Origin of the sequence: Methylobacterium segetis, assembly GCF_004348265.1 — a bacterium.
Classification (GTDB): domain Bacteria; phylum Pseudomonadota; class Alphaproteobacteria; order Rhizobiales; family Beijerinckiaceae; genus Methylobacterium; species Methylobacterium segetis.
In genome coordinates, this window is sequence record NZ_SMNT01000035.1 from 1 (window position 1) to 46,445 (window position 46,445).

Here is a 46,445-nt window from a genome sequence, read left to right on the forward strand (position 1 = left end):
CAGCAGGTGCTTCAGACGGTTGACTACGCCAACACCCGTTACTCGAAGCTCGACCAGATCAACGCCGGCAACGTCAAGAACCTCCAGGTCGCCTGGACCTTCTCGACCGGCGTGCTGCGCGGCCACGAGGGCTCCCCGCTCGTCGTCGGCAACATGATGTACGTGCACACCCCCTTCCCCAACATCGTCTACGCGCTCGACCTCGACCACGACGCCAAGATCGTCTGGAAGTACGAGCCCAAGCAGGACCCGTCCGTGATCCCGGTCATGTGCTGCGACACGGTCAACCGTGGCCTGGCCTATGCCGACGGCGCCATCCTGCTGCACCAGGCCGACACCACCCTCGTCTCGCTCGATGCCAAGTCGGGCAAGGTGAACTGGTCGGTCGTCAACGGCGACCCGAAGAAGGGCGAGACCAACACCGCCACCGTGCTGCCGGTGAAGGACAAGGTCATCGTCGGCATCTCGGGCGGCGAGTTCGGCGTGCAGTGCCACGTCACCGCCTACGACCTGAAATCCGGCAAGAAGGTCTGGCGCGGCTACTCGGTCGGCCCCGACGATCAGCTTCTGGTCGATCCGGAGAAGACGACCCATCTCGGCAAGCCGGTCGGCAAGGATTCCTCGCTGAAGACCTGGGAAGGCGATCAGTGGAAGACGGGCGGCGGCTGCACCTGGGGCTGGTACTCCTACGATCCGAAATTGAATCTCGTCTATTACGGCTCGGGCAACCCCTCGACCTGGAACCCGAAGCAGCGTCCGGGTGACAACCGCTGGTCGATGACGATCTGGGGCCGCGACGCCGATACGGGCATGGCGCGCTGGGTCTACCAGATGACCCCGCACGACGAGTGGGATTTCGACGGCGTCAACGAGATGATCCTCTCCGACCAGAAGGTCGACGGCAAGGATCGCCCGCTGCTCACCCATTTCGACCGCAACGGCTTCGGCTACACCCTCGACCGCGCGACCGGCGAATTGCTGGTGGCCGAGAAGTTCGATCCGGTGGTGAACTGGGCCACCAAGGTCGACATGGACAAGGGTTCGAAGACCTACGGCCGCCCGCTGGTCGTGTCGAAGTACTCGACCGAGCAGAACGGCGAGGACGTGAACTCGAAGGGCATCTGCCCGGCCGCCCTCGGTTCGAAGGACCAGCAGCCCGCGGCCTACTCGCCGAAGACGCAGCTGTTCTACGTGCCCACCAACCACGTCTGCATGGATTACGAGCCCTTCAAGGTGACCTACACCCCGGGCCAGCCCTATGTCGGCGCGACCCTGTCGATGTACCCGGCCCCCAACTCGCATGGCGGCATGGGCAACTTCATCGCCTGGGACGGCGTGAACGGTAAGATCAAGTGGTCGAACCCGGAGCAGTTCTCCGCCTGGGGCGGCGCGCTCGCCACGGCCGGCGACGTGGTCTTCTACGGCACGCTGGAGGGCTACCTGAAGGCGGTCGACTCGAAGACGGGCAAGGAACTCTACAAGTTCAAGACCCCGTCGGGCATCATCGGCAACGTGATGACCTACCAGCACAAGGGCAAGCAGTATGTCGGCATCCTGTCGGGTGTCGGCGGCTGGGCCGGCATCGGCCTGGCGGCGGGCCTGACCGATCCGAATGCCGGTCTCGGCGCGGTCGGCGGCTACGCGGCGCTGACGAGCTACACCAATCTCGGCGGTCAGCTCACCGTCTTCACGCTGCCGAACAACTAACGTCGTTCGGTCAGCCTCGGACGGATCGATGCCGGCGCGGGATTCCGCGCCGGTATCACCATGGGCGGCCTGCACGCGATAGCGGGTCTTCTCAGGCCGCGCACAGCCGGGCCGCGGCCCGCACGACCTGCCGGAACTCGACCGGCTTGCGCAGGCGCTCGACGGCGTCGAACCGGGCCGGGATCATCACGTCGTCGTAGCCCGTCACGAACACGAAGGGCACGCCGCGCTCCTGCAGGGCTTCGGCCACCGAGAAGCGGACCCCCGCCCCGAGATTGATGTCCACCACCGCGCAATCCGGCGCCTCGCGGGCGATCAGGCCCAGGGCCTGATCCTCGCTCCCGACCGGCCCCAGCACCGTGCCCCCCGCCCCGCGCAGGGCGCGCTCGGTGTCGGTCGCGATGTAGTAATCATCCTCGACCACCAAGCCCCTGCATCCGCTGAGGTCCGCCTCGCCCGCCATGTCCAGCGATCCCCCCGCGATCGTCGTGCTCAGAACGACGGTGTCCGTTTCCAGGATGCTGTCGCCCTGCCGCAGCGGGAATTCCAGGCGGCAGCGCAGGCCGTCCGGCTCGAAGCTGAGGCGGCCCCGTCCCTTCAGCTCGTAGGGGATACGCTGCTCGATGAGCGTCGTTCCGAAGCCCTGCCGCTGCGGCGGCACGAGGGGCGCGGGCGCTCCCGTCTCGACCCAGTCGAAGAGCAGGCGGGGCCCGTCCTCCGCCTGGGCGACGCGCCACGCGACGGCGAGGCGCCCGCCTGCGTGCGCGAAGGCGCCGTATTTCAGCGCGTTCGTCGCCAGTTCGTGCACCGCGAGCGTCAGCACCTCGGCGGCCTTCGGCGCCAGAAGCAGCCCGGCCCCCGCGAGCGTGAACTGGCCTTCCCGCGCGGCCTGAACCTCCACCTCGGCGCGGATCAGCGAGGCGAGATCGACGCCGGCATTGGCGGCCCGGGTCAGCAGCACCTGCGTCCGGGCGAGCGCCCGCAGGCGCCCTTCGAGCAGGTCGCGGTAATCGCCCACGTCGCCCGCCGTCTCGCCGGTGCGGGCGGCGATGGAGCGGATCATGACCAGGATGTTGCGCACCCGGTGCTGCAATTCGAGGAGCAGCACCGACTGGTGCTCGGCCGCCTGCTTGGATTCGGTGACGTCCTCGGCGATGCCGGCGACGCGCTGGACCCGGCCAGCCGCGTCGAGGAGCGGGAAATCCGTGTCGCGGACCCAGCGGAAGGCGCCGTCGCTCGGGCGCAGGATGCGGAACTCGTGCGTCACCGCCTCGCCGCGCCGGGCCTGCTCCAGATGCGCGATGGCGGCGTCGCGGTCCTCGGGCACGATGAGCCCGGCCCAGCGCTTCGGATCGCCGAGGATCGCCTCCGGCTCCACGCCGTAGATCGTCCGGATGGCCGGGCTGACATATTCCATCGCCAGCGTCGCCGCCTCCCGGATCCAGAGGGCGTCGGACGAGGAGGCGGCGAATTGCCGGAACCGCTCCTCGCTGTCGCGGAGCGCCGCCTCGGCCCGCGCGCGCTGGATGGCGGCCCAGAGGCGCTCGGCCACCTCGCGCAGAAGCTCGATCTCGTCGGGGCGCCATGGCCTCGTGGCGGAGCCCGTGACGCAGAGCGCGCCCTCCAAGCCGCCATCCCTGATCAGGGGGGCTCCCGCGCAGGAGACGATCTCGAGCGCCGCGAGCGCCGGCCGGTCCACTGCCGCGACGAGCGGGGAGGTCCGCGCATCGTCCACGGCGTGGCACGCCCCGCCGCGCAGGATGTCGAGGGACCACGCGAAGCGCGCGACGGGATGCTCGCCCGAAAGAGACGGCGCGCCGTCGCGCACCCAATCCCGCTCGACCCGCGCGATGCCGTCCGCCTCGTCCACCGCGACGTACCAGGCCCGATCGACCCCGAGATGCTCGCCGAGCAGCCGGCACGCGACGCCCTGCGCCGCGACCGGGTCCGAGAGCGGCCGCAGCGCGTCGCTGAGCCTGAGCAGGAAGGCCTGCCGGTCCTCGCTCGCGCGCAAGGCCGCCTCCGCCCGCAGCCGCCCACTGATCTCGAAGCCGATCATGTGGGCGGCGACGACGCAGCCCCTGGCGTCCCGCACGGGGCTGAGATAGGCGTCGAACACCTGCCCCGGTCCGCTCACGGCGAGCGCCTGGGCCGGCACATGCACGCTCTCGCCCGCGAAGACCCGCTCGTAATGGTGGGCGACGGCCGGGTAGGCTTCGGGCCAGGTTTCGGGCAGGGGCCGCCCGAGGGCGGCGGGGTGGTGCGCCCCGTAGAGGCGGGCGGCGGGATCGTTGTAGATGAGGATGTGGTCCGGCCGGCAGACGAGGCTCGCCACGAGCGGGCTCGCCAGCACCTGCTCGACCATCAGCTTGAGCCGGCTCGACCAGGATGGGATGGGGCCGAGCGGCGTCCTCGCCCAATCGTGCGCGCGGATGCGGGCGGCCATCTCCCCATCGCCGACGGGCCAGTCTTCCGCATGCTCGGCATCCATGCTGCAGAGAACGCACGTTCCCCGCTGCCTGTCACCCCGCCGCGCAGCCGCCCTCCCCCCGCCCGTCGCGCCGCTGCCGGGCCGGGCGCGACTTTCGGCGGCGTTGCCCGAAATCGTCACCTGACCGACGAACGGCGCCGCCTGCCGCCTGACGCGTTGACGAACCGGATCCGCGCTCTTCGTATCCGGCCGGCATTCCGCACCGGCCCGCCCTCCCGAGACCGCTTCCCGCCGTGAGACGCCTCCGCACCAGCTTCGAAGTGGCCGGGATCGCCGCGCAGCGGTTCGTCGCCCATGACGGCTGGGCCATCGCGAGCCACATCGCGCTCTCGATGCTGACCTCCCTGGTCCCGTTCCTGATCCTGCTGGCGGCGGTTGCCGGCCTGTTCGGCACGAAGTCGCTGGCCGACGAGGCCGGCGTGCTGATCTTCGACGCGTGGCCCCGCGAGGTGGCCAAGCCCATCGTCAACGAGATGCACCGGGTGCTGACCGAGCAGCGCGGCGGCGTCCTCACCCTCGGCGCCGTGCTCGCCCTCTACTTCTCGTCCTCCGGCGTCGAGAGCCTGCGGGTCGGCCTCAACCGGGCCTACGGGTTGCGCGAGATGCGGCCCTGGTGGCTGACCCGCCTCGAATCGATCGGCTACGTGGTCTGCGGCGCCTTCGCGATGCTCGCCTTCGCGCTCCTCGTGGTGCTCGGGCCGCTGATCTGGCGCAACCTCATCAACGTCGCCCCCGGGCTGGAGCCGCTCAGCCTCACCGTCGCGATCGGGCGGATCGGCGTGACGGCCTTCCTGATCATGACGGTGCTCGTCATCGCCCACAAATTCGTGGCGGCCGGCCGGCGCTCGCTCTGGTCCGTGCTGCCGGGGGTCGCGGTGACGCTCGCCCTCTGGTTCCTGGCCGGCCTCGGCTTCGGCTTCTACCTCGACCGCTTCTCCTCGGCCTACGCCTCCACCTACGGGGGCCTCGCCACGGCGATGGTGTTCCTCGTCTTCCTCTACTGGCTCGCGGCCATGTTCCTGTTCGGCGGCGAGATCAACGGCACCGTGATCGCCGCCAAGCGCCGGCGGCTTCAGGCCCGGATGCAGGCCAAGCACGAGCGGGCGGCGATGCTCTGAGCCTTCCGTCCCCCGCTCCGGACGGGCGCCCCGCCCGGCCGCATCGTACGATCGCGTGCGCCGGGGCGGGAACCGAACGTCGGTTCGGCGACTTGGCCCCATGCTCCATGCGATGTTTCCACCTTGCCCGGCCTGCTTCCCAAAAGGGAGGCGGGCCGTTTTGTCTCGGGTCGCCGGGATGATCGCGATCTACGCGGAGGGGCGCCGAACGGTGATCGCACGGTGATCGGGATCAGGCCGCGAGCGCCATCTCCGCCGGCTCGCTCTCGGCGGCCATGAACTGGGCTCGCGCCAGCTCCGCAAAGCGCCCGCCCTCCGCCACCAGCGCGTCGAAGCTCCCGCTCTCGACGATCCGCCCCTCGTGGAAGACGAGGATCCGGTCGGCGTTGCGGATCGTGGCGAGGCGGTGCGCGATCACGAAGGTCGTGCGCCCCTCCATCACCGCCTCCAGCGCCGTCTGCAGCTTGCGCTCGGTGGCCGCGTCGAGGGCGCTCGTCGCCTCGTCGAGGATGAGGACCGGCGGGTTCTTCAGGAGTGCCCGCGCGATCGAGAGCCGCTGGCGCTCGCCGCCCGAGAGCGAACGGCCGCGCTCGCCGATGACGGTGTCGAGCCCGTCGGGCTGGCGGGCGATGAACTCGCTGGCCTGCGCCCGCTCCAGCGCGTCGAGCATCTCGGCATCCGTCGCGTCCGGCCGGCCCACCTGCAGGTTCTCGCGGATCGAGCGGGCGAACAGCATCGGCTCCTGGAACACGACGCCGATATTGTGGCGCAGGGAGGCGAGGCCGATCTCGCGGATGTCGGTCCCGTCGATGCGGATCGCGCCCGCATCCGGGTCGAAGGTCCGGTGCAGCAGGCCGAGCGTGGTCGACTTGCCCGAGCCCGTCGTGCCGACGAGCGCCACCGTCTCCCCGGCCCGCGCCGTGAAGGACACGCCGTCGAGGGCCGGGCGGCGGCCGTCGTAGGAGAAGCCGACCTCCTCGAAGCTGACCTCGCCGTCGAGCCGCGCGATCGGCCGCGCGTTCGGCCGGTCGCGGACGGCGGGCACCGTGTCGAGGATCTCGAAGAACTCGGCCATCTTCGGCGCCTGCTGGAACAGCCCGTTCACGAAGGAGACGACGTGGTCGAGGCGCGCCACCAGCATCGTGGCGAGACTCATGAAGGCGACGACCTCGCCGACCGTGGTCGAGCCGGCCTGGTAGAGGGCGATGCCGGTGATGAAGATCGCCGTCATGGTGATGGTCGCCGAGGCCTTCGTCGCGACCGCGGCGAGCGCCCACCAGGACAGAACCGGGATCTGGGCCTTCAGCAGGTTGTGGATGATGCCGTGCATCGCCTCCTTCTCCGCCTTGGCGCGGGTGAAGGACTGGATGACCGCGACGTTGCCGAGCGCGTCCGAGGCGTGCGCCGCGAGGCCCGAATGATAGTGCTCGACCTCGCCCTGGAGCGCCTCCGTGCGGCGCATCACGAAGGTGGTCAGCCCCGTGAAGACGACGACCAGCACGACGAGGATCGAGCCGAGCTGCCAGTTCACGAACAGCGTCAGCGGCAGCAGCACGCCGAGCGAGACCAGGGCCGCGAAATGGTCGCGGAAGAAGCCGAGCCAGAGCCAGGCCATGCCGTTCGTGCCCTCCAGCATCGCCTTGAGGACGCGGCCGGAATGGTTGGCCGAGTGGAAGGCGAGCGGCAGGTCGAGCACGTGCTCGAAGTAGTTCGCCATGGTGGAGAGGCGGCTGCGATGGGCGAGCCGGTCCGAGTGTAGGGCGATGGCGACGCCCGCCGCGATCGTGAAGAAGCCGAAGGCGACCCAGGCGCCGATCAGCGGCACCAGCGTGCCGAACGCGTCGGCGTTGCGGCTCAGATGGGTCAGCTGGTCGATGATGCGGCCCATCAGCAGCGGTTCGGCGAAGGCCGCGACCGCGAGGGCCACGTTCGCGACGGCGAGGCCGATCGCGAGGCGCTTGTCCGGGCCGAGAAGGCCCATCACCCGTCCATAGAGACGAAACATCGACATCCCGAGCTCCGAAAACCTCCCGACGCGGCCGGTGTGACCCCGGTCCTTCGCCGTGCGCGCCCCGGCGCTCCGCAGCCTGGAAGAAGGCTGGAAACCGTCCGGGGTAGAGTGGCTTATGGCAGATCCTGCCTGAACGCCGCATGACGCGGAGCGCCCGAAATCATTCCCAGACGGACGGGCCACGGTAAAGGCCATCGTCGCCACTTTTACGGTTCGTTCAGCCCGTTTCCCTACTTATGGGGACGACGTTGTCCCGAAGGGACGGCGCGGGCTTACCGTCAGGCATCGTCGTCATGGATCTCGCAACCGGTGTCGGCCTGATCGGCGGTTTCGCCGTCGTGTTCGTGCTGATCATGATCGACGGCGGCAACTTCGCCGCCTATTTCGACAAGCACGCCGTCATCGTGATCTTCGGCGGCGCGACCGCCGCCACGATGATGCGGTTCCCCTTCTCGACCATCATGCACGGCCTGCCGATGGGCCTGCGCTTCGCCTTCACGATGCGCTCGGTGAAGCCGCGCGACCTCATCGACGAGATCACCAAGATCGCCGACGTGGTGCGCAAGAGCGGGCCGATGGCGCTCGAGAACATGGAGATCTCGGACCCGTTCCTGGCGCAGGGCGCCCGCTACATCGCCGACGGCTACGACCGCGAATTCATCCGCGACACGATGGAGCGCGACCGCGACAACTTCCTGATGCATCTCGACGAGGGCTCGAAGATCTATCGCGCCTTCGGCGATTGCGCACCGGCCTGGGGCATGATCGGCACCATCCTCGGCATGGTGACCATGTTCGCCAACATGTCCGATCCCTCGAAGCTCGGCCCCGCCATGGCGACGGCGCTGCTCGCCACCCTCTACGGGGCGCTGATCGCCAACATGATCACCCTGCCGCTCGCCGACAAATTGCACGTGAAGCTCGAGGAGGAGGACGTCTCCCGCTCGCTCATCATCGACGGCATCCTGCTGATCCGCGACCAGAAGAGTTCGTCCCTCGTGCGCGAGATGCTGATCGCCTACCTGCCGCACAATCACCGCGAGGAACTCGCCGAGGCCGCAGCGTGAGCGCGGCGGGCCGCTAGGAGGGCTGTCCGGTGGCCAAGAAGAAGCGCGGCGGCGCGCATGGCGGCCACGGCTGGTTCGTGACCTTCGCCGACCTGATGGCGCTCCTGATGAGCTTCTTCGTGATGATCGCGGCGTATTCGACGCAGGATCAGAAGAAGATGCAGGCGGTCGCCGGCTCGATGCGCGACGCCTTCGGCGTCAACAAGGAATCGCGCTTCGCCGGCATCATCGAGCAGACGGGCCTGCCGACCGCCGACCGGGTCCGCTACCTGCGCGACGTGCCGCCCGAGCGCGCGAGCGACCGCACGACGCCGCCGCGGATCGACCAGACCGTCGAGAGCGGCCTCTCCGACCGGGGCGAGGTCGAGAATTTCGGGCTCGCCGCGGCCTCGCTGCGGCAGGCGCTGCAGGACATGCCCGAGGTCGCCGAAATCTCGAAGAACATCATCATCGCGCCCACCGCCAAGGGCCTCGACGTGACGATCGTCGATCAGGACGGGCGCTCGATGTTCCCGGAGGGATCGAGCCGGCCGAACGACCGGACCCGCCGTCTTCTGGAGAAGCTCGCTCCCGCGCTCCGGCAATTGCCGAACCGGATCGCCGTGACCGGCTTCACCGCGAGCGACCGGCCGGGCAACCGGCCACCTGCCCCGCCCTGGGAGCTCTCGGCGAACCGCGCGATCAGCGTCCGCGAGATCCTGGCGGGCGCGGGCGTTCCCGACGACCGCTTCGCTTCGGTCAGCGGCAAGGCCGATACCGAGCCGCTGTTTCCGGACAATCCCTTCCTGCCGGCCAATCGCCGCGTGACGGTCACGCTCCTGAAGGAAGCGCCACCGACGCCGGCCGGCCGCGGCCTGCCGTGACGCGCCGTCCGTGAAGCGTCACTTGGCGACGAGCAGCGCCCAATAGACCTTGTACTTCGAGTTCGGCGCGTAGGCCGTGGCGATGCCCATGCGCGTCGCGCTGGCGTCGAGCATCACCGCGTTGTGGGGCGGGCTGTCGCGCCACCCGGAGAAGGCTTCGGCGAGGGTGTGGTAACCGGCCGAGAGGTTGGCGTTCGCCTTGTCGTAGCCGAGGCGCTCCACCGCGACCTTCACCGTCTGCGCCTTGCTCGGCCGGTCGGCCGCCGCCATCGCCGCGGCCTCGGTCTCGGCGAGGCGCTGCAGGTCCGGGTCGAGGGTCAGCGGTGCCTCTCCACGCCCCCTTCGATAGGCCGAGATCATGTCGCGGGCCGCGTTCGTGTCGAGTTGCGCGGTGTTGGTCGTGAGCGGCCAGTAGAGGCTCGGCAGGGCGGAGGTCGCCTGCGGCTCGCCCGCGCAGCCCGCAAGGCCGAAAGTGGCGAGGATGGCCGCCACGAAACCGAGATCACGCACCCGTTCCACGCCCCTCATCCCCGTCCGTCGTCCCTGCCTCAGCCAACCGTGCCCACGCTTCGCCGGCTCAGGTCCCGCGGCGTCGCGGACCGGACCGGTTCCTCGGGTAAAGGTGCCGCGTCCCGCGCCGTCTCCGGCTCGGAGTCCGGCCGGACGAAGCGGCCCGCGATCTCGCCGAGGGCGTTCTGCATCCCGTCGAGGCCCTGCACCGTCACGACGCTGGAGCCGGGTCCGAGCGGTGGGATGAAGCCGGCCTCCGATAAGGTTCTGAAGACCGCAAAGTTCAAGTCCGTCTGCACCTTCTGGCCGAGGCTGACGTCGGAGATCATGGCGATCAGCTCGAATTCCAGGAACGGGTCGCCGATCTTGCGGAACACGACGCGGGGCTCGGGCTCCTTCAGCACGTCCGCATGCTCCCGGGCGCAGCCGACGATGAGTTCCGCCGCCCGGACCGGGTCCTGGTTGCGCAGCACGCTGACGGTGAGAGTGACGCGGCCGGTCCGGTCGCCGCGGACCCGGTTCTTGACCACGCCCGAGATCAGGTTCGAGTTCGGCACGATGACGGCCGATCGGTCGAAGGTCTGGATCTCCGTGGAGCGCACCGAGATCCGCTTCACGATGCCCTCGCTGTCGCCGATCAGCACCTGATCACCGACGCGGATCGGGCGCTCCCAGAGGAGCAGCAGACCCGAGACGAAGTTGTTGACGATCGATTGCAGGCCGAAACCGATACCGACCGAGAGCGCGCCGGCGACGATGGTCAGCTTCTCGAGGCTCAGGCCGAGATACGAGAAGGCGAGCGCGAGCGCGAGCAGGAAGCCGAAATACCCGCTGACCGTCGAGATCGAGTTGCGCAGGCCGGCATCGAGGTCGGTGGCGGGCAGGTAGGTGTGCTCCAGCCAGCGCTGCACCGCGCGGGTGATCACGACGCCGAGGATCAGGATGCCGATGCCGAAGGTGATCGAGGAGAGCGAGATGGTGACGTCGCCGACCTTGAAGCCGAAGAAGGCGGTGCGCACCGAACTCAGCACGTCGGTGGAATCGAGCCCCCAGGGCGCGAGCGCGAGGAGCGCGACGAGCAGGATCAGCACGACGCGCGAGGCGCCGGTGGCCAGCACCGCGATCTGGTTGAGGGAGCGCTTGCGCAGCCCCGTATTGGCCTGGAGCGTCGTCGCGAGCCGCGTGTCGTCGCTGAGCGAGCCGCCGATGAAGGTGTCGGCGCTCTGGATCAGGAGGTAGAGGAGCACGAGCAGGCTCGTCGTCCAGACGAGCTGGTCGATGAGGAAGGCGGCGAAGGCGACGTAGCCGCCGAGATCGGCGGCGCCGATGAGGCCGACCGCGGCCCAGCCGATCAGCCGCGCCGGGCCGCCGACGCCGGTCGTGGTGCGGGTCGGCACGTAGGGGCCGAGGCAGGCTTCCTCCTCCTCCTCGCGGTCGGCGAAGCGGTGCAGGCCGATCGCGAGGATCAGAACCATCGCGAGGGCGCCGATGCCGCGGGTGGCGATGGAGATGGGGAGCGCCGCCGAGATCCCGGAATTCAGGGCCTCGATCGACTTCGTGACCGTGATCACGGTGGCGATGCCGACCGCGAGGCGCCGGACGCGGGCGGCGGCCGCGTCGCTCACGGGCGCCGGGCGCCAGGACGGCTTGTCCGGCGAGAGCAGGCCGTCGCAGAGCGCCTCGACGAAGGCGATGAAGGCGAGCCCGCCGAGGATCGCGCCCGCGACCGGCAGCAGGCGGGAGGGCAGGAGGTCGGTGGCGTCGAGGGCGTAGTAGACGGCGTAGCTGCCGACCACCGCCGGCACCGTGCCGAGCAGGATCACCCGCCACGCGCCGAGCAGCTTCTGGCGTCGCGTCGGATCGTTCTTCGTCTGGTCGCGCCGCCCGAAGCGCGGCGCGATGTTGCGACGCCCGAAATACAGGGCGACCGACACGCCGAAGGCGATGCCGAGCAGCAGCAGGTTCGCCAGCGTGCCGTTGCGCCCGAACAGGAGGAGAATGTCCGAGAGGGCGCTCTGCAGCGCCCGCATGTCGCGGGGCATGTCCGCGGCAACCCGGCTCCACAGGGTCGGCGTGAGCAGGCCCTGGGAGCGCTCGAACAGCCCGCGGGTGAAGGATTCGCGGCGCCGATTCGAGATCCGGTCGACGATCTGGTCGCTCTGGACGAGCAGCGAGCGGGCGAGGCGCTGGGTCTCGTCGATACGCGCGACCGCGGCCTCCCGCTCCACGCGCTCCTGCATCACCTCGGCGCTTTCCTCCACGTCCTTCGGCTTCGGCCCGAGTTGGGTCAGGCGCTCGCGGGCGGCTTCCAGGGGGGTATCGAGCCGGTCGACGATGGTGCGGATCTCGTCGGCCACGGGCGTCAGGCCGTCGCGCAGGCGAGCGAGGTCGATGGCGGTGAGATTCTGGCGTCCCAGCTCCTTCTCGCGCTGGCTCAGGTCGGCCTTGGCCGTATCGAGCTTCGCCCGCACGGCCTTGAGCGCCTCCGACATCTCGGGCTTCGGCGGCGCGGGCTTGGCCTCCGCCGGTTTCGCCTCGGCCGGTTTCGCCTCTCCAGCTTTCGGGTCCGCGGTTTTCGAAGAGTCGGGCTTGGAAGAGTCGGGCTTGGAGGACTCGGGCTTGGAGGGCTCGGGTTTGGCCCCGGGCTGCGGCTTGGCCTGCTCAACGGCCGGCGCGGGGGCCGATGTCTGTGCGGGCGCGGAGACGGGAGCGGCGAGCAGAGCTGCGAGGAGCACGGCGGTGAGCGTCGCGAGGCGCGGGCTGCGGGTCGGCAGGCTTCGGCTCATGAGCGTCCTTTCTCGATGCGCGCCGCGCACCGGGGTCACCGGTCGGGCACGGCCTCGCGGCCCCGGGGCCGAGCGGGCGGGCAGCGCGCGGCGGGCCATGATGGCCGCGTCGCGGGGCGGGTCTGATCGTTGTGGCCGATCCTTAACGGGAAAGGACCGCCCTGCCCACCCGCCTGCTCGCCGGGAAGCGGCGCGGCGACCGCAGGGCTCCCGCGTGGCACCTGTGGGTGCGTCGTCGCGGATCGAGCGCGAACCTTCACAACCGTGTCACGCTGATATTACACTCAGGGCCGATGGACAGGGCCTTTTCGTTTCTTCGCGAGGAGGTGGCGCTGACGGCGTTCCGCGTTCAGCCCCGCCAGAATCTGGGCGTCAGTGCCCATAGCGGCCGCCGCGAGCGGCCGACGCCCGTCCCGTCCCCCGTTCCGAGAGCTTGCCCCGCCGGCCGGGACCGCCACAGGTCGGACGCGCCCGCCGGCCGCCTCCAGGCATCGCGTCGCCATCGCGGCAGGAGGTCTGCCGTCTTTCATCACTTCGGGGCAGCGCGCCGGCCGATTCCCGCGCGTTGTCCCTTGCAGCAGCCGTTCCGAGAGTAGCGCTGATGATGGACCTTCAAACCCTCGTCCTGAACGCGGATTATCGGCCGCTCTCCTACAATCCGCTCTCGCTCTGGTCCTGGAAGGACGCCTTCACCGCCCTGTTCCTCGACCGCGTGACCCTGGTGGCGAGCTACGATGTCGAGGCCCGCTCCCCGAGCCGATCGCTGCGGGTTCCGAGCGTGGTGGCCCTGAAAAATTACGTCACGCTCGCCCGGACACCGGCCTTCACGCGCTACAACATCTACCTGCGGGACGGGTTTTCCTGCCAATATTGCGGGTTGCGCCTGCCCGCGGGCGGCCTGACCTTCGACCACGTCGTGCCGCGCTCGCGCGGCGGCCTCTCCACCTGGGAGAACGTGGTCGCCGCCTGCTCCCCCTGCAACCTGCGCAAGGCGAACCGGACGCCGTCCGAGGCCGAGATGCCGCTCCTCAACGCGCCGCGCCGGCCGACGCGCTACGAGCTGCACCATCGGCAGCCCGAATTCGACCACCGGCAATACCACCACACCTGGCTCGACTACCTGTACTGGGACAGCGAGCTCGACAGCTGAGGCTATTCCGGGAAGCGGGCGGGCGGCTCGTTGTACATGGGCACCGCGTTGTTCCGCGGCAGATAGGCGCGCACGATCACGGGCGGGCCGGCCACGACGGGTGGGCGGTAGCGCGGATCCCGATAGGCTATCTCGGGCGGAAGCGGGCGCCCCTGCCGGCGCATGACGTGCCTCCCGGATGCGGACCGCTCGATCGGCCGGTAGCCATCGGCCGCGACCGGCTGCCACGACGCGGCGAGGAGCATCGCGCCAAAGCCCAGAGGAGCGCCGATCATCAGCAGCGTGCGAAGTGCGGGCGATCCGCTCGTCATGGCCATCACGTCCCCTTCCCGCGGATCCGGTACGCTCAGAACTTCACCGCCGCGCCGCCGCGCACGGTGTTGAGATTGGCCTTGTGCCCGTCGAAATCGTTGAAGAGCACGTACTGATATTCGCCGCGCAGGATAATGTTCTGCGTGAGCGCATATTCCAGGCCGCCGCCGAGGGTGAAGCCACCGACGACCTTGGTCTTGGCGTAAGGCCGGTTTGTCGTGCTGATCACGTCCGAACCGAAGCCCTTGTTGTAGATATCGAAAATCGGGGTCGACGATCCGGCGGAGGTGAGCAGGACGTGCTCCTTGATCTGGGCGCGGCCGATCGCGCCGCCAGCGGTCACGAAGGGCAGGAACTGCCCGAGCGCGTAGCCGACGCGTGCCCGCAGGGTGCCGTAATCTTCGACCCGCGTCGCCGCCGCATTCGTGAGCGTGAGGGTGCGGTCGCTCAACATTGGCCGATCATAGGTGCTGACGCCGGCGGTACCGAACGCCGTATAATCCGCCTCCACGCCGACGACGATCTCGTCGAACTGGTAGTTGATGCCTGCGAACCCGCCGAACGATGTCCCGTCTCGGCGTGCGCTCGGGAGATACATCGTGCCCGAGAGGTTCGAGGCTTCCACGATGTACGCGTCGAACGGGTATTTACCACGCCAGTTCGACGTGATGTCGCCGAACCGGTTCGGGTAGCCGAGGGCGGCCGATGTGTAGCCGGCATGCGCGCCAAAATAGATGCCGCCCCAATCGATCACCGGTACGGGCGCGTCGTATTCCGGCCCGCGCAATATGCCGTAGTCGAGATCGGCGGCCTGCGCCCCCGAGATTCCGCACAGGCCAAGGGCCAACAGGACCGAGACGGTGACGGTACGCATCGAAGTCATCCCCCGGGGCAGCAACGCGACTCGATCTGCAGCCCCCATGAGGCATTGATACGCCAGTAACCTTAATGCTCCGTTTCACGCGGAGTAATTCCGCTTCCCGTAAAAGATCATGGTGCAGTCCTGTTGGATCGAAGACGCCAACCATGTTGGTTCATGGCCGTCGAAGCGCAGGTGTTTCTTTGATCGGCAAATATTGCCGGGTCGACCGCCGTCGTCATGTCTCGCCCAAACGAAAACGGCGCGGATCCGATCCGCGCCGTTCGAGTTCGATGAGTAGGGAGCTGCGCTCAGTACTTGCGGACGAGCGGTCCCGGGGCCGGCTGGTAATCGGCCATGAGCGGCGGCAGCGGAGCCGCGGCGTAGCCGCCGAGCAGGTAGCGGACGCCGAGCTTCACGTCGTGCGCCTCGAGGGTCTTCACCTTGTAGCCGCCGATGCCCGAGCAGCAGTAGCTCTCGCCGAGGCCAGTCTTGGCCGAGCCGAGGTTGAGGTAGCGGTAGGCCAGCTCAACCTTGAAGTTCGAGGTCACGTCGTAAGCGAGACCGGCATGCAGCGCCCAGGCGAAGCTGGTCGTGGTCTTGTCCTTGTAGTCGTAGCGGTCCGTACGGGTCGAGTACGCGCCCGGCACGGCGTAGGGGAGGAAGTTGCCGCAGGCGTCGATGCAGTAGGCGATCGTCGGCTCGGTGCGGCGGGCATCGGTCTTGGCGCCCGACAGGGTGTTGAAGGCGACGCCGACGCCGCCGCCGACGAACGGCGTCACGCCGTACCACGTGCCGAGGTCGAAATAGCCGTTGGCCAGCACGACCACGGAGTCGAAGCGCGCCTTCGAATCGTCGTCGGTCCGCGAGCGCAGGTTGACCTGCGTGTCCGGCCCGGTCGGGTTGAAGTTGGTGTAGGTGCCCTCGGTCTCGTAGCGGCGCGTTCCCTCGATGCCATTCGAGAACCGGTATTCGCCGGTCACGTCGCCGCGGAAGAAGTTGTTGAACTGGTAGCCGACGCCGACGCCGGCGAAGGCGCCGCCACCCATCCCGGTGTTGCGATAGCTCTCGTCGTAGATCGTCGCGCCCTTGGTCTCGCCGTAGGCCGTGTACGTCGTGTTCGCGTAGGCGCTCGCGCCGACGTCACCGCGCAGGTACCAGCCGCCGCCGACCTCGACGGGGGGCGCAACCGGAGGCGGGGGCGGAGGGGGCAGCAGATCCGCGGCCTGGGCGAGGCAGGGCGCGCCGACGCTCGCGACGAGCGTGAGGGAGCGCGCCAAGGCTTGAAGCTTGGAGCGGGCCATAAGTTTTCCTTCACTGGGACGTGTGCCGGAATCTTGCTGTGCCGGCTCGGATGACGAAGGGACTTTGGCTGAAAGGTCTTAAACCGCGCTTAACGTTAAATCTTATCCTTGCGGGACCGTTGCCGACCCTGCCGAAGGCGGGAGGGATGGGGCGAATATCGGGTGCGGGCGCGACGAAGCGGCCCGTCGCGCGTTGGCTCGCCGGATGCGCGGCCGCGTTCAAGCCGGCCCCGAGATTTCGAAGCGAGACGCCATGACGCGCCTGTTCATCGCCCGGCTCCGGTCGCCCGAGGGCGAGCGACCCCTGATCACGGTCCGCGCGGCCGCCGAGGGCGAGGCCCGCCTCTTCCTGGAGGCGCACTATCCCGACGACACGGTCGAGGCCGTGGCTGAACCCGAGGATTGGGTCTCCGACTCGGATACCGGCGCCGCTCCGGGCGACATCCGCGAGCATCAGGATGCCGCGTGGCCGGATTCGGCCGAGCCGCGCCTCTGAGGCGCATCGCCGGTGCTGCCCGAAGACGTGCGCGCGCTGGCACTGATGCTGCCCGAGACGATCGAGGGCGCCCATAGGGGCAACCCCGATTTCCGGGTCGGCGGCCGCATCTACGCGACGCTCTGGGTCGAGGAGGAGCGGACCGTCCTGCGGCTGTCGCCCGCGCATCAGGCGATGCTCGTCGAGGCAGAGCCCCACCTGTTCTCGCCGGTCGACGGCGCCTGGGGGCGCCGGGGCTGGACGAATCTCGATCTCGCCGAGGCGGAGGAGGACACGTTGCGCGGCGCGCTGCTCGCGGCGTGGCGGCACACCGCGCCGCCCGCCCTCGTCGCCGCCTACGAGCCGGCCTGAGGCGCGCTCGTCAGGCCGCGACCCGGGTCACGGCGTCGACCACCTCGTCCACCACTTCGTTGACGAGGCTGCGGTCGTCCCCTTCGGCCATGACGCGGATCACCGGCTCTGTGCCCGAGGGCCGGATCACGAGACGGCCCGCATTGCCGAGGCGCTCGCGGGCGTTCTCGATCGCCGTCACCACCGCCTCCTGGCGCAGGGGCTCGCCCGAGCGATAGCGGACGTTCTTGAGGATCTGCGGCAGCGGATCGAAGCAGTGGCAGACCTCGCTCACCGGGCGCTCCTGCCGCTTGACCACACTGAGGAGCTGGAGCGCCGCCACGAGGCCGTCGCCGGTCGTGGCATAATCCGACATGATGATGTGGCCGGATTGCTCGCCGCCGAGGTTGTAGCCGTGCTCGCGCATGTGCTCCAGCACGTAGCGGTCGCCGACCGCCGTGCGCGCCAGCGTCAGGCCGATGCCGCCGAGATACCGCTCCAGGCCCAGATTCGACATGATGGTCGCGACGAGGCCGGGCTGGGTGAGGCGGTCGTCCTCCTTCCAGGAGCGGGCGACGACGGCCATCAACTGGTCGCCGTCCACGACTTGGCCCTTCTCGTCGACGATGATCACCCGGTCCGCGTCGCCGTCCAGCGCGATGCCGACATCGGCGCGCAATTCGCGCACCTTGCTGACGAGGGCGCCGGGCGCCGTGGAGCCGACGTCGCGGTTGATGTTGAAGCCGTCGGGCTCGACGCCGATCGAGATGACCTCGGCCCCGAGCTCCCACAGGGTCTCCGGCGCCACGCGGTAGCCCGCGCCGTTGGCGCAATCGACCACCACGCGCAGGCCGTCGAGCGTGACGTGGCGCGGCAGCGTCCGCTTGGCGAACTCGATGTAGCGGGCGTGCACGCTCTCGATGCGCTTGGCCCGCCCGAGCTCCTGCGAGGGCGCGAGCCGCTTGTGCAACTCCCCGTCGATCAGCGCCTCGATGGCGTGCTCGACCTCGTCGCTGAGCTTGAACCCGTCCGGGCCGAACAGCTTGATACCGTTATCCTCGAAGGGATTGTGCGAGGCTGAGATCATGACGCCGATATCGGCGCGCATGGAGCGCGTCAGCATCGCGACGGCCGGCGTCGGCATCGGGCCGAGCAGCAGAACGTCCATGCCGACGGAGGTGAAGCCCGCCACCAGGGCCGTCTCGATCATGTAGCCGGAGAGACGGGTGTCCTTGCCGATGACGACACGGTGCCGGTGGTCGCCGCGCTGGAACACGAGGCCCGCAGCCTGACCCACCTTGAGGGCGAGTTCCGGCGTGATGACGCCGTTCGCGCGGCCCCGGATGCCGTCCGTCCCGAAATACTTGCGCACCTGCGTCTCCGATCGTCCACAGAGATCTTGGCCGCCACGATACCAGCATTCGCACGGCGCGGGGCGACGAGATTCCGGGGTAGTGAATCGTAACTCTCCGGGAGGAGCCGTTCGCCCGCAAACACGGTTGAAGTGGGGCGAAACGAGAGAGGGCGCCCTGAACGGGGCGCCCTCTCGTGATCGGGTCCGGAGAGGCTCAGGCCTGAGGCTGAGGCTCCAGGCTGCCATCGTTCTCGCGGGGGCGGCCGCGCCCGGCGGTCGGCACCGGCGAGCCACGGGCGGGCGTCGGCGGAACGTCGCCGCCGTCGCGCACGGGGGGCCGTCCGTTGATGAGGTTGCGGATCTCCTCGCCCGAGAGCGTCTCGTATTCGAGGAGCCCCTGCGCCAGAGCCTCGAGATCGTCCTTGCGCTCGCCGAGGATGCGGCGCGCCTCCTCGAGACCCTGCTCCACGAGGCGACGCACCTCCGCGTCAATCTTCTGGGCGGTCGATTCGGAAACGGTCTGCTGCCGCCCCATCGACATGCCGAGGAAGACCTCGTCGGTGTTGTCGCCGTAGGCGACGGTGCCCAGCTCGGGGGAGAAGCCCCAGCGCGTGACCATCATCTTAGCCAGCCGCGTCGCCTGCTCGATGTCCGACTGCGCGCCCGAGGTCACCTTCTCGGGCCCGAAGATCATCTCCTCGGCGATACGGCCACCCATCATGATCGCGAGCCGGGAGGTCATCTGCTCGTAGCTCATCGAGAGCTTGTCGCGCTCCGGCAACTGCATGACCATGCCGAGCGCCCGGCCGCGGGGGATGATCGTCGCCTTGTGGACGGGATCGGTCGCGGGCACGTTCAGCGCCACGATGGCGTGGCCGCCCTCGTGGTAGGCGGTGAGGCGCTTCTCGTCCTCGGTCATCACGAGGGTGCGCCGCTCGGCGCCCATCATGACCTTGTCCTTGGCATCCTCGAACTCGTGCATCGTGACGATGCGCTTGCCGCGCCGCGCCGCGAGGAGCGCCGACTCGTTGACGAGGTTCATCAGGTCCGCGCCCGAGAAGCCGGGCGTGCCGCGGGCGATCGTCTTGAGGTCGACGTCGGGCGCCAGCGGAACCTTGCGCACGTGCACGCGCAGGATCCGCTCGCGGCCCGTGACGTCCGGGTTCGGCACCATGATCTGACGGTCGAACCGGCCGGGACGCAGCAGCGCCGGGTCGAGCACGTCCGGGCGGTTCGTGGCCGCGATGATGATCACGCCCTCGTTCGCCTCGAATCCGTCCATCTCAACGAGGAGCTGGTTCAGGGTCTGCTCGCGCTCGTCGTTGCCGCCGCCCAGGCCGGCGCCACGATGGCGGCCGACCGCGTCGATCTCGTCGATGAAGATGATGCAGGGCGCGTTCTTCTTGGCCTGCTCGAACATGTCGCGCACCCGGGACGCGCCGACGCCGACGAACATCTCGACGAAGTCCGATCCGGAGATCGTGAAGAAGGGCACGTTCGCCTCGCCGGCGACCGCGCGGGCGATCAGCGTCTTGCCCGTGCCGGGCGGGCCGACGAGCAGCACGCCGCGCGGGATGCGGCCGCCGAGCCGCTGGAACTTCTGTGGGTCGCGCAGGAACTCGACGATCTCCTGCAGGTCCTCCTTGGCCTCCTCGACGCCGGCCACGTCGTCGAACGAGACACGCCCATGCGCCTCGTTCAGCAGCTTGGCCTTCGACTTGCCGAAGCCCATGGCCCGGCCCGCGCCCGACTGCATCTGGCGCGAGAGGAAGATCCAGGCGCCGATGAAAACGAGGATCGGCAGCCAGCTGACCAGGAGCTGGATGAACCAGGGCGTGTTGTCGGAGGGGGGCCGCGCCGTGATCTGCACGCCCTTGCCCTGCAACTTCGAGACGAGGCTCGGATCGTTCGGGGCGTAGGACGTGAAGTTGCCGCCGCCGACATAGGTGCCGCTGACATCCTGGCCCGAGATGACCACGGACTGGATCTTGCCGGCATCGGCGTCGTTCAGGAGCTGGCTATAGGCGATCTCGCTCCCGCCGCCGCGATGACCCGGGGTCTGGAACAGGGTCACGAGCGCGAGGACGAGGAGAAAGATGACGACCCAAAGGGCAAAATTCCGAAAGTTCGGGTTCATCGATCAATCCTTGGCGAGTGCGGGCCCCCTGCCGCGGACCCCTTGCCCATGACGGGGGGATCATCCTCGCACTCCGGGCCAATGTAGGTGGCGGGACCCCCCTTGCCAAGTAACTCGGAAGGCGGTTCGGGTGCCCCGGTCGTCGCGGCCCCGCGCCGCCGCGGCGGAGCCCGCGTGAGGGTGACCGTGCCGTCCCGTCCCACCGTGACGACGAGACCGCGAAGCGTGCCTCGCGCCGTCCGCCCGGCCCTGAGGGCGGGCAGCACCGTCCCGAAGGTCAGCCGCTCCAGCCGTTCCAGGCGGTGCGGCCCCTCCCCTCCCGCCGCATCGACGGCGCGCTCCATCAGCCGGAGCGTCACCGCCTCGGGCTGGGCGAGCAGCGCCGCGCCGTCGAGGCGCAGTCCGAGCGCCTCGCCGGCTGCGCGCGCAGCCGCGAAGCCCTCGTCGGCGGCGCGCCGCAGGGCCGCCTCGTCCCGGGCCGCGCGCTCCGCGAAGCGGGCCAGGCGGCTCGCGTCGAGCCCCTCGCGGGCCAGATCGGGCAGAAGGCGGCGCAGGCGGGCGCGGGCATAGCGGTCGTCGGCATTCGAGGGGTCACGGAGGAAGCCGATGCCCCGCGCCTCGCACCACGCGACGAGATCGGCCTTGGGGATCGCGAGGAAGGGGCGGACGAGGCGCAAGCCCGGCGCGAGGTCCCGCTCGACCCGCATCCCCGAAAGACCGGCGAGGCCGCTTCCCGCGATCAGCCGCATCAGGACCGTCTCGGCCTGATCGTCGAGGGTGTGGCCCGTCAGGATGCGGTCGGCCCCGACCTCCCGCGCCAGACCCGCGAGAAGCCGGTAGCGGGCGGCGCGAGCTGCCGCCTGGACGCCTGCGGCCGGGCGCGCCGCATTGTCCCACGCGAGGATGCGGTGCGGCAGGCCGAGCCTGCCGGCCGCCGCGCCCACCGCGACCGCCTCGGCGCGCGATTCCGGCCTCAGGCCGTGGTCGATGGTGGCGACGTGCAGCCGCCCCGGCGCCAGGGTGGCAGCGGCGTGCAGGAGGGCCGTGGAATCCGGGCCGCCCGAGACCGCGAGGATCGCGGCCGTCCCGTGGGCGAGAGCCGGCTCCAGGGCCGCGGCGATCCGGCGATCGCGGTCGGCGCGCATATCGTGCGGACTCGCCGAGCGATCGCTCGGCGCGCATCGGCCATCTGTCTCGCGAGATAAGGCCGGGGGATCGGGCGGGGCGTCGGGCACGACGAAACTCTACGCCGCCTCGCTCGCGCTTTCGAATCGTGTCGCTGGCGACGGGGCGCGGCGCGGCAGGCGCCGGCCACAGGTGCGCGACATGCTCAGGCGGCGCAGCGGGCGCGCTTCTGCTCGCGGGTCACGCCCTGGCGGACATTGGCGGAGGCGCTCGGGAACTTCCGCTCCAGCTCGGCGAGCGTCGCGCAAGCCTGCTCGCGTGCGCCGAGGGCGTGAAGAGAGGCGCCGAGCTTGAGCATCGCCTCGGGGGCCTGGGGCGAGCGCGCGTAGTCGGTCGAGACCTTCAGGAACTGCTCGGCCGCCTCGCGGTTGCGGTTGCGCTGGAGATAGCTCTCTCCGAGCCAGAAGGTCGCCGCGGGCACCAGACCGTCGCGCGGGTGCGATTGGATGAACTGGCGCAGGCTCATTTCGGCCTGCTCATACTGGCGCTGGAGGATGTAGGCGTAGGCCACCTCGTAATCGCCCTTGGCGTCGCCGCTGCCGGTCGCCGCGACGCTGGCCTTCGGCCGCGCGGCCGGCGGGAGGGCGCCGGTGGTGCCGATGCGCGAAGGCGGGGTCAGGTCGACCGGCGCGTCGTAATCCGGTGCCGTCCCCTCGCTCTCCGCCTCCTCGCCCGCGTCGATGGCGGCCGCGGGCAGGCGCGCCGGCGCAACGGGTGCGGCCTGCACCGCCATGGGCGCGGAGGGCGCGGTGGGCGTCGTGGTGCCGAGCTGCTGCGGCGCGCCCGGCCTTCCGGGATTCTGGTCCGGGTCGAAGGCGTCGCCGCGCTTCTGGGGCTTCCCCGCACCGGGGTTGGCGCCGTTCACGGGCGCGGCCCCGGCGGGCTTGCCGCCGCCGCCCTTGCCCTCCTGCAGGCGGAACTCGACGTCCTCCTGGAACTTGCGCAGCTGCTCCTTGAGCTGGCGGTTCTCGTACTGGAGGGTCTCGATCTGCCCCGCCATCATCCGCGACTGGTTCTCCAGCCGGTTGAGGCGCACCACGAACTCCGAAGCGTCCTGCGCCGCCGCCGGGAGGGCGAGAAGCAGGCTGAGGCTGAGCGCGAGCAGGAGGCGGCGAAACATGGCTTGGGCCGATCGTTGCAGCGATGGTGCGCCGCGAGATCCGCGGCGCGCCCGCACTATCAGATGCGCCGCGCGGCGGCAAAAATGCGGCGACCGCGGCTACGAGCCGGCGCCGCGGTCGAGCACGGTGACGGCGCGGCGGTTCTGCGACCAGCACGAGATGTCGTTGCAGACCGCGACCGGCCGCTCCTTGCCGTAGGAGACGGTGCGGATGCGCCCGCTCGCGATGCCGCGGGAGGCGAGATAGTCGTTCACGGCCTGGGCGCGGCGGGCGCCGAGCGAGAAATTGTACTCGCGGGTGCCGCGCTCGTCCGCGTGGCCCTCGATCAGGAACGTGAAGCGCGGATAGCGCTGCAGCCAGGCGGCCTGCTTGTCGAGCGTGGCGGTGGCGGTGGGCGTCAGGTCGGTCGAGTCCGATTCGAAGAAGACGCGGTCGCCCACGTTCACCACGAAGTCCTGGGCGCTGCCCGGCGTCGCGGCGCCGGCCCCGAAGGCGGATGCGTCGGCGAGGTCCTTGTCGTTGCTGCAGGCTGCGACGCTGAGCGCGGCGGCGAGCACCGCGGCGAGCGGGAGCACGCGGTTGCGCGCGGTCTTGAGCATGATGGTCGTTCTCCTCGGGCGGCGCCGAAGGCCGGCTGCGGTCTTCGAGGCGGTCTCCGCACTCCTGATGGCTCTGTTCTAAGGCCGAGCGGGTTAAGCGAATGTTCCGTCAACCTTGACGGTGCGTATCGAACATCCCCCGGATGCGGCGGATGTGTTTCCGCGCACCTTCGGCGTCGTCCGGGCGGCAAGGTCTCACCCGCGGAATGGGGCGCGGCTGCGGCGCCGGGGAGAAAGGGCGCCGTTCGCGGCGCGGCTGTGGTGCAGCGGCAACAGGGCGGATTCAGGCCCGCGCGGCCTCGAGCAGCGCGCGGATCTCCGGCGTCGCGAGCCAAGCGTCGACCCGGGCGCAATGCAGCGCGTCCCCGGGCTGCGCGTCGTAGATCGCGAAGCTGGCGCGCAGGAAGCTCTCCAAATCGAACAGAGCCGGGAAGGCCCCTCCCACGGGCTTGTTCTTGAACAGGTACGAGCCCGTGAAGCCGAACGTCTCGGCGACCTCCGGGTAGACCGGCCAGACCACGTCGCGGATCAACTCGTCGCCGAGATAATCGGCGACCGCGACCGGTTCCGGCGCGAGACCGCTCTCCGCCAAGAGGCGGCGGGCGATGTCCTCGACGACCATCGCCTTCGGATGGTTGATGATGTGCATGAAGGAGCCGGCCCGCGCCCAGCGCAGGATCTCCCGGTCGAGGGGAAATCCGATCTCGGCCGCGCTCGTCAGGAGTTCGCGCGAAGCCGCGTCCCAGACATCAAGGTACCCGAGCGGCGCGAAGACCTCCTCCCGAAACAGCGTGATCGCCTGCGGCAGGGTGAGGCCGAGCCGGTGCGCCGCGAGAGCCAGAGCCGAGTGGTAGAGCCCCATCGGCGAGGGCGCGAAGTGTGGACGACCGCGCTCCGGGCGACCGAGGACGTAGAGCGTGTCGGGGTGGAAGGCCGTGAACACGATCGTCGGGAACAGGACGATCCCGGGGCGGGCCGCGCGCAGCGCGTGGATATCGCCGCCCGGGATCAGGTCCGCCGTGAATTGCTGCGCGAAGACGTGATCGTAGGCTCCGAGGGCCCGCGCGAGCGTGTCGATATGTCCGTGATCTCGCTTCAGACGCCCGAAGGGCACGAGGTCGACCGCGCTCGCCGGCGCGAGGAGGCGCATCGCCTGCGCGATGGCTCGAGCTTGACAATTGCCGAGGACGGCGATCTTGGGCCCCCGACGGCCAGCCGTCGCCGTCTGGCGGGTTTGCCACGGCTTCGCCCAGGATGGTGCCGATAATCCGACGGCTCTGAACGCACGCCGGTGCAGGGTCGAGAGGGCCACGTGATGCGTCGGGTCTGAGCTCGTGGGATCGCGGACGTCCGGGCGCCGTCGCCGGCCGGAATGCAGCCGCCCGAGGCGGAGTTGAAGAGGCCGAGATATGGCGTTGAACCCCTACAGCGATCTACCGGCCGAGCGTTTCTGGCGCAAGGCGGTGGCCGGCGTGGCGCCGTTCGCGGTCGATCCGCGGCCCCGCACCGACTTCGCGATCTCCCGGGACGATCGGGTCGCCACCGGGGGGTCCTGCTTCGCTCAGCGCGTCGCGCAGGCCCTGCGCGCGGCGGGCTTCAACTACTACGTGACCGAGGCCGCGCCGGACGGGGTCGGGCCGGCCGAGGCCGAGGCGCGCCAGTTCGGCCTGTTCACGGCGCGCTACGGCAACCTCTACCTGTCGCGCCAGTTTCCGCAGCTGTTCGACCGCGCCTTCGGCCTGTTCGAGCCGGAGCTGAAGGCTTGGCAGCGGGAGGACGGGCGCTTCGTCGATCCGTTCCGCCCCACCGTCGAGCCGGCCGGCTTCGAGAGCCCCGAGGCGGTCATCGCCGCGCGCGAGGGACATTTCGCGGCGGTGCGCCGGATGTTCGAGACCCTCGACGTCTTCGTGATCACCCTCGGCCTCACGGAGGGCTTCCGCTGCCGGAGCGACGGGGCCGCGCTGCCGCTCGCGCCCGGGGTCGCGGGTGGGACCTTTGATCGCGATCACTACGAGTTCGTGAACGTCACCGCGGGCGAGGTCGCGGCCGACCTGCGCGGCCTCCTCGACCGGCTGTGGAGCGTGAACCCCTCTGCGCGGGTCATCGTGACGGTCTCGCCGGTGCCGATCATCGCGACCTACCTGCCCCAGCACGTGATGATCGCGAACAACTATTCGAAGTCCGTTTTAAGAGCAGGCGCGGGCGAGGCCTGCGCCATCGCCGATCCGCGCCTCGTCTATTTCCCGTCCTACGACCTTGTTGCGAGCAACGTGAATGCCGGGCGCTACTACGACGAGGACCAGCGCAGCATCAACGATGCCGGCGTGCGCCACGTCATGCGCTGCTTCCTGTCGACCTTCGCCCCCGACCAGGCCCGCCCGGCTGTCGCACGTTCCGCCGCGGACTCGGCCGCGGAGTTCGAGGGCACGGCGGGCGTGATCTGCGACGAGGAGCAGATCGAGCGGAGCGTCGCCTAGGCGACGCCTATTTCAGGTGTTTCGCGTAGGTGTCGCCGGCCTGCGCCTTCAGGTCGGCGCCCGCCTCGCGGCCGATCGCCTCGGCATCGGCGATCGGCCCGGAGCGCGAGACGCCCCAATGGGCGCTCCCGTCGGCCAGGAAGAGCAGCCCGTCGAGGCGCAGGGTCTCGCCGTCGATCCGCGCGAGCGCCGCGATCGGGGTCCGGCAGGAGCCGTCGAGCTCGGCGAGCAGCGCCCGCTCGGCGGCGATCTCGGTCGTCGTGCGGGCGCAGGCGATCGGAGCCAGCAGGGCACGGATGTCCGCATCGCCCTCGCGGCACTCGATGCCGAGCGCACCCTGCGCCACCGCCGGCAGCATCTCGTCCACGGAGAGGACGCTGCGCGCCATGGCCTCGAGGCCGAGCCGCTGAAGGCCCGCCAGCGCCAGCAGGGTCGCGTCGCACTCGCCCGATTCGAGTTTGCGCATCCGGGTGTTGGCGTTGCCCCGCAGGGGCACGATCCTGAGATCGGGCCGGTGCATCAGCACCTGCGCGCCCCGCCGCAGCGAGGAGGTGCCGACGCGCGCGCCGGCCGGCAGGTCGGCGAGGCCCGCCGCGTGCGGCGACAGGAAGGCGTCGCGCGGATCGTCCCGCTCCAGGATGCAGGCGATGACGAGCCCCTCGGGCAGCCAGGTCTCGACGTCCTTCATCGAGTGCACGGCAACGTCGATCTGGTCCGCGTAGAGAGCCTGTTCCAACTCCTTGGTGAACAGGCCCTTTCCACCGATCTCGGAGAGCGGCCGGTCGAGCACCTTGTCGGCGACCGTCGTGATGACGACGATCTCGGTCTCGAGCCCCGGATTGGCCGCCACGATGCGGTCGCGGACCATGCCCGTCTGGGCAAGCGCCATCGGCGAGCCGCGGGTGCCGATGCGGAGGGGACGTTGGATCATGGGGTGGCGGGCGCTTGTGTCGTCGGGGTCGTTGCGACAGGCGTAGCTGTTCGGCGCAGGTCTGTCACCGCACCGCCGTCAGAAGGCCTGCAGCGTCAGTTCCGTGTGCTCCACGCTCGGCGGGCTCTCGAAATACGGCGAGACCATCGCCCGGTAGTCCTTCCAGGCCTGCGAGCCGGTGAAGTCCTCGGTATGGGCTTCCAGCGTCTCCCACTCGATCAGGAGCCGGTAGCGCTGCGGCTTCTCGACGGAGCGGCGGACCGTGAAGGAGCGGCAGCCCTTGGCTGCGCGGAAGATGGCCGAGGCCTCGCGGATGCCGGCCTCGAACGCCGCTTCCGCGCCTTGCCTCACGTCGATCTGGGCGATCTCGAGAATCATCGATCGGGTCCTGTGCGTGACATGTCAGCGGAGAGGTCGGCCGAGCTTGGCCGCGAGGATGCGCTGGGGGCTCTTCTCGGGGTGGGCCTGCGCCGTCACGGGCAGGTAGGCCGTCTGCTCCAGCATGTATTGCCCGCCCATGGCGCCGTGCATGACGAGGTCCGAGAAGGTCACCCAGGTCTGGCCGGGCAGGAACGTGACATCGGCCTGCGGCGCCGTCTCCTGATAGGCCGCGTCCTGCTTCAGGGCGTCGTGCAGGTGGAGCATCAGATGGTCGTATTCCGAGCGCTTCGCTTTGGTGATGCGCAAGGTGGCGAGCAGGCGCGCGGAGAGCGGCGAGTAGCCCGGCAGCCGCGGCAGGAATTTCTCCGCCATCGACCCGAAATCCTCGCCGACCCGCCAGCGGCGTGGCTGGCCGCTCGGGTTGATGTTGCGGAAGACGCGCAGGATGCGCTTCTCGCCGATCGGGTTCGAGGGGAAGGCGTCGACGTGGAGCCGCGTGTCGTCGCGCCGCCAGCTCAGCTTGCGCCGGTCGACGTCGAAGGGCCGGTAGGAGGTGCCGGCGAGGCTGATCCGGCCCGTGTATTCCGGCAGGAAGCGGTCGATCAGGCCCTGAGCGAAGGAACGGTAGCGGATCAGGACTTGGCGAAGCGCCTCCTGCTCCTCCGGAGAGCCCGCCGCGCCCTTGAGGGCCGCCGCCTCGCCACGGATGTTCACGTTCTTCGCCTTGCCGTCGGCGAAGGGCCGCTCGACGAAGCGGGTCTCGAAGGCGCTGAAGGGGAAATCGAGATCGGGGAACATCAGCACCGCCCCGTCCTCCAGCGCCTGCGCCAGGGAGCGCGCGCCCGGCGCGGCGTCGGCGCCGGAGACCGTCAGGATGGGGCTGATCATGCTGGGATACATCCTCGTGCCGCGCCGCTCGCCCGCGGTGTAGCCGAGGGGCGTGCGCCAAGCCAGCGCCGCGCGTTTTCCGGTGGATGAATCGGGGCGCGGGTTGTCAGGCCGGACCCTGCGCACCACGATTCAGCGAGCGCCGTTCCGGTCGGCGCGTCCCGCGAGGTAGCGGCCCATGGCGACGCTGAAGGAATTCGAGGAGGCCCTGCGCGAGCACGGCATGAACATGGCGCTCGCCCTGCTGGAACGCCTGCGCGAACGCGACCGCGCCACCCGCACGGTGAAGCCGGCCCGCCGCCTGACGGGCCAGAAGATGACGCCGGACCTTGCCCGGGCCATCCTCGACCTCCACGCCTCGACCGGCATGACGCAGCAGGAGATCGCCTTCAAGGTCGGGGTGAACCAGGGCCGTGTGAACGAGGTGATCAAGCGCGGCAAGTGGCTCAGCGACGATCCGCACGCGCCCGAGGCCGTCGCCCGCGACAAGGCCATCGCCCGGATGCGGGGCGACCCTCGCCCCCGCAAGGCTGCGCGCCCCGCGAAGTCGGCCCGCGGCATGAAGGAGCCCGCAGCACCGCGCAAGGGCACGAGCCAGGGGCAGCTCGCCTTCGGCGACCTGTGAGGCGCCGGAGCCTGAGCCATCATTCGAGCGTTGCCATCGGTCCATCCCGAGGGACCTCCGATGACCCGCCTCGCCCTTCTCGCCCTCGCGGTCACGCTCGCCAGTCCGGCGGCGCAGGCTCAGCGCCAATCCACCACCGACCTCACCTGCCCTCAGGCCCGAGGCATCGTGGCCCGGGCCGGCGGCATCGTGCTCGGCACGGGCGGCCCGACCTACGACCGCTTCGTCCGCGACCGCAATTTCTGCGCTCCGACCGAGTACACCCGGGCCGCCTACGCGCCGACGCGGACGGACCCGCGCTGCTTCATCGGCTACACCTGCTTCGAGCCGGGCCGCGGAGATTGGTTCGGCGATTATTGAGGATGGCGCCCAACGAAAACGCCCCGGCCGCTGGCCGGGGCGCTCCAACTCCGAACGAGCCGCGATCAGGCGGCCTGCTGGACCTGACCCTCGATCGCGGGCGCCTCGGCGGGGCGGCCGGTGGCGATCTGGATCTGGCGCGGCTTCTTCGCCTCCGGAATCTCGCGGACGAGATCGATATGGAGGAGGCCGTTCTCGAGCACCGCACCCGTCACCTGGACGTAGTCGGCCAGCTGGAACCGGCGCTCGAAGCCGCGGGCGGCGATGCCCTGGTGCAGCACCTCGACACGCTTGGCCGCGTCGGCCTTGCGGTCGCCCTTCAGGGTGAGCGCATTCTCCTTGACCTCAATCGACAGATCGGCCTCGGTGAAGCCGGCGACCGCGACCGTGATCCGGTAGGCGTTCTCGCCGGTGCGCTCGATGTTGTAGGGCGGGTAGCTCGGCACCGAATCGGCGCTCACATACTGGTCGAGGGCCGAGAAGAGACGGTCGAAGCCGACAGTCGAGCGGTAGAGGGGAGCAAGATCGAACTGACGCATCACATATTCTCCACAAGAAGCAACATGCTATCTGCAAGGTCCGCCCAGGGGCCGGACCGGTATCGCGCCGCCTGATGGCCGGCGCAGACTGGATATCGGGGCACTCCCGCCACGCTGCAAGAGCTCGAATGCTGCCGAATCGCGAAATTTTTGCGGCCTCCCTCATTTTTTCCGGACGAGCCCTGAGCCGATGCTGACCCTGCGTTCCACGCCCGGCAATCCCGTCCCGCCCGGCGGCGTCCTCGTCCCCGTGCGCACCGCCGACGGGCTCGAATTGCGCGCGGCCACCTGGCGGCCGACGACCCGGACGGTGAAGGGCACAATCTGCCTGTTGCAGGGGCGCGCCGAGTTCATAGAGAAGTACTACGAGACGATCGGCGACCTGCGCCGCCGCGGCTTCTGCGTCGTCGCCTTCGATTGGCGCGGCCAGGGCGAGTCGGCCCGGGAGGTCGACAATCCGCACAAGGGGCATGTCGCCCGCTTCGACGATTACCGGCTCGACCTTCTTGCCGTCGCGGAGAGCGTCCTGACGCCGCTGATGCCGCGCCCGCATCTCTGCCTCGCCCATTCGATGGGCGGATGCGTCGCCTTCACCGGCTCGCTCGAAGGCTGGCTCCCCTTCTCGCGCCTCGTCACCGTCGCGCCGATGCTGTCGATCAGGATGGTCAGCTGGCCGGCCGGCGTGTCGGTCCTCGCCCGCACCCTGCAGCGGCTCGGGCTCGGTACTCGCTTCGTGCCCTTCGGCAGCGCGGTCTCCATCGCCTCGAAGCCGTATCCCGGAAACCGCCTCTCGCGTGATCCCGAGCGATATGCCCGCAACGCCGCCGCTGCGACGGCGGTCGGGGCCGGCGCTGTCGGAGACCCGACCGTCGCGTGGCTGGCCGGCGCCTTCCGGGCCATGGCGCGCCTGCGCGATCCGCGCGTGCCGCCGCGCATCACGGTCCCGACGCTCATCGTCGCCGCGGGCGCCGACCCTGTCTGCGGCACGGCCCAGACGGAGCGCTTCGCCGCTCGCCTGAAGGCCGGTCACATCCTGGTGCTGCCGGATGCCCGCCACGAGATCCTCTCGGAGCGCGACGCGGTCCGTGCGGACTTCTGGGCCGCCTTCGACGCCTTCATGCCGGGAAGTCTCGCGCTGGAGGATGCGCATGACGGGGCGCCGGCCGCTATCAGCGCCTGAGCGTTCCCGAGGGCGTCACTCGTCGAGGTCGGCAGCGAGGTCCTTGGGCCTTACGAAACGTTCGAGCGTGCCGCCGCCCCAGCCGATCTCGGACCACGAGGCGGCCTCGAAATCGATCACCGCGACCGCGGCGGTCGGAAACTCGGTCCGCAACCGGTTACGGGCCGCCGCGTCGCCGCGGCCGACGAGTTTGACGGCGAGATCCTGCATCCCCGGATTGTGGCCGACGAGGATGACGCGACCGGCCTCGTCCGGGGCGCTGCGGATCGCTGCGAGGAGCGCCGAGGCCGGCGCCTCGTAGATCGTCCGCACGGTTTCGGTCCGCACCGCTCCGAGCGCAGCCGCGACCGCTTCCCAGGTCTCCTGCGTGCGCGCGGACGGTGAGACCAGCGCGAGATCGGGCCGAAGCTCCTCATCGGCGAGATAGCGGCCCATCAGGGGGGCCGCCTGCCGGCCGCGGGGATTGAGCGGGCGGTCGAGGTCGCGCAGCCCCGGCGGCCGGTCGGACTTCGCGTGGCGCAGGAGGATGAGGCGGCGCAAAGGCATGATTCTCAGGCGAAGCCGACGACGGGATGAGGCACGTAGGGCTGCTCCAGCGCCCTCACCTCCTCGTCGGTGAGGACGAGATCGAGGGCCGCCACAGCATCGTCGAGATGGGCCGGCCTCGAGGCGCCGACGATCGGGGCAGCGACGCCTGGTTTGCTCATCACCCAGGCGAGCGCGATCTGCGCCCGGCTGACGCCGCGCGCCCTCGCGATCTCGGCGACCATGCGGACGATCGCCCGGTCGGACTCCTCGGCGGCGCCATAGAGCGTGCGGCCGTAATCGTCCGAATCCTGGCGGCGGCTCGTCTCGTCCCAGTCGCGGGTGAGCCGCCCGCGGGCCAGAGGGCTCCAGGGCAGCAGCGCCACCCCCTGGTCGGCGCAGAGCGGGTGCATCTCGCGCTCCTCCTCGCGATGGAGGAGGTTGTAATGGTCCTGCATCGTCGCGAAACGGGTGGAGCCCCTCAGGTCGGCGGTGAAGAGCGCCTTGGCGAATTGCCACGCGAACATCGAGGACGCGCCGATGTAGCGGGCCTTGCCCGCCTTCACCACGTCGTGGAGGGCTTCCAGCGTCACCTCGATCGGCGTGTCGTAGTCCCAGCGGTGGATCTGGTAGAGGTCGATGTAGTCGGTCCCGAGCCGCTTCAGGCTGGCGTCTATGGCCGAGAAGATCGCCTTGCGAGAGAGGCCGCCCGCGTTCGGCTGGTCCTTCAGCGGGAAGAAGCACTTCGTCGCCAGCACGATCGCGTCGCGGTCGGCATGGTCGCGCAGCGCCCGCCCGACGATCTCCTCGCTGGTCCCGTCCGAGTAGAAATTCGCCGTGTCGAAGAAGTTGATGCCGAGGTCGAGGGCTCGCTTGATCAGCGGGCGACTCTCGTCCTCGCCCATCGTCCAGGGATGAGGTCCCCGCTCGGGCACGCCGTAGGTCATGCAGCCGAGACAGATCGCGGAGACGTCGAGGCCGGTGCGGCCGAGCTTCTTCATGCGCATGGCGGGCTGTCCGTCGGGATCGCGGGGCGAAATCCCTATCTGGGCCGCCGGAGCCGGATCGCCAGGGCTCTCAGCCGCCCCTGCCCTCCCGGCGCATCATGAAGGCGAGCTTCTCGAACAGGCTCACGTCCTGCTCGTTCTTGAGGAGCGCGCCGTGCAGCGGCGGGATCAGCCGGCGCGGATCGCGCTCGCGCAGCTCCTCGGGGCCGATATCCTCCGAGACGAGGAGCTTCAGCCAGTCGAGGAGTTCCGAGGTGGAGGGCTTCTTCTTGAGCCCAGGCGCCTCGCGGATCTCGAGGAACACCCGCAGCGCCTCCTCCACGAGCCGGTGCTTGATGCCCGGGTAATGCACGTCCACGATCTGCTTGAGCGTCTCCGCGTCCGGAAACTTGATGTAGTGGAAGAAGCAGCGGCGCAGGAACGCGTCCGGCAGTTCCTTCTCGTTGTTCGAGGTGATGATCACGATCGGGCGACGCACGGCCCGCACCGTCTCGCCGGTCTCGTAGACGTGGAACTCCATCCGGTCGAGCTCGGTGAGCAGGTCGTTCGGGAATTCGATGTCGGCCTTGTCGATCTCGTCGATCAACAGCACAGGGCGCTCGGGCGCCGTGAACGCCTCCCAGAGCTTGCCGCGGCGGATGTAATGGCCGATCTCGGAGACGCGCGGGTCGCCGAGTTGCGAGTCTCGGAGCCGCGAGACCGCGTCGTACTCGTAGAGGCCCTGCTGCGCCTTCGTGGTCGACTTGACGTTCCAGGTCAGGAGCGGGGCGCCGAGCCCCTTCGCGATCTCCTCCGCCAGCACCGTCTTGCCGGTGCCGGGCTCGCCCTTCACGAGAAGGGGCCGCTCCAGCACGATGGCGGCGTTGACCGCGACCGTCAGGTCGGTCGTCGCGACGTAGGACTCGGTTCCGGTGAAGCGCATCGGCGTCTCGCGGCTGCGGGCTGAGGTCGCCCGGTTACGCGGCGGAGGCCGAGCTCGCAAGCGGGATGCCGTTCGGCGCGCTCTATAACGACTTGCCGTCGTGCCAGACGCAGTTGCTGGCGAGGATGCCGAGGTTGACGTCCGATTTCTGCGGCTGCGGCAGCACCTTGCCGTCCATGGCGAGGTCGATCTTGATCTCGACCTGACCCTTCGGCTCGTTCGAGCGGCGGGAGAAGTAGCAATATTGCTGGAACGGCTTGTCCTCGTTCGCCCGGAAGTTCCAGCCGGAAACGATCTGCCCGTCGAGATAGGGGACCTGCTTGAACACGGTGAAGGTCGTGTTCACCGGCGCCTTCGAGGCCGGGGTCGCGTCCTGGCCGAGCTGGGCCTGTGTCGGCGTCGGCACGCCGCCGCCGCCCTTCGGCAGGCCCTCGACGCGCAGGGTGTTGTCGGTGAGGGTGACCTCGCCCTTGGTCTTCAGGGTCACGTCGGAGAGGGCGGCCTGCATCGCGGCGGCGATGCGCTCGGCCGCCGTGTCGAACTGGTTCAGGGTGGCGTAGCCGTAGGCCGCGGCGCCGATGCCGACGCCGAGAAGCGCGGAGAACACGCCCGCACCCGCCGCGCGGAACAGGAAGGCGCGGGCCGCGACGATGCGAGCCTCCGCCCGCAGGCGACCGTTGACGTGCTGCGCGAGCGCGACGTTCTCGGGTGATCCGGGGGCGAGATAGCTCATGCACCGGCTCCCGCGCTGCCCGCGGCCGGGCTCACCGCCGGCCCGGGACGCCGTTCGAGGGGGATCGCCGCGCCGGAAGCGACCGCGTCCTTCACCGATTTCTGCAGCGAGGCGTTGACCTCGCGCACGATGCCCTCCGCGAAGGGCGCCAGCATGTAGTTCGTCGCCTCGGGATTCACGGTGGCGCCGAGGTCGTCCTCGTCCATGAAGGTCTTGCGCACCGACACCGCGGAGAGGGCGAGGATCGTCGAGGCGAAGGCGGCGCAGAGGGCGGGCACGAACACGAAGATGCGCAGGAAGGCGTGGACCTGAGCATCCGTCACCTCGATCGGGTCGACGCCGTAGACCATCGCCGTGAAGGAATGCAGCTGCGAGCGGTTGACCGCTTGCCGGTAGGCCTGCTCGGCGTCGGCGACGCGCCGGTCGGCCGAGCCGCGGTCGAGTTGGGCGCGGGCCTTGCGCGCCTCCTCCAGGTCCTTCGTCAGGGCAGACCGGTCGGCGCCCGCCTTCGCGACGCTCGCCGAGAGCGTCGCGACGCGCGGATCGGTGACGCATTTCAGGTTCTGGTAGCGCACGCCCTTGCTGTTCGTCCCGAACACCTTCTCGCAGCGCTGCGCCGGCAGGCCCGCGAGTTGCGAGGCATTGTCGGCCGAGCGCTTCTCGATCTGGTCGAGTTCGTTCGTGTACTGCGCGACGCGGGCATCGGCCGAGGCGATGCGGGTGTCGAGGCTCGCCCGGTCGGCCTGGGCGTCCTTCAGCGCGGTCTTGGTGCGCGCGGCCTCCATCAGGCGAGGATGGAACATCATCTCGCCGAGCTGCGAGACTGACTTCGTGGTCACGCCCGCCGCGAAGATGATGCCGACGATGGCAAGGCCGCGCACGAAGTAGGAGCGCTGCGTGCGCGCCAGAATGCCGAGCGGCACGCGGCACAACTCGACCGCCGCGTAGACGAGCGGCGCGAGCAGCATGAAGTAGAAGCTCTGGTCGTTCCCGTCGCTGTAGACGCCGGCGAACAGCCATGCGCCCGCGAGCGAGGCGCCGATCACCATCGCCTCGACGAGGTAGGCGATGCCGACATAGCCCCACTTGATGCGGTAGCCCCGCTCGACGTGGCGCGCATGGCGCCACTTCTGGGATTCGAGGATCCAGTCGCGCTTCTCGCGCTGGACGTCCCGGCTCGGGGGCGAGTTGGACAGCCTGAACATGGGCACCCGGGTTCCGTGCTCCGCCACGAAAGGTTGAGCTTAACACTCCGTTAATCGATCGGCGTGTGCGGGACTTGTGCCGTTTTTGCGTTGCGTCAGGGCTATCCACCGCCAACGGTGCGGTGGTTGCCGAAACACCTCATGTCCTCGCTGATCGCGTCTGAAAGGCGCCGTCCGGTTGTTGCGCGACCGCGGCAGGCGTGGGATGGCCGCCGGGGCGGTGTGCGGACGCGCGGTTTGCGGTTGCCGGCATTCCCTCGCCCTCCCATGATCGCGGCATCGCTCCTGCTTGGCGGCCCGCGACCCCGCCCGACGAGAGGCTCACGCGGACAGCCGATGCCCGAGGTCCACGCCGGCTCCTACAAGGAAGCGATCCTCTTCCTCGTCACTGCGGGCATCGTCGTGCCCCTGTTCCACCGGCTTCGGATCAGCCCGGTGCTCGGCTTCATCGGCGCCGGTGCGCTTCTCGGCCCGTTCGGCCTCGGGCGCCTCGCGGACGAGGTGCATTGGCTCTCCGTCGTCACGATCGCGAACCGCACGGAGATCTCGCACCTCGCCGAATTCGGCGTGATCTTCCTGATGTTCATGATCGGGATCGAGCTGTCCTGGGAGCGCCTGCGCACGCTGCGCCGCCTCGTCTTCGGCCTCGGCTCGATCCAGGTTCTGTCCTCCGCCCTCGTCCTGGGCACGATCCTCTACGGCCTGCGGGTGCCGCTCGCGGGTGCGGTGATCGTCGGGCTCGCGCTCGCCCTGTCCTCGACCGCGGTCGTGCTGCCGGTGCTGGCCGAGCAGAAGCGCCTGAACACGCCCGCCGGCCGCGCGAGCTTCGCGGTGTTGCTGTTCCAAGACCTCGCCGTGGCGCCGATCCTGTTCGCCATCGCGGTGCTCGGGCGCAGCGACACCGCGAATGTTGGAGGGGCCTTGGCGCTGGCGCTTGGTCAGGCCGCGGTCGCCCTCGTTCTGATCGTCGTGGCGGGGCGCCTCGCCCTGCGGCCGCTGTTCCAGCTCGTCGCGCGGACGCGCTCGCCCGAGCTCTTCATGGCGGCCTGCCTGCTCACCATCGTGGCGACGGCGCTGACCGCGGCCGCGAGCGGGCTCTCGATGTCGCTCGGCGCCCTCGTGGCCGGCCTGCTCCTTGCCGAGACCGAGTACCGCCGCGCGATCGAGGCGACGATCGACCCGTTCAAGGGGCTGTTGCTCGGCGTGTTTTTCGTCTCCGTCGGCATGAACATCGATCCGGCGCAGCTCGTCGCGGCGCCGGGCACGATCCTCGGCCTCGCTTTCGCGCTGATCGTCATCAAGGCCGCCATGGTGCTCGTCGCCGCCCCCGTGATGAAGGTGACCCGGCCCGTCGCTCTGGAGGCCGCCCTGCTGCTGGCGCCCGGGGGCGAATTCGCCTTCGTCCTCGTCGGCGGTGCGATGACGGCGGGTCTCGTGCCGGAGGGCGTCGGCGGAGCGGCGCTCATCGTGACCACGGTGTCGATGGTCGCGATCCCGGCGCTCGCCGCGATCGGGCGGCGGGCCGGCAAGCGCATGGCCGGCTCCCAGCTCGGCCGCGCCCGGGCCGAGCCGCCCCCGGACAAGATGCAGAACCGGGTCATCATCGCGGGCTACGGCCGCGTCGGGCGGATGGTCGGCGAGATGCTGGCGCGCCACAAGATCCCGTATCTCGCCCTCGACTCGGACGCCGCCCGCGTCGCGGAGCAGCGGCGGCTCGGCAACCCGGTCTATTTCGGCGACTCGGCCAATCCCGAATTGCTGCGCCGCTGCGAGATCGCGACCGCACGCGCGCTGGTCGTCACCTTGGACAATCCGCGTGCCGTCGAGGCCGTCGTCGAGGCGGCGCGCGCCGAGCGGCGCGACCTCACCATCGTCGCCCGCGCCCGCGACGCGCGCCACGCCACGGCCCTCTACGACCTCGGCGTCGACGATGCCGTGCCCGAGACGATCGAGGCCTCCCTTCAGCTCTCCGAGGCCGTGCTCGTCGATGTCGGCGTGCCGATGGGCCTCGTCATCGCCTCGATCCACGAGCGACGCGACGAGTACCGCGTCATGCTGAAACGGAAGGAATCCGAGGCGCGCCCCACCTTCCGGGCGCGGCGGACGGTGGGCAAGACCGTCGAGGCGCGCGAGGCACCCGCGAAGGACGAGCCCGGCACCGTCAGCAAGCGCGCGTGATGCCCGGTTTCAGGGATGCGCCTGCGGGCCGTCCTCGCGCGGCGGTCGCGCGCGGGTCCGCCTCTCCGTCGGCTCGAAGCCGGGCGCGAAGCTGCACCGGTAGGTCACCGCGTCGGGCGGACCAATCGCCGTGTCGAGGGGCACCGTGACGGTGTCGCCCGAGAAGCGCCAGCGCCGCACGCCCTTGTCCCAATAGAGCCAGACCGTGGTGGGATGCCCCTTCACGGCGAAGATCGCGGCCTTGCGCGACAGGGCCTGGACGGTCCGGGGCTCGTACATGCCCTTGGCCCGGTAGGCGTCGCGCGCGGCCTCGGGTTGCCGGTCCATGAAGGTGTTCTGCACGATCTGAATCGTCGCGCCGGGCCTCTCAAGGAACCGCTTGAAATCGCTCAGGGAGCGCAAGACGACGGCCATGACGCACTCCTACTAGAGCCGACCGCTGAGGTTACATCCTGTGCATGAACCGTGCCTGATCTCGTCTTGATTTCGATGACAATGAAGTGCCGGTCGCGAGAGACTCGTGATGACCTATCAACAGGAAACGGGACTTATACCCAGGATTCCTGTTCGCGTCCGGCCGGCGCATCTGTCGGTCATTCGGTCAGATACTACTTCTGCTTGAATCAAGTCCAAACAGGTTGCGGCTGCCTCCGACCCCGCGATCGCGCGTGCCGCTTGACCTCGCCCCCCGCTTGCGCCGATCTCGCGCGATGCTGTTGCAGTTCTTCACCGCCCTCCGCGAGGCCAAGGTTCCGGTCACCTTGCGCGAGTACCTGACGCTGCTGGGCGCCCTCGAGCGCGATCTGGCCGGCAAGCGGGTGGATGAGTTCTACCTCCTTGCCCGGACCGCCCTCGTCAAGGACGAGCGCAACCTCGATCGGTTCGATCGGGTCTTCGGCACCGTCTTCAAGGGCTTGGAGACGCTGGCGGAGGGGGCTGCGCCCAGCGCGATCCCGGAGGAGTGGCTGCGCAAGCTCGCCGAGAAGTACCTCACCGAGGCCGAGAAGGCCGAACTGAAGGCGCTCGGCTGGGACAAGCTGTTCGAGACCCTGAAGCAGCGCCTCGCCGAGCAGAAGGAGCGGCATCAGGGCGGCTCGAAATGGATCGGCACCGGGGGGACTTCGCCTTTCGGTGCCTATGGCTACAACCCGGAGGGGATCCGCATCGGGCAGGACGGCAACCGCAACTTCCGCGCCGTGAAGGTGTGGGACAAGCGCGAGTTCCGCGACCTCGACGACGGCGTCGAGCTCGGCACGCGCAACCTGCGCCTCGCCCTGAGGCGCCTGCGCCGCTTTGCCCGGACGGGGGCCGCGGAGGAGCTCGACCTCGACGGTACGATCCGCGAGACCGCTCGTCAGGGGTATCTCGACGTGAAGCTGCGGCCGCAGCGTCGCAACGCCGTCAAGGTGCTGCTCTTCCTCGACGTCGGCGGCTCGATGGACTGGCATGTGGAACTTGCGGAGGAGCTGTTCTCAGCCGCGCGGTCCGAGTTCAAGCACTTCGCGCACTTCTACTTCCACAACTGCCCCTATGAGGCGGTGTGGACCGAGAATGCGCGCCGGCACGATGCGCGCACGCCGCTCCTCGACGTGATCCGGACCTATCCGCCGGATTACCGGGTGGTCTTCGTCGGCGACGCCTCGATGAGCCCCTACGAGATCGCGATGCCGGGGGGCTCGGTGGAGCACTGGAACGAGGAGGCCGGAGCGGTCTGGCTGCAGCGGGTTCTCGACCATTTCCCGAAGGCGGTCTGGCTGAACCCGGTTCCGCACGAGAACTGGGCCTACACCCAGTCGATCGCGATGGTCCGGCGGATTGTCGCCGAACGCATGTTCCCGCTGACGTTGGAGGGGCTGGACGGGGCGATGCGGGCCCTCGTGCGCTGAAGCCTGCCGCCCGGCTCCTGACCTTGCCGCTAACCTTGCCGCGCGGGCGTCGTCACGCTCAGCCCGTCGAGTTCGGACGTGATCCGGATCTGGCAGCAGAGACGGGAATTGTCGCGCACGTCGCTCGCGAAATCGAGCATGTCCCGCTCCATGTCCTCGGCGGTCCCCACGACCTCCGCCCAGGGCTCGTTGACGTAGACGTGGCAGGTCGCGCAGGCGCAGGCGCCCCCGCATTCCGCATCGATGCCGGGCACGTTGTTGCGCAAGGCCGTTTCCATCACGGTCGCGCCGACGCTGCCCTCGACCGTTCGGGCCGTGCCGGCATGGTCGACATAGGTGATCTTCGGCATCGCGGGCTCCAGGCTCGTCCAACGGGCGACAACGGTCGTGCGGCGGCGCCTGCTTGGCGGGGCCGGAAGCGGATTGCAAGCGCGCGCGCACCGAGAACAGAGATTCTTGGGCCCTTACGCCGAAGCGCGGCCCCTGTTCCCGCTCGCAAAGCCGGGACCGCTTTTGCCGCAGGGGAGTGCGAGCAGCATCACATGGCGCGCGGGCGGTCGATCTCCGCGAGCGCTGCGGCGACCGCCCGCTCGAGCGCTTCGAGATCGGCCATCCCGGTCGCGCCACCTCGTCGCAGATCCTCCTCGACCCGCGCGGCCGACGCCGCCACGGCCGCGGCGCCGACCCCGAGCGCCGACCCCTTCAGGGTATGCGCCCGGTCCGCCCGCTCGCCGGCCGACACCCCGGCGTTGACGATGCCGGGGAGCAGCGCGCGGCACTGCCCTGCGAAGAGGCCGAGCAGTTCCGCGGCCAGAGGCTTGTCGCCGAAGGTCTGCGCGTCGAGATGGGCACGGTCGATGGCGGGTTCGTCCTGCACCGTACGGGAGCCCTCGTGCTATCCACAGGAGCGCCCGTGGCCACGGCAACCGTTTAAGCCTTGGGGCGCCAAGGGATAAAGCGGTCTGCGCGGCCCGACCGGCCGTGTGGTAACCATTCCGTTAAGGTTTTTTCGAGCGCTCCGTCGGCTCGGGTATCCGGGGCCGCCGCCGAGGGCTAAACTTCCTTGGTAAACGGGAATTTCTGTCTCCGCTTCCGGACGCGGCCGGCGGCGCGGGACTGCGCGTGGCGAGGCGTTGCATGGCGACCGAGAAAAAGCTGAAGGATCCGGCGGAGGCGGCGCTGTCTGCGATCGAGCAGGCGCTGAACCTCGACCTCCTGACGCCTGGTGCCGAGAAGCGCTCCGAGCCGCGCCTGCCGGATGTCGGCGACAACGACCCGCTGGACGAGCCGAACGGCCGCCAGACCCCGCCCCGCCTCAGCTTCGACGAGCCCCTCGCCTCGGACGTGCCGCCGCCGGACCGCAACCGGCCGCATCGCGAGGGTGGTCTCCTGCCGCCGGACCGCTCCCTCGTCGCGAACGACGACCGCCGCAACATCGGCATCCTGCAGCAGACCCTGCGGGTGCGGCCCTCGCGCAAGCCCTACCTGATCGCCGCCGCCGCCTCCTTCCTGTGGCTCAACAGCCTCGTCCTCCTGGCCTGGAGCCAGTCCGGCGGCGAGCTGAAGGGTTTCCTTCTCGGCCTGACCGCCTTGCAGGCGACCGTCGGTGCCGCCGCGGTGCTGGGCCCCATCCTGCTCTTCCTCATCACCGCGATGCTGGCGGTGCGCGCGCAGGAGATGCGCCTCGTCGCCCGCGCGGTGGGCGAGGTCGCGGTGCGCTTGGCCGAGCCCGAGAGCTTCTCGACGGACGCGGTGCTCACGATGTCGCAGACCGTGCGCCGCGAGGTCGCCGCCGTCGGAGACGGCGTCGAGCGGGCGCTGGCCCGCGCGGGCGAGCTGGAGACCCTGGTGCGCGGCGAGATCGCCACGCTGGAGCGTGCCTATTCCGACAACGAGATCCGCATCCGCTCCCTCGTCGACGAATTGGTCGCCCAGCGCGAGTCGATCGTCGCCAATGCCGAGCGCGTGCGCGGCGCGATCGCGGGCACGCATCAGAGCCTGAGCCAGGACTTGGAGGGGGCGGCCGAGCGCATCGTCACCGCGATGACGGGCGCGGGCGAGCGCGTGACCAGCGCTCTCGACCAGAGGGGCGAGGCCATCACGAGTGCGCTCGGCGATCGCGGCGACGCGATCACGGCGGCGCTCGCTGAGGCGGGCGACCGTGTCGTCGAGGTCGTGTCCGGGCGCGGCGACGACCTCGTCCAGCGTCTCGTCACCACGAGCGAGGGCGTGCGTTCGAGCCTGACCGAGGTCGGAAACGCCCTCACCCAGTCCCTGGAGAACCGCGCCGACGAGGTGACGCGCGCCTTCGAGCGCACCGGCAGCCTGCTGACCTCGACCCTCGCCGACAATGCCGGGCAGGTGGCCCGCACCCTGGCCGAGACGGGGACCGGCGTCATCGAGGCGCTGGACCGCCAGGGCGGCGCCGTACGCGAGAGCTTCGAGCGGTCCGCGCAGGGGCTGGAGAGCGCCTTCCTGTCCCGTGGCAGCGAGCTCACCGAGCGCTTCTCGTCGACGGGCGGCGAGATCACGGCGCGCTTCGCCGAGATCGGCGAGGGGCTGCGAGCGCATTTCGCCGCCACCGGAACCGCGCTCACCGACGATCTGGCCGGACGCGGTGCCGGCCTGCGTGCGGAGATCGAGGCCGCGGGCGCGAACGTGTCCGAGATGATCGAGTCCCGAGGCCGCGAGACCCAGGCCGGGCTCGCCCTCGCCGCGAGCGGTATCGTGGAGAGCTTCTCCCAGCGCGCCACGGGCCTGCGCGACGACCTCGTCGGCTCGGTCGAACGCCTCGCGGACACGATGGGCCGCAACGGCGGCGAGCTCGCCGAGCGCATCGAGGCGGTCGCCGACCGCCTGCACGAGACGATTTCCGTTCAGGGCTCGGGCCTGGAGACCAACCTCGCCGCCGCCGGCGAGCGCCTCGGGAGCCTCGTCGTCACGCGCACCGACGCCGCCACGCAGGCCCTCGAGGGGGCTTTCGCGAGCCTTGGGGCGACCTTCGCGTCGAACGCGGAGGCCACCCTCGCGACCCTGCGCGCCACCGTCGAGGGCCTCAACGCCGATCTCGGCGGGCGCTCCGCGGAGGCGGCCGACACGATCCGCCGCAGCGCGGAGGAGACCACGGTCGCCCTGGGCGCGAGCACGGCCGAAGCCGCACAGGCCCTGCGCCGCTCGGCGGCGGGCGCCACGGGCGAGCTGGAGGCCCGCACGGTCGAGGCGGTGCAGATCTTCGAGCGCCGGCTCTCCGCCACCGCCGAGGCCCTGGCCACCCGGACCGAGGAGGCCGCCGCACAACTGCGCGACCTCACCGAGTCGGCGACGGGGGCCGCCGCCGAGCGCGCCGCCGCGCTCGTGGCCCGCTTCACGGAGGCGACCGAGGCGCTGCGCACCGCCTCCGACACCGGCGCGAGCGCGCTGGAGACGCGCGCCGCCGGCCTTCTGGCGGATTTCCGGAGCCAGGCCGAGGGCCTGCACGGGCAGATGGGCGACCGGGTCGAGACGTCGCTCGAAGCGCTGCGGCGCACGCTGGCGGAGCTTCAGGCCGCGGTCGCGGAGCGCACCGAGGAGGCGACGGGCGCCATCGCGCGGGCGGCCGACGCCCTGGGCACCGACATTGCCACGCGGATCGGCGACGTCGAGACCGCCTTCGGCACGCACAGCCGCGGCATGACGGACCTGATCACGCAGCATGCGGAGGAGGCCCATGGCCGCCTCGCGACGACCGGCCGCGACATCGTGCTGGCGGTGGCGAGCCAGGGCGCGAGGGTCGCCGACGCCCTCAACCAGACCGGTGCGAGCTTCGCCGAGACCGCGGAGAGCCGAGCCCGCGCCATGGACGAGGTGCTCGGCAACCGGCTCGCGGCCCTGCAGGAGACGATCGCGCGCGGCGACATCCTGGCCGATCGCATCTCCCGCGACACGAACTCCCTGAGCGAGGTTGTCACCGGCCGCCTGGAGGAGATGGATCGCGTCATCACGGTCCAGGGCAAGGCGGTGGCCGAGAGCATCGCCGAGCGCGCCCGCGAAGCGCGGGAGATCGTCGAGACTCATCTCGGTGCCCTCGAAGAGCGCACGGCGAAGCGCTCGGAGGAGATCGGCGAGACCTTCGCCACCCTCGTGACCCATATCGACGGCCATCTCGGCACCCGGGCCACGGCCCTCAACGAGGCCCTGATCGTGCGCACCGGCGAGATGGCGCGGATCATGGCCGAGGGCAGCCGCGACCTGATCCAGGCGCTGGACGCCCGGGCCGACAACATGGCTCAGGACATCGCGGCCCGCTCCGCCAGCCTGGGCGACGCCCTCGCCGCCCGCAGCGCCGAGATCGGCGAGCGGCTCGACGGCCAGACCCGCGACCTCGCCCAGCGCCTCGACGAGGGCGCGAGCCGCTTCGACACCGGCGTCCTTGCCCGGCTCGAGGCCATCGGCACGGCGCTGGAGGAGCGCAGCCGCCTCATCGACGAGACCTTCGGCTCGCAGGCCTTCGAGGCGATCCGCCTGATCGAGGCGCGCACGCGCTCCGTGGACGAGGACCTCGCCAGCCGTACCCGCGAGTTGATCGACCTGATCCAGACCCGGACCGGAGAGGCGGACGCGGCGCTCGCCGCTCGCGCGGACGCGATCCGCGCCGCCTTCGCCGAGCGCGCGGACGGCCTCGGCCAGCTCATCGACGAGCGCACCGCGGCGATGTCGAGCGAGCTCGACGAGAAGGGCCGCATCGTCTTTGGTGCGATCGGTGGCCGCGTCACCGAGCTGGCACGCCTGTTCGACCGGGGCGGCACCTCCCTCGCCGAGCTCATCGAGAGCCGCGGCGACAGCGTGCTCGCCAAGCTGCGCGAGACCATCGCCGAGGCCGACAGGATGCTCGGCGACGGAGAGGGCCGCCTCGGCCGCACCCTCGACACCCGCACCGCGGACATTTCGGCGCTTCTCGACGAAGGCGTCCGGACGGTGCACGGGCTCCTCGACGCGCGGACGAGCGAGATGCGCATGCTCCTCGACAGCCACGCCCGCACGCTCAGCGACAGCCTCGACGGGCGCCTCGGCCCGCTGCACGACGCTCTCGACGAGCGCGGCCGCGACCTCGTTGCCACCATCGAGACGACGCTCGGCCGCGCGGCGGGCAGCCTCGACGACCGGACGCGCCACCTCGGCGGCCTGTTCGACGAGCGCCTGCGCGACCTCGACGCGCTGGTCGAGGGCCGCGGCCTGCATCTCGCCGAGACGGTCGACGCGCGCGCTCAGGGTCTGCGCGCCCTGTTCGACGAGGTGCTGCACGGGCTCGATCGTCTGGTCGAGACCCGCACCGGCGCCTTCACCGAGCAGGTCGACGCCCGCAGCCGTACCCTGGCCGGCCTGTTCGACGAGCGTCTGCGCGAGCTCGACGGGCTGGTCGAGGGCCGCACCGCCGCGCTTGCCCGCACCATCGAGGCGCAGGGAAGCGCCCTCACGCAGGCGGTCGATTCGCGCAGCGAGGCCTTCACGGGTCGCATCGACAGCCGCATGAAGACCTTCGCGACCCTCGTGGCCTCTCGCGGCGACGCGCTGGCGACCGCCTTCGACGACCGCCACGACGCCTTCGCCGCGCTGATCGAAGAACGCATCGTCGCGATGGCGGCCGCCCTCGACGAGCGGGCGCGCAGCCACGCGGCCCTCGCCGACGCGCACACGGAGGCGCTGGGCGCGGCCCTCGACGAGCGCAACGCCACCGTCGCCGCCCTCTTGGACGAGCGCAACCGGCAGATGTCGGAGGGCTTCGAGCGCCGCTCCGCGGCCCTCGGCTCCCTGGTCGATTCGCGCGGCGAGGCGCTGTCCCGTCGCCTCGCCGAGAGCGCCGAGCGCATCGTCCGCGCCATCGAGGAGCGCGGCGGGGCCCTCGTCTCGCATGTCGACGATCGCGGTCAGGCCGTGGCCGAGACGCTCGGCAGCAATGTCGAGCGGCTGCGGGCGGTGATCGACGGCCCGGTCCTTCACCTCGCCGACGCTCTTGCCGAGCGCGGCGACGCGATCGAGCGGGCGCTCGCCGAGACCGGCACGCCGCTGGTCGAGGCCCTGCGCGCCCGCACCGAGGAACTCGTCGCCCAGTCGGGCGAATCCGCTCGCCTCCTCCGCGCGGCGATCGAGGACGGGGCCTCGCGCACCGTTGCCGGGCTCGCAGAGACGAACGACCGCCTGCGGCGCGACCTCAACGGCGTCCTCGCCCGCATCGAGCAGGCGAACGACGCGCTCAAGGATCTCGTATCGGGCGCGGGAGACAACCTCGGCGCGATCGAGACCGGGCTCGCGGGCCGGGTCCAGCAGGTCGAGGCCGCGCTTGCCGAGATCGCGGCGGAGACCAGCCGCGCGACCGAGGGCGTCTCGACGCAGGTCGCCGCCCTGAAGGCGGTGTCGGAGGGCGCCCTGCAGGAGGCGTCGGAACTGGCGGCGTCGCTCGACCGGCACGGGCGGGCCCTCGCCGAGCGGGCGAGCGCGCATGTGCGCACGCTTGCCGAGGCCGCAGGCACGCTGGAGACGGTCGAGGGCCGCCTCTCCGAGACCCTCTCCGGGCGCGAGGGCGCCGTCACGGCCGCGCTCGCCGCCATCGAGGGCCGCTCGTCGGATCTCGAGGCGCAGACGGCTCGCTTCGGCCAGATGATCGAGGAGACCCTGCGGGCGGCCGAGGAGCGGGCCCGGAGCGTCGGCGCGAACCTCTCGAAGGCCGCGCAGCAGGCGGGTGCCACCGTCACCGGCGAGTTCGAGCGCCTGCGCTCCGGCGCAGGGGCGGAGAGCGAGCGGACCACCGAGGCCGTGCGGAGCGCCATCGAGGCCGCCTCGCAGCAGATGCGGACCGTCTTCGAGGAATCGCAGGCCCGCTTCGGCGAGTCCGTGGCGAGCATGCGGGAGATGGCCTCGGCCATCCGCTCGGAACTCGAAGCGACCCGGGCCGATCTGGGCCGGGGCGTCCTGGAGATCCCGCGCGAGACGCAGGATGCGACGAGCGAGATGCGCCGCGTCGTCTCCGACCAGATCAAGGCGCTCAACGAGCTGTCGGCCCTGGTCTCGCGTTCGAACCGCTCCATCGACGTCTCTCTGCCGCAGGCCGTCGAGCAGCGCCGTGTGGCCGAGGCGGGTCGTCCGGCCTCGCCGAACGTGCGCGCCTCGTCGGCACCGGCCGCGGCCGGCCCCGCCCCGCGGGCGCCCGCGGCCGCGATGGGCGCGCCGCAACC

The 46,445-nt window shown here is 70.2% G+C and carries 39 protein-coding genes; 14 read left to right on the plus strand and 25 right to left on the minus strand.

Annotated features, from left to right (window positions below; genetic code table 11):
• A partial coding sequence (xoxF1, locus tag E1J50_RS11095) for a lanthanide-dependent methanol dehydrogenase XoxF1 (RefSeq protein ID WP_132253480.1) occupies positions 1-1,707 on the plus strand: 1,707 nt, incomplete at its 5' end.
• A 91-nt stretch (positions 1,708-1,798) separates the two neighbouring features.
• Here xoxF1 and E1J50_RS11100 read toward each other — a convergent pair.
• Positions 1,799-4,153, minus strand: coding sequence for a PAS domain-containing protein (locus E1J50_RS11100; RefSeq protein WP_132253482.1), 2,355 nt, complete (start codon positions 4,151-4,153; stop codon positions 1,799-1,801).
• Positions 4,154-4,431: 278 nt separating this feature from the next.
• On the opposite strand from E1J50_RS11100, the gene E1J50_RS11105 reads away from it, so the two are divergent.
• Complete coding sequence (locus E1J50_RS11105) at positions 4,432-5,316, plus strand: YihY/virulence factor BrkB family protein (protein ID WP_132253484.1); 885 nt, start codon at positions 4,432-4,434, stop codon at positions 5,314-5,316.
• Positions 5,317-5,548: 232 nt separating this feature from the next.
• Here the strand turns inward: E1J50_RS11105 and E1J50_RS11110 are convergent, their stop codons facing one another.
• Positions 5,549-7,327, minus strand: coding sequence for a glucan ABC transporter ATP-binding protein/ permease (locus E1J50_RS11110; protein ID WP_132253486.1), 1,779 nt, complete (start codon positions 7,325-7,327; stop codon positions 5,549-5,551).
• Positions 7,328-7,620: 293 nt separating this feature from the next.
• On the opposite strand from E1J50_RS11110, the gene E1J50_RS11115 reads away from it, so the two are divergent.
• A complete protein-coding gene (locus E1J50_RS11115) occupies positions 7,621-8,394 on the plus strand; it encodes a motility protein A (protein ID WP_132253488.1) in 774 nt (257 codons plus the stop codon).
• A 29-nt stretch (positions 8,395-8,423) separates the two neighbouring features.
• Positions 8,424-9,257 (plus strand): OmpA/MotB family protein, encoded by an 834-nt coding sequence (locus E1J50_RS11120; RefSeq protein ID WP_132253490.1) that lies wholly within the window; start codon positions 8,424-8,426, stop codon positions 9,255-9,257.
• Positions 9,258-9,275: 18 nt separating this feature from the next.
• Here E1J50_RS11120 and E1J50_RS11125 read toward each other — a convergent pair whose 3' ends face one another.
• Positions 9,276-9,785, minus strand: coding sequence for a CAP domain-containing protein (locus tag E1J50_RS11125; protein ID WP_132253492.1), 510 nt, complete (start codon positions 9,783-9,785; stop codon positions 9,276-9,278).
• Positions 9,786-9,805: 20 nt separating this feature from the next.
• The gene (locus E1J50_RS11130) at positions 9,806-12,553 is read right to left on the minus strand and encodes a DUF3772 domain-containing protein (RefSeq protein ID WP_245516530.1); all 2,748 of its coding nucleotides are present in this window, start codon (positions 12,551-12,553) and stop codon (positions 9,806-9,808) included.
• Between the two features lie 601 nt (positions 12,554-13,154).
• Between E1J50_RS11130 and E1J50_RS11135 the strand changes: the two genes are divergently transcribed.
• Complete coding sequence (locus tag E1J50_RS11135) at positions 13,155-13,703, plus strand: HNH endonuclease (protein ID WP_132253497.1); 549 nt, start codon at positions 13,155-13,157, stop codon at positions 13,701-13,703.
• A 2-nt stretch (positions 13,704-13,705) separates the two neighbouring features.
• On the opposite strand, the gene E1J50_RS11140 is transcribed toward E1J50_RS11135, so the two are convergent.
• The 3 genes from E1J50_RS11140 to E1J50_RS11150 form a co-directional block, all read right to left on the minus strand.
• Entirely contained in the window at positions 13,706-14,020 is a 315-nt protein-coding gene (locus tag E1J50_RS11140) for a hypothetical protein (protein ID WP_132253499.1), read from the minus strand.
• 29 nt (positions 14,021-14,049) lie between these two features.
• Complete coding sequence (locus E1J50_RS11145) at positions 14,050-14,889, minus strand: outer membrane protein (protein WP_132253502.1); 840 nt, start codon at positions 14,887-14,889, stop codon at positions 14,050-14,052.
• 296 nt (positions 14,890-15,185) lie between these two features.
• Positions 15,186-16,178, minus strand: a complete 993-nt coding sequence (locus E1J50_RS11150) for an outer membrane protein (protein WP_132253504.1) — start codon at positions 16,176-16,178, stop codon at positions 15,186-15,188.
• Positions 16,179-16,431: 253 nt separating this feature from the next.
• On the opposite strand from E1J50_RS11150, the gene E1J50_RS11155 reads away from it, so the two are divergent.
• Positions 16,432-16,674 (plus strand): hypothetical protein, encoded by a 243-nt coding sequence (locus E1J50_RS11155; protein WP_132253507.1) that lies wholly within the window; start codon positions 16,432-16,434, stop codon positions 16,672-16,674.
• A gap of 12 nt (positions 16,675-16,686) precedes the next feature.
• Complete coding sequence (locus E1J50_RS11160; RefSeq protein WP_245516531.1) at positions 16,687-17,025, plus strand: MmcQ/YjbR family DNA-binding protein; 339 nt, start codon at positions 16,687-16,689, stop codon at positions 17,023-17,025.
• 10 nt (positions 17,026-17,035) lie between these two features.
• Here the strand turns inward: E1J50_RS11160 and glmM are convergent, their stop codons facing one another.
• The 6 genes from glmM to E1J50_RS11190 all read right to left on the minus strand — a co-directional run bounded on the left by glmM (position 17,036) and on the right by E1J50_RS11190 (position 24,712).
• Entirely contained in the window at positions 17,036-18,376 is a 1,341-nt protein-coding gene (gene glmM, locus E1J50_RS11165; RefSeq protein WP_132253509.1) for a phosphoglucosamine mutase, read from the minus strand.
• A gap of 196 nt (positions 18,377-18,572) precedes the next feature.
• Complete coding sequence (gene ftsH / locus E1J50_RS11170; RefSeq protein WP_132253511.1) at positions 18,573-20,495, minus strand: ATP-dependent zinc metalloprotease FtsH; 1,923 nt, start codon at positions 20,493-20,495, stop codon at positions 18,573-18,575.
• A complete protein-coding gene (gene tilS / locus E1J50_RS11175) occupies positions 20,492-21,640 on the minus strand; it encodes a tRNA lysidine(34) synthetase TilS (RefSeq protein WP_132253514.1) in 1,149 nt (382 codons plus the stop codon). The genes ftsH and tilS overlap by 4 nt, the downstream gene beginning before the upstream one ends.
• Positions 21,641-21,825: 185 nt before the next feature.
• Positions 21,826-22,800, minus strand: coding sequence for a tol-pal system protein YbgF (gene ybgF, locus E1J50_RS11180; RefSeq protein ID WP_132253516.1), 975 nt, complete (start codon positions 22,798-22,800; stop codon positions 21,826-21,828).
• 99 nt (positions 22,801-22,899) lie between these two features.
• Positions 22,900-23,400: a peptidoglycan-associated lipoprotein Pal gene (gene pal / locus E1J50_RS11185; RefSeq protein WP_132253518.1), complete on the minus strand. Its 501-nt coding sequence runs from the start codon at positions 23,398-23,400 to the stop codon at positions 22,900-22,902.
• A gap of 283 nt (positions 23,401-23,683) precedes the next feature.
• Complete coding sequence (locus E1J50_RS11190) at positions 23,684-24,712, minus strand: WcbI family polysaccharide biosynthesis putative acetyltransferase (RefSeq protein WP_132253520.1); 1,029 nt, start codon at positions 24,710-24,712, stop codon at positions 23,684-23,686.
• A gap of 97 nt (positions 24,713-24,809) precedes the next feature.
• Between E1J50_RS11190 and E1J50_RS11195 the strand changes: the two genes are divergently transcribed.
• A complete protein-coding gene (locus E1J50_RS11195; protein ID WP_132253523.1) occupies positions 24,810-25,877 on the plus strand; it encodes a GSCFA domain-containing protein in 1,068 nt (355 codons plus the stop codon).
• A gap of 7 nt (positions 25,878-25,884) precedes the next feature.
• Here E1J50_RS11195 and hemC read toward each other — a convergent pair whose 3' ends face one another.
• The 3 genes from hemC to kdoO all read right to left on the minus strand — a co-directional run bounded on the left by hemC (position 25,885) and on the right by kdoO (position 28,077).
• Complete coding sequence (gene hemC / locus E1J50_RS11200; protein ID WP_132253525.1) at positions 25,885-26,808, minus strand: hydroxymethylbilane synthase; 924 nt, start codon at positions 26,806-26,808, stop codon at positions 25,885-25,887.
• Positions 26,809-26,886: 78 nt separating this feature from the next.
• Entirely contained in the window at positions 26,887-27,186 is a 300-nt protein-coding gene (locus tag E1J50_RS11205) for an antibiotic biosynthesis monooxygenase family protein (protein ID WP_132253527.1), read from the minus strand.
• 24 nt (positions 27,187-27,210) lie between these two features.
• Positions 27,211-28,077 carry a Kdo hydroxylase KdoO gene (gene kdoO / locus E1J50_RS11210; protein ID WP_132253530.1) on the minus strand — a complete coding sequence of 289 codons (867 nt, stop codon included), beginning with the start codon at positions 28,075-28,077 and terminating at the stop codon, positions 27,211-27,213.
• 178 nt (positions 28,078-28,255) lie between these two features.
• Between kdoO and E1J50_RS11215 the strand changes: the two genes are divergently transcribed.
• Positions 28,256-28,702, plus strand: a complete 447-nt coding sequence (locus E1J50_RS11215) for an RNA polymerase subunit sigma-70 (protein ID WP_132253532.1) — start codon at positions 28,256-28,258, stop codon at positions 28,700-28,702.
• A gap of 60 nt (positions 28,703-28,762) precedes the next feature.
• Entirely contained in the window at positions 28,763-29,062 is a 300-nt protein-coding gene (locus E1J50_RS11220) for a hypothetical protein (RefSeq protein WP_132253535.1), read from the plus strand.
• Positions 29,063-29,127: 65 nt separating this feature from the next.
• On the opposite strand, the gene E1J50_RS11225 is transcribed toward E1J50_RS11220, so the two are convergent.
• The gene (locus E1J50_RS11225) at positions 29,128-29,601 is read right to left on the minus strand and encodes an Hsp20 family protein (protein WP_132253537.1); all 474 of its coding nucleotides are present in this window, start codon (positions 29,599-29,601) and stop codon (positions 29,128-29,130) included.
• Positions 29,602-29,791: 190 nt separating this feature from the next.
• Here E1J50_RS11225 and E1J50_RS11230 point away from each other — a divergent pair, with 190 nt between their 5' ends.
• Positions 29,792-30,781, plus strand: a complete 990-nt coding sequence (locus E1J50_RS11230; RefSeq protein WP_132253539.1) for an alpha/beta fold hydrolase — start codon at positions 29,792-29,794, stop codon at positions 30,779-30,781.
• A 15-nt stretch (positions 30,782-30,796) separates the two neighbouring features.
• Here E1J50_RS11230 and E1J50_RS11235 read toward each other — a convergent pair whose 3' ends face one another.
• From E1J50_RS11235 to E1J50_RS11255, 5 genes are all read right to left on the minus strand, one after another.
• Positions 30,797-31,321 (minus strand): SixA phosphatase family protein, encoded by a 525-nt coding sequence (locus E1J50_RS11235; protein WP_132253565.1) that lies wholly within the window; start codon positions 31,319-31,321, stop codon positions 30,797-30,799.
• A gap of 11 nt (positions 31,322-31,332) precedes the next feature.
• Positions 31,333-32,313 carry an aldo/keto reductase gene (locus E1J50_RS11240; protein ID WP_132253541.1) on the minus strand — a complete coding sequence of 327 codons (981 nt, stop codon included), beginning with the start codon at positions 32,311-32,313 and terminating at the stop codon, positions 31,333-31,335.
• 70 nt (positions 32,314-32,383) lie between these two features.
• Positions 32,384-33,235 (minus strand): AAA family ATPase, encoded by an 852-nt coding sequence (locus E1J50_RS11245; RefSeq protein WP_132253543.1) that lies wholly within the window; start codon positions 33,233-33,235, stop codon positions 32,384-32,386.
• An 82-nt stretch (positions 33,236-33,317) separates the two neighbouring features.
• The gene (locus E1J50_RS11250; protein WP_132253545.1) at positions 33,318-33,968 is read right to left on the minus strand and encodes a hypothetical protein; all 651 of its coding nucleotides are present in this window, start codon (positions 33,966-33,968) and stop codon (positions 33,318-33,320) included.
• Entirely contained in the window at positions 33,965-35,173 is a 1,209-nt protein-coding gene (locus E1J50_RS11255) for an ATPase (protein WP_132253547.1), read from the minus strand. The genes E1J50_RS11250 and E1J50_RS11255 overlap by 4 nt, the downstream gene beginning before the upstream one ends.
• Before the next feature lie 336 nt (positions 35,174-35,509).
• Here E1J50_RS11255 and E1J50_RS11260 point away from each other — a divergent pair, with 336 nt between their 5' ends.
• Positions 35,510-37,351, plus strand: a complete 1,842-nt coding sequence (locus tag E1J50_RS11260) for a cation:proton antiporter domain-containing protein (RefSeq protein ID WP_132253549.1) — start codon at positions 35,510-35,512, stop codon at positions 37,349-37,351.
• A gap of 9 nt (positions 37,352-37,360) precedes the next feature.
• Here the strand turns inward: E1J50_RS11260 and E1J50_RS11265 are convergent, their stop codons facing one another.
• On the minus strand, positions 37,361-37,765 hold the full coding sequence (locus E1J50_RS11265; protein ID WP_132253552.1) for a hypothetical protein: 405 nt from the start codon (positions 37,763-37,765) through the stop codon (positions 37,361-37,363).
• Positions 37,766-38,061: 296 nt separating this feature from the next.
• Between E1J50_RS11265 and E1J50_RS11270 the strand changes: the two genes are divergently transcribed.
• Entirely contained in the window at positions 38,062-39,237 is a 1,176-nt protein-coding gene (locus tag E1J50_RS11270; RefSeq protein WP_132253554.1) for a vWA domain-containing protein, read from the plus strand.
• A gap of 29 nt (positions 39,238-39,266) precedes the next feature.
• Here E1J50_RS11270 and E1J50_RS11275 read toward each other — a convergent pair whose 3' ends face one another.
• Both E1J50_RS11275 and E1J50_RS11280 read right to left on the minus strand, forming a co-directional pair.
• Complete coding sequence (locus E1J50_RS11275; protein ID WP_132253556.1) at positions 39,267-39,587, minus strand: 2Fe-2S iron-sulfur cluster-binding protein; 321 nt, start codon at positions 39,585-39,587, stop codon at positions 39,267-39,269.
• A gap of 188 nt (positions 39,588-39,775) precedes the next feature.
• Positions 39,776-40,114 (minus strand): Hpt domain-containing protein, encoded by a 339-nt coding sequence (locus tag E1J50_RS11280; RefSeq protein ID WP_132253559.1) that lies wholly within the window; start codon positions 40,112-40,114, stop codon positions 39,776-39,778.
• A gap of 260 nt (positions 40,115-40,374) precedes the next feature.
• Here E1J50_RS11280 and E1J50_RS11285 point away from each other — a divergent pair.
• Positions 40,375-46,445: apolipoprotein A-IV repeat region-like domain-containing protein (locus E1J50_RS11285; RefSeq protein ID WP_132253561.1), on the plus strand; the 6,071-nt coding region annotated here is incomplete at its 3' end.

Bases quoted from the DNA above. Each gene is read 5' to 3' on its own strand.
- E1J50_RS11100 (WP_132253482.1), bottom strand. From the start codon at position 4,153: ATGGCCGCCCGCATCCGCGCGCACGATTGGGCGAGGACGCCGCTCGGC.
- E1J50_RS11110 (WP_132253486.1), bottom strand. From the start codon at position 7,327: ATGTCGATGTTTCGTCTCTATGGACGGGTGATGGGCCTTCTCGGCCCG.
- E1J50_RS11115 (WP_132253488.1), top strand. From the start codon at position 7,621: ATGGATCTCGCAACCGGTGTCGGCCTGATCGGCGGTTTCGCCGTCGTG.
- E1J50_RS11125 (WP_132253492.1), bottom strand. From the start codon at position 9,785: ATGAGGGGCGTGGAACGGGTGCGTGATCTCGGTTTCGTGGCGGCCATC.
- E1J50_RS11130 (WP_245516530.1), bottom strand. From the start codon at position 12,553: ATGAGCCGAAGCCTGCCGACCCGCAGCCCGCGCCTCGCGACGCTCACC.
- E1J50_RS11135 (WP_132253497.1), top strand. From the start codon at position 13,155: ATGATGGACCTTCAAACCCTCGTCCTGAACGCGGATTATCGGCCGCTC.
- E1J50_RS11140 (WP_132253499.1), bottom strand. From the start codon at position 14,020: ATGGCCATGACGAGCGGATCGCCCGCACTTCGCACGCTGCTGATGATC.
- E1J50_RS11145 (WP_132253502.1), bottom strand. From the start codon at position 14,889: ATGCGTACCGTCACCGTCTCGGTCCTGTTGGCCCTTGGCCTGTGCGGA.
- E1J50_RS11150 (WP_132253504.1), bottom strand. From the start codon at position 16,178: ATGGCCCGCTCCAAGCTTCAAGCCTTGGCGCGCTCCCTCACGCTCGTC.
- E1J50_RS11155 (WP_132253507.1), top strand. From the start codon at position 16,432: ATGACGCGCCTGTTCATCGCCCGGCTCCGGTCGCCCGAGGGCGAGCGA.
- ftsH (WP_132253511.1), bottom strand. From the start codon at position 20,495: ATGAACCCGAACTTTCGGAATTTTGCCCTTTGGGTCGTCATCTTTCTC.
- tilS (WP_132253514.1), bottom strand. From the start codon at position 21,640: ATGCGCGCCGACCGCGATCGCCGGATCGCCGCGGCCCTGGAGCCGGCT.
- ybgF (WP_132253516.1), bottom strand. From the start codon at position 22,800: ATGTTTCGCCGCCTCCTGCTCGCGCTCAGCCTCAGCCTGCTTCTCGCC.
- pal (WP_132253518.1), bottom strand. From the start codon at position 23,400: ATGCTCAAGACCGCGCGCAACCGCGTGCTCCCGCTCGCCGCGGTGCTC.
- E1J50_RS11195 (WP_132253523.1), top strand. From the start codon at position 24,810: ATGGCGTTGAACCCCTACAGCGATCTACCGGCCGAGCGTTTCTGGCGC.
- hemC (WP_132253525.1), bottom strand. From the start codon at position 26,808: ATGATCCAACGTCCCCTCCGCATCGGCACCCGCGGCTCGCCGATGGCG.
- E1J50_RS11205 (WP_132253527.1), bottom strand. From the start codon at position 27,186: ATGATTCTCGAGATCGCCCAGATCGACGTGAGGCAAGGCGCGGAAGCG.
- kdoO (WP_132253530.1), bottom strand. From the start codon at position 28,077: ATGATCAGCCCCATCCTGACGGTCTCCGGCGCCGACGCCGCGCCGGGC.
- E1J50_RS11215 (WP_132253532.1), top strand. From the start codon at position 28,256: ATGGCGACGCTGAAGGAATTCGAGGAGGCCCTGCGCGAGCACGGCATG.
- E1J50_RS11220 (WP_132253535.1), top strand. From the start codon at position 28,763: ATGACCCGCCTCGCCCTTCTCGCCCTCGCGGTCACGCTCGCCAGTCCG.
- E1J50_RS11225 (WP_132253537.1), bottom strand. From the start codon at position 29,601: ATGCGTCAGTTCGATCTTGCTCCCCTCTACCGCTCGACTGTCGGCTTC.
- E1J50_RS11230 (WP_132253539.1), top strand. From the start codon at position 29,792: ATGCTGACCCTGCGTTCCACGCCCGGCAATCCCGTCCCGCCCGGCGGC.
- E1J50_RS11240 (WP_132253541.1), bottom strand. From the start codon at position 32,313: ATGCGCATGAAGAAGCTCGGCCGCACCGGCCTCGACGTCTCCGCGATC.
- E1J50_RS11245 (WP_132253543.1), bottom strand. From the start codon at position 33,235: ATGCGCTTCACCGGAACCGAGTCCTACGTCGCGACGACCGACCTGACG.
- E1J50_RS11250 (WP_132253545.1), bottom strand. From the start codon at position 33,968: ATGAGCTATCTCGCCCCCGGATCACCCGAGAACGTCGCGCTCGCGCAG.
- E1J50_RS11255 (WP_132253547.1), bottom strand. From the start codon at position 35,173: ATGTTCAGGCTGTCCAACTCGCCCCCGAGCCGGGACGTCCAGCGCGAG.
- E1J50_RS11260 (WP_132253549.1), top strand. From the start codon at position 35,510: ATGCCCGAGGTCCACGCCGGCTCCTACAAGGAAGCGATCCTCTTCCTC.
- E1J50_RS11265 (WP_132253552.1), bottom strand. From the start codon at position 37,765: ATGGCCGTCGTCTTGCGCTCCCTGAGCGATTTCAAGCGGTTCCTTGAG.
- E1J50_RS11270 (WP_132253554.1), top strand. From the start codon at position 38,062: ATGCTGTTGCAGTTCTTCACCGCCCTCCGCGAGGCCAAGGTTCCGGTC.
- E1J50_RS11275 (WP_132253556.1), bottom strand. From the start codon at position 39,587: ATGCCGAAGATCACCTATGTCGACCATGCCGGCACGGCCCGAACGGTC.